The sequence below is a fragment of the Facklamia sp. P13064 genome (assembly GCF_050409425.1).
In the GTDB taxonomy this organism is placed as follows: Bacteria; Bacillota; Bacilli; order Lactobacillales; family Aerococcaceae; genus Facklamia.
The window spans coordinates 1-57671 of sequence record NZ_JBNUPM010000004.1 but is presented as its reverse complement, the minus strand read 5'-3'; the positions used below and the strand labels follow the sequence as shown (position 1 = coordinate 57671).

Sequence of the window (57671 nt, the reverse complement as noted above, 5' to 3'; positions counted from 1 at the left end):
GTCAGAAGAAAAAGAAAATCAAGTCATTGAAGATTTGAAGAGTGAAGTGAAAGAAGCGATGGCACGTATGGCACAAGAGCCTGCTCAAAAAGTTTCTGATTTCTTGAAGAACATGTTTGAAGTGACTCCGCCAAGTATTTTAGAACAAATTAAGAAGTATGAAGCAAAGGAGATGAGATAAGATGGCAGTATTAACACTAGCACAAGCAATTACAGCAGGACTTAAAGAAGTTTTAAGCCGTGACAACAAAACCTTAATATTTGGTGAAGATGTCGGTTTAAACGGAGGTGTTTTCAGAATTACCGATGGATTACAAGAAGAATTTGGGAAAAATCGTGTGTTTGACACACCGTTAGCAGAATCAGCTATCTTAGGCATGGCAACAGGTTTGGCTACAGAAGGTTTTCGTCCTATTCCAGAAATACAATTTTCTGGTTTTATCTTAGAAGCAATGGATCCTCTAGTGGCTCAAATTTCTCGTTTTCGCTTTCGTTATGGTGGAACTCGTCAAATGCCTGTAACCATTCGTGCTCCATATGGTGGGGGAGTTCACACACCTGAATTACACTCTGATTCATTGGAAGGAATGATGGCTCAAGTTCCTGGCTTACGTGTAGTTATTCCTTCTTCTGCTTATGACGCAAAAGGTTTACTCATTTCATCTGTTGAATCGAACGATCCAGTTGTTTTCTTAGAACATTTAAAATTATATCGCTCAGTTAAAGGCGAAGTACCTGAAGAATATTATACTGTACCGTTAGATAAGGCGAATGTAGTCCGTAAAGGAAAAGATATTACTTTAATTGGCTATGGACTAATGGTAGGGTTGGCAGTTAAGGCTGCTGACAAATTAGCACAAGAAGGAATTGAAGCAGAAGTAATCGATTTACGTACCGTAGCTCCTTATGACTTTGAAACAATTCAGTCTTCGATTGCAAAAACTCATCGTGCAGTTGTTTTACAAGAATCGCAACGACTTGCAGGAATTGCTGGTCAGATAGCTTCAGATATTAGTGAACGTTGCTTTATGGATTTAGATGCACCTGTTGCGCGTGTAACCTCACCTGATACTGTTTATACCTTTGGGGCAGCGGAGTCAGTTTGGATACCAGATGAGAATGATATCTATGAACAGGCTCTAGAAACATTTAAATTCTAAAAGGAGGCATTTTGATGTATCAATTTATATTACCTGATGCTGGTGAAGGTACTCATGAAGCAGAAGTGCTCACCTGGCATGTTAAAGTTGGAGATAAGGTTGAAGAAGACCAAATCATTTTGGAAATACAAAGTGATAAAGCTGCTGTTGAATTGCCTTCACCTGTATCCGGAACAATTTCTAAGCTATATGCTGAAGAAGGTGAAATTGCTTTAGTAGGCAAGCCTATTGCCGATATAGCTCTTGAAGGAGAGGAAGTGGGGAGCCAAGTAGAAAATGTTGCTCAACCAGATTCTCAAGATAATCTGGTTGAAGAAAACAGCTCCAATACATCAGATACAGTGGATCTAGTGGAAGAAAAAGATACTAATAGAACGGAAGCTGTATCGGATGATATTCGTAAGATGGCTATTCCTAGAGTACGTAAATATGCTCGTAGCAAGGGGGTTGACCTTTCGAAAGTAATCGGCACAGGAAATCACGGTAAGATTACGATAGAAGATATCGATCATTTCTTAGAAACAGGTCAAACTGTAGCCCCTAGCGAAGAAACTTCAAATAAACAAGTAAGTCAAGCAGTCGTTGAAAATCAAGTGTCTACTTCTAGCGCGACTCCAGTAGCTACTGAAGCAATGGCTGAAGATCGAGTGGAAAAACTGAGCATGATGCGTAGAGTAATTGCTAAAGCCATGGTTGAAAGTAAGCGAGTTTCACCTCACGTAACGGTATTTGATCAAGTAGAAGTTTCAGCTTTAGTGGAACATCGTAATCGAATGAAACAAATTGCTAAGAATAAAGATATTAAGTTAACCTATTCTGCATATTTTGTGAAAGTTCTAGTGGCTATGTTGAAACGTTTCCCAGAACTAAACGCTTCTATGAATCTTGAAAAGGGAGAAATATATTACCATAATTACTATCATATTGGCGTAGCTACCGACACTCCTAAAGGCTTATATGTTCCTATGATTCGTAACGCAGAAAGAAAGAGTCTATTTGAAATAGCTCAAGAAATCCAAACTCTAGCGGATAAAGCTCAAAATGGAGAGTTAGAAACAACAGATATGGATAATGGCTCTATGACTTTAACCAATGTGGGTGGCTTAGCAACAGGTGGAGTTTGGTCTACACCTATTATTAACCAACCTGAAGTAGCTATTTTGGGTGTAGGTCGAATTGAAGAACAATTCTTACCAGATGAAGAGAAGAATCCAGTATTAAAACCTGTGTTAAAATTATCTTTTGCTTTTGACCATCGAGTAGTGGATGGTGTAACCGCTCAAAAAGCAATTAATTTAATGAAAGAATACCTAAATAATCCAGATTTATTATTATCGGAAGGGTGATTGACAAATGGTAGTAGGAGATTTTGCAAAAGAAGCTGATACGATTGTAATTGGATCTGGACCGGGGGGATATGTTGCCGCCATTCGAGCGGCACAAACAGGTCAGAAAGTACTCATCATTGAGAAAGATCAAATAGGGGGAGTATGCTTAAATGTTGGTTGTATTCCTTCAAAAGCAATGATTACGGTCGGAAATGAATACGTTAAGACTAAAAACAAAACGCCTTATGGATTAGAATATGGAGACGCAAGTCTGGATTTTACGGCTCTACAAGATTGGAAGAATAATGAAGTAGTCAAAAAACTAACAGCTGGCGTTCAAGCCTTATTGAAAAAGAATAAAGTGGAAATAATCCATGGCGAAGCAATGTTTACTTCTGACCAGACTGTTCATGTTGTAAAAGAAGGAGAAATGGGCGAGACCTATCAGTTTAAGAATGTGATTATAGCTACTGGTAGTCGTCCAATTGAACTTTCAGGTCTACCATTTAGTGAAAACATTATTGATTCGACAGGACTACTTAATTTAACAGAACTTCCAGCATCCTTAATTATAATTGGTGGCGGCTATATCGGAATGGAATTGGCCGGAGCCTATGCTAATTTAGGTACTAAGGTAACAGTCATTGAAGCAAGTGATCGAATTCTTAATGGTTTTGAAAGTGATTTGACCAAGCCAGTTATTAAACAGATGAAAAACAAGGGTATTGACATAATTACTAAAGCAACCGTTGAATCAGCAGTAGACAAAGAAGGAAAAGTGACCGTTTCATATTCTGTTAAAGAGAAAAAAGAAGACCTTTCAGCTGATAAAGTAGCGGTTTTAGTAGGAAGAGTTCCTAATACGGATCTCTTAAGTTTAGAGTTGGCCGGAGTTAAGGTTGATGATAAAGGTTTAATTCCAGTTAATGAGAAAGGACAAACCAATAAAAATAACATATACGCGATTGGCGATATTGTCGCAGGACCGGCTTTAGCTCATAAAGCGAGTTATGAAGCAAAAGTTGCAGCTGAAGCAATTGCTGGTCATGCAGGAGTAGCAGTTGATTATTCAGTTATTCCAACAGTCTGCTATACTTATCCAGAAATTGCGACAGTCGGATTAACTGAAAAACAAGCTAAGGATCAAGGAATCAATGTCAAAAAAGCAAAATTCATGTTCCAAAGCAATGGTCGTGCTCTATCAATGAATGAAAAAGAAGGATTTGTTCGTTTAATCTCCGATAAAGAAACAAATCGTTTGATAGGGGCTCAAATGGTTGGTCCAGAAGTAAGTGAATTAATTGGAGAAATCACCTTGGCAATTGAAAATTTAATGACAGCTGAAGATTTGGTATTAACAATTCATAACCACCCAAGCCTAACAGAAACCATAATGGATGCTGCTGAAATACTTTTAGATCAAGGAATTCACCAATAGCAAATTAAAAGGAGATTTATATGATGGAAAATAAAATGACCGGTAAACAATTTGCAATGAATATTCTTAATGGTTTAGCTCTAGGTACGGTAATCGTATTAATTCCTGGCGCCCTCTTAACAGAACTGGTTAGAGCTATCGCGCCGGGATCACCTTTATTAGGTGTTCTGGCCATGTCAAACTCTATGCTAGGATTAGTCAGTGGTGTCATGATTGGATTGAATTTTAAATTTAATCCAATCCAAGCTGCCTCAATTGGTCTAGCTGCAATGTATGGAGGGGGTGCGGTTCAATTCGTTGGTGGCGCCCTTACCCTGAATGGAACAGGGGACGTCATTAATGTCGGCTTAACATCTGCATTAGCTGCTTTTGTGATATTATTAATTGGAAACAAGCTAAAATCATACACAATTATTGTAATTCCCACTTTAATGTTAGCTTTAGTAGGGAGTATAGGCCATTGGATTTTGCCTTATGTCAAAGGTATTACTGTGCTAATTGGACAAGGCGTGGCTAGCTTATTAACACTTCAACCGATTATAATGTGTATTTTAATTGCTATTGTTTTTTCGATCTTGATAGTCTCTCCAATTACAACGGTAGGAATTGCTTTAGCTGTAGGACTTTCAGGTATAGGCTCGGGAGCTGGAAACCTTGGTATTTGTGCTTGTGGTTTTGGATTAGCTATTATGGGATGGAATGTAAATGGTTCAGGAACAGCCTTGGCCCACTTTATTGGTTCACCTAAGATGTCAATGCCCATTGTGGTTAAAAATCCTAAGACAATGATTCCGATTATATGTAATGCTGCAGTCTGTGGGATGATGGCTGCTTTGTTCAATATTCAAGGAACACCGATGAGTGCAGGATTTGGTTTTAGTGGACTGGTTGGTCCGATAAATCATCTGAACTTAGTAAGTGGTGGTTTCTCATTGATAAACCTCCTAATTACTTTTGTTGCTTTTGTGGTAGTTCCTGTTAGTTTAGGCTTCGTCTTTAAATACGTTTTTACCCAAGCGGTGCCATTAGTAACCGAGGAAGATTATCGTTTAGAATTATAAAAACAAAGTAAGAAAGAAGGAAAGTTATGTCGTTCATTTCACAAATTAAGTCCTTCAAACAAAAAGAAAGATCTAGCAAAAACAAATTCGTCCTAGCTGTAGTAAAAGCTGCAGACGATGAGGTAATGAAAAGTGCAAAAAAAGCCATTCAAGAAGAAGGCTTGAAGATGATCTTTATTGATGATAAGGAGCAATTAGAAAAAATCATTGCAAATTATCAACTATCAGCAGAAGATTACGAAATCATTGACGAATCCAACGACTCACAGGCAGCTTTTGAAGCAGTTCGTTTAGTCCGTGAAGGTAAAGCTGGTGCGATTATGAAAGGGAAGCTTTCCACCGGAAAGTTATTGAAACAAGTCGTTGCTAAAGAGACAGGAATTGTCAAAAGTGGCTTATTAACCCACATGGCCGTTTTATCCATTCCCAAACTTGATCGTTTGTTAGGCATAAGTGATGGTGGCATGGTTTTGCAACCGAATAAAGAAGAGTATAAAACAATTATCCAACATGGAGTGGAAGTATTTCACAAATTAGGTGTAGAAAAGCCTAAAGTAGCTCTGTTATCTGCAGCTGAAACCTTAATTCCTAAATTGCCATCTTCTGTTAACTTTGCTGAAATCGCTGAGGAGTCAGATAATTCGCAGGCAATTATAGAAGGCCCCTTATCTTTAGATATTAGTTTATCACCGACAAGTGCAGCAGAAAAAAATTGGTCTGGAGCAATTAGAGGAGATGCTGATTTAATCATTGCTTCAGATATTGTCGCTGGTAATAGTCTATCCAAGTCACTCTTGCTATTTGGTGACGGCGAGATGGCTGGTATTATAATGGGAGCGCGCGTACCGATTATCTTAACTTCGAGAAGTGCTTCGGCTAGTGAAAAATATGCCTCTATTCTATTAGCTCAGTTAATGATGGATAAGGGGGAATAAAATGAACAAAATTATTGTCATTAATCCGGGAGCTACATCAACTAAGATAGCTTATTTTGAAAACGATCAAGAAATCTGGAAAGATGAAATTCTCTATACTAATGAGGAAATCAGTCATTTTCCACATGTTTTTGATCAGTTTGAAATGCGTTCCCAAGATGTTTTATCATTATTAGAAGAGCATCATTTAACCAAAGACCTTGACACTGCCGTAGGCCGTGGAGGGGGCATTGGTCCAGTGAAGTCAGGGGCTATTCTAGTTGATAACGAGCTATTAGATCGTCTAGAATTCCATCCAGTTATTGAACATGCTTCAAACCTAGGTGCCAAATTAGCACAAGCCGTAATCAATCACTTTGGGAAACCGGGTACCAACGCATATATATATGATCCAATTACAGTCGACTCAATGTCAGACGTAGCTAGACTGACTGGCATAAAAGGAGTGAGTCGTAAAAGTATTGGACATCATTTGAATATGCGGGCGGTTGCTAGACGAGTAGCGAGTGATATGGGGAAAAGTTATCAAGAGGCTAAAATTATAGTGGTTCATATGGGAGGAGGCTGTTCAGCTAGTGCTCATCAAGGTGGTGAAATTGTTGATTTTATTTCAGACGATGAGGTAATGTTCTCAGCAGAACGCTCTGGTGGAATTGCTATTAAAAATTTAATCCCTCTAATCAAAGAAAGGGGAGTCGATGCGTTTTATAAATTTGCTAGAAACGAAGCGGGCTTATACTCTTATTTTCAAACAAAGGATTTAAGATTGATCGAGCAACGAGCTGTTGATGGAGATGAAGAAGCTAAGTTAGTACTTGAAGCTATGGCTTTAGGGATTGCGAAAACAATCGCTTGTTTGGCAGCTACGATAGGCGGTCCAGTTGATGCCGTTTCAATGACAGGCGGAATGGCTCATTCGGAATTTTTAAGAAATGAAGTCAAGAAAAGAACAGCATTTATTGGTCCGTTTATTCCATTCCCAGGAGAATTTGAAATGATTGCCTTAGCAAAAGGTGGTAACCGCGTCTTAAATCAAGAAGAGACCGCACATCGTTTAGCAGAAATGGGTTAATTTGATTTTATGATGGATATAAATTCATTCATCGCTGGTGTCAATGTATAATTATTTCGCAAAGCAATACCAATCGGATAATAGTTATTGCGATCTTCCAAGGGAACCCAAGCGAGTTCTTCTAATTTGCTTAAAGGCTTAAACTCACTCGGTAAAATGCAGATTGAGTTTAAGCTTTTTAAGCTATGAGTAAGCACTTCCCAATCATTGTTGACTAGAACAATATTTGGATCGAACCCAACCTTGCGACAGCGTTTAGGTAACATTTCACCTAGCATAAAATTATCAGTTAGATTACAGAAATTTTCGTCTCTTAAATCTTTAAATTCAAGCGAAGCACGACTAGAGAGTGGGTTGCTTTTAGGTAGAACAACACTGACCTTATATCCTTGAGTGGTCGTGTTTAAAGGTTCAATATGAATGCCTTCTTCAATCTTAGGAAAAGAAACGAGGCCAATGTCAATTGTACCCTCAGCAAGCAATTGTTGAAGATGACGAGACCCATCTTGAACTAGGACCAATTCCAAGTTGGAATGGGTAGCAATAAATTTTGATATTTGAGGCATGAATTGAATGGCAAAGAGAGAAGTTAATCCGACTTTCATTATTTCAGCTGGATTATGATTATAGCCTTGAATTTCAAGAACTAGTTCATCGAAAGCTTCGGTCAAGTTTTTCCCCCTGTCATAAAGAATTTTACCGGTATGAGTAAGCGTCATTTCTTTTTCTGAATAAGTAAAAAGTTGTGTATCTAGTTCCAGTTCAATTTTTTTAATTGCTTGGGAAAGTGTAGGTTGAGTAATAAAAAGACTTTTAGCAGCGTGAGAAATGTTTTTTGTTTCTGCTACAGCAATAAAATATTTAATCTGACGTATATCCAAGATAGACACCTCCTTTTAGATTTTTTAAATTCATTATATCAAATGACGGCTATTTCTACTAATAAAGCTAATTTTTGTTTAATAGATTGTTTTGTTTTTTGCATTATGATTGATTTTATGAGAGCTTGAATATTGTTATAGTTTCCTCAAAAGCTAATAAAAATAGAGATCCTTCTTTGATTTGTCTGGCAGGATCTCTATTTAGTTTGTTTTATTTAATTGCTCCATCAACCATGCCTTTAAGGATTTGTTTTTGAGCAAAGAGGAAAACAATAATGATTGGAATCATAATCATTAAGGATGAAGATAAAATCATATCCCACTGTTTAGTGTAGGAACCGGCAAAGTTTGAAATAGCAATCGGTAATGTTTGAATGTCATTACCGACACCTAACAATTGCATCGGCAGTAAGAAATCATTCCAGATCCAAATGCCATTTAAAATAATAATCGTAACATAGATTGGTTTCATAATGGGCATGACTACATAAAAGAAAGTTTGTAGTTTGTTAGCACCATCTATTTCGGCAGCTTCTTCAATCTCAAGTGGGACACCCTTTAAAAAACCATGAAACATAAAGACAGACATGCCCATTCCAAAGCCAATGTAGGCCAAGATTATCCCAGGATAAGATCTCAAGAGTGAGAAATTCATTAGGGGTTCAGTTACATTCATGGATAGGATTCTAAACCAAGTAATCAGTGGATACATGACGACTTGGAAAGGGATAACCATTGAAGCCACAAACATATAAAAAATGAGTGAAGAAGTTTTTGATTTGTATCTCACTAATCCCCAAGCAGCTAATGAACTGACCAGACTAATTAGAGCCAAGGAAGTGACAGTAATAATTACTGATGATAAAAAAGAACTAGGATAATCAATAGAGGGGTTGTTCCAAATAGTAAGGAAGTTTTCCCATATTTGTCCCCAATTTTCAGGCAGTGAGAGTGGATTGACTAATATTTCGCGAGAGGATTTGGCTGAGTTAATAAATATTAACAGTAAGGGGCTGATAAATAAGACAAAAACTAAGAGGGCGAACAACTCCAAGAAAAACTTTTTCCATTTGATAATTGACATTACATTTCGACCTCCTGACGTTTTGTAATATAAGTCTGACTAAGACTAATAATGACTAGAATAACAAAAAGAATTACTGCTCGAGCTTGACCATAAGCTAAATTATTTTCAACAGAAGCAGTATTATAAATATTCATAGTGATAAACTCAGTAGACTTGATGGCTTCACTATTCCACATCATAGAAGGGCCACCACCCGTCAAGGAGTAATTGACATCGAATATTTTAAAGGAATTATTAATGGTTAAAAATAAAGAAACAGTAAATGATGGCATAATCATTGGTAAAGTAATGTGGCGTAGCTTTCCCCACCAATTGGCTCCATCTAAGGAAGCAGATTCATACAATGAACGAGGAACGTTTTGCAAGCCCGCGTAATAAATCATCATAATATAACCGGCATATTGCCAAGTTGAAGTTAAAACCAAGGCAGAAACAGCTAGACGCGGAGAACCTAAGAAGAGATTTTCAACCAGCCAATCGAAAGCCAACAATTCTCCAACTTGAGGAAAAACATTATTATAGATAAATTGCCAAATATAACCCAAGACAATTCCACCAATTAGATTAGGAACAAAGAAGCCCGCACGATAAATATCTCTACCTTTAACTTGACTAGAAACAATCATAGCTAAAGTAAAAGCGACTAAATTAATAATAATTATATTAAAAAAAGCAAAAATAAAGGTAACCATCAGAGAATAACGAAAACGAGAATCGGCAAAACTTTCTTTATAATTACCCAAACCAATAAAATCTGCAACAGGCTTAATAATCCCGCCCCAATTCGTAAATGAATAATAAATGCCCATCACGAAGGGAATGAAAATCACTAAAGTAAGTGCAATAAAAGCAGGGGCCACTAAAAAAATAAAATTGCGACGCTGCCGTTTACTACGAGATTTTTTATGAGAGGCAGATGCCATAAGAACCCTCCTTATAAATGAAGGAACTAGAAGAAACCCTCTAGTCCCTTTAAGAACACTGCTAAATTAACCTTTTATTCTGAAAGTTGTGAAATTTCTTCAGACATTAGTTGAATGAATTCATCTTTGTCAATGTTACCTTGAGCAAATTGACCATAGATAGGGCCTAGGTTATTCATACCGAAACCATCAGGCATAAAATAAGTCGAATCAAAGGAGTAAACTGGCTTTTCATCAACAATCCATTGTGCTAAGAATGCAGACATTGGCGCTTGTGGTGTTTCTTCAGTGGTTGAGAAAGGTGAGATCATATTGGCTTGGTTTACAATATAGTCTTGACCTTCAGGAGTATCCACCATGTCTTGGAAGAATTTATTGATAGATTCCATTGCGCCAGATTCTTTATTCACAACATAATATGATGGAGCACCAATAAAGAGACCATCAGCATTTGCATCAGTTCCTAGTGTTTGATAAGGAATGAAGCCCATTTTGAAATCAGCCTCTAATTCTGCTAAGTTGGGATCTTTCCAGTTTCCTTGATGAAGGAAAGCTGCTTGCCCTGTAGCAAAAGCAATATCCATGTCTTCTTGTGTACCTACTGTTAACATTTGCTTGTCAGTATGTTGGAAGAGAAGCTCTACCCAATCCGCATAGTTTGCCATACGGTCTTCATCGACTTCACCTTTAAGGGTCATTTCTGTAACAGTACGGTCACCATTTTCTAAACCGGATCCAAGATAAGCGTTGAAGTCATGATTACCCATAATCCATGTTTCGCCTTCTTTAGTAGCATTTGCTACAACTGAAGTCAGTCCTAATTCTTCTTTACGATTTTCTAAATCTTCAAAAGCAGCTTTGACTGCTTCAAAAGAATCTAAACTAGCTGGATCAATGCCTGCTTTTTCTAAAAGGTCTGCATTATAAGCTAAACCATAGCCTTCAACTGAAACAGGGAAACCATAGACTTCATCACCTTGTTTAAATTCAAATTCAGTTTGATCAATCCAATCACCTTCAAGAGGAGTGAGGAAATCAGCCCAGATATCGTAGCCTCCTTGCCCTTCAATAACAAAGACATCAGGACCGTCACCCGCTGTGAAATCTGATTTCAATTGGTCACCTAGAGTACAGGAACCAGAACAGACTTTAACTGTAACATCCACTCCATTAGCCTCACCCCATGTTTTAGCATAGTTAGTTAAAGCCTCTTGAGTTTCACTTTTGTTAGAATAGAGCGTAAAAGCATCAGGACTGTCAGACGCAGCTGAAGCGCTCGGCAGAGATATGAGAGAACTAGCCGCTAAAATCAAGCTAGCCTTAGAAATTTTTGATAGAATTGTCATGGTATTCCTCCTATAATTTTAACTTTTGTTATAATAATTATAGCTTTAAGAATAAAGGTTTGCAATCGTTTGCAAAATTAATAAAAAAAGTTACAAACAGGAGGACTAGGATGGCTAAAGAAAGTGCATTAGAGTTAAGGAAGCTGGTAATTTACAGTATATTTACCCGTAACTTTTCAAAAGAAGGTAGTTTTAAAGAGGCGGAAGCTGAAATTCCACGTTTAAAAAAGTTAGGGGTTGATATGGTTTGGTTTTTGCCTCATTATCCGATCGGAAAGATTAAACGAAAGGGCACAAAAGGATCACCCTATGCCATAAAAGACTATCGCGGCATTCACTCAGAGTTAGGTAGTCGCGAGGATTTTATTCATTTAGTGGATCAAATTCATCAAGCGGGTATGAAAGTGATGATTGATATCGTTTATAATCATACCTCTCCAGACAGTCTTTTAAGCAATCAAAAATCTCAATGGTTTTATCAAAAACCAGACGGCAGTTTTAGTAATCAGATTGGTGATTGGACAGATATTATCGATTTGGATTATAATGACAATTTTGACTTATGGGATTATCAAATTGAGACTTTAATGGACTATGCCAAAATCGTTGATGGTTTTCGCTGTGATGTAGCTTCTTTAATTCCTTTAGATTTTTGGTTGGCTGCTCGTGAAGCAGTTAAAGAAGTTAATCCTGACTTAGTGTGGTTAGCAGAGAGCGTTGAGCCTTCATTTATTCTCGAAACAAGAAAACAAGCTATGACCGGACTGTCAGACTCCGAAGTCTATCAAGCTTTTGATTTGACCTATGATTATGATATTTTTAATGATTGGGTTGCTTATTTAGAAGAAAATCAACCTTTATCTGCTTACCTTACTAGTTTAAATCGACAAAATTGGATTTATCCTGCCAACTTCACTAAATTACGTTTTTTAGAAAATCATGATCAAAAACGTATTGCAGCAAGAATTAAGGATAAGCACTCGTTAGAACAAATAACAGCCTTTAACCTCTTTTTACGTGGTGCGCATTTAATCTATAATGGACAAGAGATTCAAGCTAATCATTTACCTAATCTTTTTGAAAAAGATCCAATCGACTGGTCTAATGAGTCGACTTTTTCAGAGTATTTAGCGGACTTAATCCAAATTAAAAAGGAGTATATTCCTTGTGAAGGAAGTTTTGAAGTGGGTGGCGATGATGACTTAGAAGCTGTTTGGGTTAAGTATCAAAACCATGAAGAATGTTTGATGGGGATCTTTGCTTTGAATAAAGAAAAACATGGTTCGATTAAAATACCACTTGCTGATGGAGCATATCGTCATCTATTAGAGGATAGATGGATAAAAGTTAATGATGGAGAAATAGCCTTATCCGATAGACCTCAATACCTCACTTATAAAGAAGATTAAAGCCAAGCCTCATATCAAAACAAATTGGTATAAGGGTACATTTGTTATATGCTGAAACATCAATAAGATTTGATGTGAGGTGATAAAATGGAAGATTTAAAGGTGATGGTTGATTAAGACAAAGCGTTAAGTGATGAGAATCGTTTAGTTATTTTGCAGCTTTTGAAGAAGGGGGAACAGTGTGCTTGTGTATTACTTGAGCAACTTGACCATTCTCAATCGGGATTGTCTTACCACATGAAAAAAATAGTTGGATCAGGCATTGTTAAAGAGCGTCAGGAAGGGAAATGGGTTTACGATCGTATTTCTAATCAAGGGCGAAATCGCTTTATGTCAAATCTCAATGTTTTAACTAAGCCTACTGATAGAGAAATCAACAAGTTTTAAGCAGTTAGCTATTTAAAGGAGTTGTAAAATGAAAAAAGTAGCATTTGTCTGTGTTCATAACTCATGTCGAAGCCAAATAGCAGAAGCGCTTGCCAAACGTTATGGTCAAGGTGTAATTGAGGCATATTCAGCTGGAACGGAAGAAAAAGATCAAATTAATCAAGAGGCTGTGCGTTTAATGAAAGATATCTACCAGATAGATATGGAAGCTAACCAGCAGCCTAAATTAATCACTGAACTAGCTGAAATCGACTATTTGATCACTATGGGCTGTAATGTGAATTGTCCGTTTCTTCCTTTTAATGATCGCAAAGAGGATTGGGGCTTAGAAGATCCCAGTGGTAAATCAGATGAAGCATTTAAAGAAGTGATTGCTTCGATTGATCAAAAAGTCAAAGAATTAGTTGCCGAAATTAGTCAATTATAGGAGGTTTTTTATGAATCAAGTTGAAATGAAATCGTTTGAAAAAAAACTTAACCTTATGGGTGTTGGTTTGTATGATGATGGGTGTGTTAATTGGAAAATTCATTCCTCAAATACCAGTCTTTCTCGGGCAATTTGAATTCTATAATGTTTCCATTCCTACAACTATTCTCCTATGGATTATGATTTACCCTATGATGTTGAAAATAGATTTTAATAGTGTTAAGAATATTGGAAAAAATCCTAAGGGCTTATATATTACTTGGATGGTCAACTGGGTGATCAAACCACTTACCATGTATTTTATCGCTTATTTATTCTTTAATATTATCTATGGTCGTTTCTTATCAGCTGAATTAGCTTCTGAATATGTAGCGGGTGCCGTTCTCTTAGGAGCAGCTCCATGTACTGCTATGGTCTTTGTTTGGTCGAAATTGACTCGAGGAAACAGTGCTTATACTTTGGTTCAAGTGGCAACCAATGATTTGATCCTTTTAGTAGCTTATGTGCCAATTGTTAGTTTCTTATTAAAGATGGGGAATATTGCTATTCCTTGGGAGACGCTATTATTATCTATTGTACTTTTTATTGTTATTCCGCTTTTAATGAGTATGGTTACACGTCGCATTATTATCTCAAATAAAGGCAATGATTACTTAGAGAATACCTTTATTCCATCTTTTGATCGTTACACTTCTTTAGGCCTATTATTGACTTTGATTATTATTTTCTCTTTCCAAGGTAACCATATTATGAATCAGCCGCTTAATATTCTATTGATTTCTATTCCTTTGATTATTCAAACTTTACTAATCTTTGGAATTACTTTTGCTATAGCATATAAAGTCAACCTGCCATACTCAATAGCAGCACCTTGCGGCATGATTGGTGCTTCTAACTTTTTTGAATTAGCGGTAGCGGTAGCTATTTCACTTTTTGGACTTTCTTCTGGAGCTACTTTAACGACTGTTGTCGGTGTCTTAGTAGAGGTGCCTGTTATGTTAATGTTAGTTCGCTTTGCTAATAGTAAGCAACATTGTTTTAGAAAAGAAGAGCAATCCATTTAATAGATTGCTTTTTCAGCTAGCATTCGATTAAATAAATTGCTATGATATAATGAATATAAATAATTTCAAGGGGTGAGTAAGATGGATGCTGGAGAAGATGTTCGAGTCTGGAGTAACAAGAATTATAAAAAAAGACATTCACTATCAGCATCGCTTACTCGCCTTGCTTTTAGTGGGTGTTCTTTAATTGTTTAACTATAAAAATGACAGTGATTTGTAAAATCACATATAAATGAAAGAATTTTCATTTAGGAGGGAAACAAATGAAGAAATACCAAATCGATCAAATTAATCATTTACAAGAAAAAATCAATCGCATGGACCCAATTGATATTGCTGAACAATTTGATAACTTAACGGCCTATGAAATTGCTTTAAGGATTAAATTGTTGAGTAAAGATCTATTAGCGGATACTTTTGCCGAGCTGAGCAAAGAAAAGAAAATGGAAATCATTGAGATTCTATCTGATGAAGATACTGGTGAATTGATCAAAGAACTTGATGAAAATGAACTAGTTGACACTTTGCAAGAATTACCAGCCAATATGGTAAAAAAAATCATGCAATACTTTGTCACCGAAGATCGGCGACCAATTATTAATCAATTGTTGGGTTATCCAGAAGAAAGCGTCGGATCAGTGATGACCGTTAACTTTTTAGCTGCAAAAGAACGCTTGACCCTTAAAGAAATATATAATCTGGTACTCCAATCAGACCTAGATGCCAATAAATTAGAACAAATCTGGATTACAGATGGATCGCTACGCTTGTTAGGATTTATTCATTTGGGTGATTTAATTCGTTATCCTCAAGCTGAAGTATCTGACTTATTAAAGGGCTTAACACGCACAGTATCAGCTAAAGATGATCAAGAAGTGGTAGCTAAATTGGCTCAAAAATATGACTTGTCAGAAATACCGGTTGTCGATTCAGAAAATCGTTTAGTAGGTACTGTTCCTGTTGAATGGGCCATTGATATCTTAGCAGAAGAGTACCATGAAGACTTCGGAAACATTCACGGGATCAATGACGTGGAAGAAACGCATTATTTAAAACAATCTGATTTGTCGATAGCCCGCAGTCGAATTACCTGGTTAATCATTTGTTTAATTACTGCATCTGTCACGGGTTTTATAATTCAACGCTATGAAGTGACTTTAGCTACCAACGTAGCTTTAGCCATGTATATACCGATGTTAATGGATAGTGGGGGGAATGCAGGAAGTCAGTCCTCGACTACTATTATAAGAGCCCTATATTTAGGAGAATTACAAGGTGTTTCTTTTGTGAAAATTTTACTAAAAGAACTTAGGATAGGTTTTATTGTTGGACTTGCCTTGGTTGTGGTCAATATGTTAAGAATTTTAATTTTAGATTCTGTTTCATTCCAAGTGAATCTGGTCGTATCGATCACTTTATTAATGACCGTCATGTTATCCAAAGTAATCGGTGGTTTATTACCAATTTTGGCAGACAAATTAAAGATCGACCCTACTGTTATGGCAGGTCCTTTAATTACGACGATTGTTGATACTGCATCCTTACTAGTATATTTTGAAGTAGCTAGTCGTTTATTGAATATTTAATCCAGTGAAAACCATCTTGTTGCTAAAAGACACTGCACCCCATAAATGGGGCAGAATAAAAACACCTTTCACACGAATTCTGAACGGCTCCCTGTTAAGTAGATAGGTAAAAAAGTAAATTTTATGCACCTATGGATTTTATCCGTAGGTGTTTTTATGTTGGTCTCACTATTTGGGGTCAGTTCTAAAAACAACAAGATGGTTTTTATATTAAATACGAATTTGAGTCCATTTTCCTGCCTTAAATCGGTGGCGCATAAGAAGAAAGCGTGAAAATTGATCAGATAGTACACCGATCCAAATGCCAGCGAGTCCGAGCTTAAAAATATTGACCAAAATAAGAGTAACTGCGGTACGAATAATGGATGCTGAAATAATTCCTACGAATAAGGTATATTTAACATCACCACCTGATCTAAGACAACCTGCATAAATGATTTGTGAGATCTGTAATAGAACAATGACCATAGTGAATTGAATAACAATAATAGATTGGTCAATCAACTGAGGGTCCCTGAAGTAAATACCCATTAAATCGCGTCCGAAGAAGAATAAAAAGGCTGAGAGTATTATAGAAATAACAAGTCCTATTCGTTGGCAAATTTGACCAAATTCAATCGCTACTTTAGGTTTTTCTTCACCTAAGGCCTTACCTGCAAGAGCAACAGCCGCTACCTGCATTCCATCCGCAAAAGAAAATCCTAAACCCAAAATATTCATACCAGCATTATGGATTGCGAAAGTGTTTGTTCCTAAGCTAGCAGCAGTTAATGCAGTGGCTAAGAAACCAATCCGCATCGCTAAGTTTTCGATATACATAGATGATGAGAGCTTCCCAATCGTTTTAGCAACATTGAAATCAAAATGAACTTTGTTTTTCAAGAGATACCTAACTTGAATCAAACTATGAGGTTTAAATAATGAGCGTACACTCATAAACATTGCTACGACTGAACCGAGTACAGTCGCAATAGCCGCTCCTTTAATACCTAAAGCCGGGAAGCCAAACTTACCACCAATTAATAGGTAGTTAAAGAAGACGTTCAAGACAGAAGAAGTCAGGTTAGTGACAAAAGCTATTTTGGTATTACCACTTCCTCTTTGAGCGGCATTGATCGTCATAGCAATTAAGTTAAAGACCATGCCACCCATAATAATTTGATAATAAAGAACTGCAGAAGGGTGAGTATCTGGTTGACTACCTGCTAAGTGGATAATATTACTGGCAAAGAAAACAGTGATCAAACTAAAAAGTAAACATAATATAAGAGTTAGAATCATGGCGGTAAGAAAAACGCTATTAGCACCCATTTTATCTTTTTGACCTCGACGTCTAGCAACTAAAGACGAAACGGCTATATTAATCGAAATAAAAATTGCTAAGGCAATAAATTTTGGTTGAGTGGTTAAACCAACGGCTGCAATGGCATAGCTTCCTAAACTTCCTACCATCATGGTATCTATCATCCCCGCTAAGGCAATAAAAAAAGACTCCAAGACCGAAGGCCAAGCCATTTTTAAGGCTGTTAAATAATATTTTTTGTTCATTTTAAATCATCCTTTATTTAACTTTGTAAAAAAAGTATTCAACTACAATCCTATAACTTTGCTGTCTATATTACCAGAAAATTGCCCCCTTTGTTTCTACCAACGGAGTTTGAATATGTTTGAATTAATATCAGTAGAATAGCTACTTATGCTATAATGTTTGAGAATGGACGGAGAAGGAGTGCCACAATGATTCAAAATATTAAAATTAGTGACAAAGAACATGATCAATTTGTAAAAGAACATTCTAATGGCGATATGTGCCAACTATCCTCTTGGGGAAAAGTAAAACAAGCTTTTGGTTGGAAGTGGTCAAGAGTTAGTGTGGGAACTGATGCCCAAGTGACAGGCGCCGCTTCCTTATTATATAAAGAAATCCCATTGATCAAACGGTCTATCTGTTATGTTTCGAGGGGATTCGTGGTCGATTGGTTCGATGATGAATCGGTCAAAGCATTGTTAGAAGCGGTAAAAGAAGATGCTAAAAAACACCGCGCTTTTCTAATAAAAATAGATCCTGATATAGAAGAATCAACAGCTGGTCTATTAGAACAAATTGAATCCTTTGGCTTTAAGCATCAAGGGTTCACATTTGGCTTTAAAGAGGCGGCTCAACCGCGCTTTCATATGGTAACTGATATTAATAAGAATGAAAAAGAACTCTTAAAATCCTTTCAAGGTCGAACGCGAACTAATGTCAGAAAAGCCAATAAGTATGGCTTTGATTTAGAAGATGCTCCTGAGAGTAAGATGTCTATTTTCTATGACATCATGAAAGTTACTGGTGATCGAGATGGCTTTTTAATTCGTGATCTTTCATATTTTAAACGCATTTATCAAGAAATGAATCCTCCTCATGAAGCCAAGCTCTTTTTAGTAAAATTGAATCCAGACCAAGCAATCAAAGGGCTCGAACAAGATGTTAAAAACCGCCAAAAAGAACAGAAGAATTTGTCGAAGAAAGAAATCAGTGAAGGAATTCTGCAACAGTTAGAGCAAATCGAACAGTCGATTGCAAATACTTACGATTTAATAGAATCCTTAAAGCAGGCAGAAAACGAAAGTGAAGAAACCATCTATTTATCAGGAGCAATCTACGTTCAATGTGGACGCAAGGCCTATTATTTATATGGTGCATCTTCTAACCAATTCCGTGATTTATTACCTAATTACTTTATGCAATGGGAAATGATGCGTTATGCTCAAGAACAGGGGTGTTTATCGTATGATTTTGGAGGGGTGTCGGGTATGGAGGGGCATCCAGAGGATGACGCACCTGGTTTGTTTGAATTTAAAAAGCGATGGGGAGCTAATAAAAGAGCTCGAATCGGTGAGTTTGATTACGTACTTTCGCCAATACTTACTAAATTATATCGCTTTGCCTTTTCTTTAAGAGCGCGATTGATTCAGCTTAGAAATCGGTAACGGCTTTATTTTAACGAAAGTTAAAATGGATATTAGCAAGCTACTTCTAGGGGTTCAAATTTTAAGTGAGTTACATATGAAATTAAGATTATATTTAAAATACTATTCGAACACTTGAAGTAGAAATATTGAATTAAATTCTTCCTTATTATTTTATGGCTAGTAATATATAATAGCCCAACTTATATTTTTATTTCTAAGATTCACTTAATTTCATTTAATTAGAATGTAAGAGCGGATCAATTGGAAGATTTTTCACCTATGCTATAATATCAAAGAAAGATGGAGAAGGAGTTCCACAATGATTCGAAATATTATAATTAGTGATACTGAACATGATCAATTTGTAAAAGACCACCCCAATGGCGATATGTGTCAATTGTCTTCTTGGGCCAAAATAAAACAATCTTTAGGTTGGAAGTGGTCGAGAGTTAGTGTGGGCCATGAAGACCGAGTGACAGGAGTTGCATCCTTATTATATAAAGAAATTCCTATTATCAAACGTTCTATTTGTTATGTGTCTAGGGGATTCGTGGTCGATTGGTTCGATAACGAATCAGTTAAAGCCCTTCTAGAAGTGGTTAAAGAAGATGCAAAACAACATAATGCTTTTTTAATCAAAATTGATCCAGTTCTAGAAGAGTCCACCCCTCATTTATTAGAACAGATTGAAAGCTATGGATTTAATCATCAAGGGTTTACCTTTGGTTTTAAAGAGGCGATTCAGCCCCGTTTCCATATGATTACAGATTTGAATAAAAGTGAAAAAGAAATACTGGATTCATTTCAAGGATTGACTCGTACTAATATTCGAAGAGCTAATAAATATGGCTTTATTCTAGAAGAGGCGCCTATAAGTAAAATGGCTATTTTTTACAATCTTATGAAAGAAACAGGTGCAAGAGGGAAGTTCTGGATTCGAGATATAAGTTATTTCGAGCAAATTTATAATGAAATGAATCCAAAAGGAGAAGCACAATTTTACTTAGTGAGGTTAGATCCAAAAGCAGCCATAGAAGGATTAGATGCTAATGATAAGAATCGTCAAAAAGAATTGAAAAGTCTCAAAAAGAAAAAACCAACTCCAGAATTTGAACAACAAATCAAACATTTAGAAGAAGCGATTGAAAAATCTGCTCATCAGAAAAAAACTCTTGAGCAAATTGCTCAAGAAAATCCAGCCGGCTATTACTTATCAGGAGCCATTTTCGTTCAATCAGGTGGGAAAGGCTATTATTTATATGGTGCCTCATCTAATCAACTACGTGAATTACTACCGAATGACTTTATGGTTTGGGAAATGATGCGTCAAGCGAAAAAGCGGGGATGCCATTCATTTGACTTGGGAGCAATTTCTGGCTTAGAAGATAAGCATGAAGATGATGCACCCGGACTGTATAATTTTAAGAAACGTTGGGGTGCCGTTAAAAGTGCTCGAATTGGTGAGTTTGATTATGAATTATCGCATTTTATTTCAATCTTATATCGTCAATTATTTAAGTTGCGCCAAATTTACTTTAATTGGCAAAAGAATTGAAAATAATAGTCGTAAAGAACGATAACTGACAAATTGTAATAGATTATTACTAGAATATTCATAAATACATGATATACTAGAATCTCGAAAGGGAGGTAATTTTGTGAAATTTTTAAAACGCTCACTGGTAACAATAATGATAGTAAGCCTAATCTTTGGTTTAGTATATGCAGGTGGAATCGGCTATTATTCTAATCGTTTTCAAGCAAATACTAAAGTGGGACAAATTGATGTAAGTAACTTGACACTCCCTCAAGCAGAGGAAAAAATAGAAAAATATGTACTAGATCAACAAATTGAATTTTTTGAAAATGATCGGTCAGTAGCAAGTATTAAAATGAAGGATTTACAGCCTCAAATTGACCAATCTGCTAAATTGGAAGAGCTTTATAATAATCAAAATCCAAATGCTTGGTTAAATTATTACTTTAAAGGTCAAAGTTTTGAAGACACCTCTTTAACTGACATAGAGATCGATTACCAAGTATTACAGGATAAATTAGAGGTCCAAGGTTTAGATAATAATAAGCGTTCCGCTTCACAAGATGCCTTTATCGACTATTCAGAAGCAGAAGGCTACCATGTTGTTGAAGAAAAACAGGGAACTCAGATTGATGAGGAAGCTTTAAAAAATGGTATGATGGCTCAGATTCAAGCGGGTAATTCTAACGTAGAATTAAATCAATATTACAAAAAGCCTACAATGACCAGTCAAGATAGCAAAATTGAAGAGTTTTTGGAACAAATTCAAGATGTTGTAGATACAGAGATAACTTTAGAGATTGATGGCAACGAAGAAGTCATTCCTAAGAAAGAAATTGAAAAGTGGCTGCATTTTGATGAGAACAATCAAATCGTTTTCGATGAAAATATGATTATGGAATTCTTAAAAACATACAATGATAAGTATTCATCTTACTTAAATCCTCGTTCCTTTAATTCTACTTTACGAGGTCAAGTTACAGTACAACCTGGTACTTTAGGATGGTCAATTGATCGACAAGCTGAAGCGAGTCAAATTGTAGAAGATTTGCAAAAAGGCGAGGACGTACGTCGCGATCCAGTAGTAGTAGGAAGCGGTTATGGAAGTGGTGGCGATGATATTGGTTCAACTTATGTTGAAGTAGACTTAGCTAACCAAACAATGTTTATCTATATTAATGGTCAACTTTTCACACAAACACCGATTGTTTCAGGAAAAGATGGGGCTGAAACAGTTCCAGGCGCTTATGCAATTTGGAGCAAGGAAAGAGATCGGTATTTAGAAGGATATGACTGGGTAAACGAAAAAGACTATAAAGTACATGTGGATTATTGGATGCCGTTTGATACTGTTGGTCAAGGTATTCATGATACTGCTAGTAGACCGGCCTATGGTGGAGATATCTATCGTTCTAATGGATCAATGGGATGTATCAATACTCCACCAGCAGTTATGCAACAAGTTTATAACGCTTTAGAAGTTGGTACGCCTGTCATTGTTTTCTAATTTATGCAATTTTTTTAAATACAAGCATCAGCATATGTGAACAATCACATATGCTGATGCTTGTTTTTTATTTTGAAGAAACTGCGGCAGGTTAAAAACTTAAAAATAGGCGAGTATAAACACTGACATTCTTAAATACCTTGGAGGTAGCCATGAAGATTATTGAAATTTCTTATGATGAACTTGCACATTTTTTAGCTAATAAAAGTGGCTTTTCTTTTTTACAAACAGCTCAAATGGCTAAAGTTTTAGTTGCTCGCGGTTTTCAGGAAAAACGTTTAGCTTTAGAAAATGCAGGAGTTATAAAAGCTGTGGGATTGGCTTATAGCCAAAAGGTCTTCGCCGGTAAAAGAATGGAATTAATGGCAGGGACTTTTGCAGCAGAAGAACAGTATGAATCACTTTTCTACCAGCATCTAAAGTTATATGCCAAACGCATGAAAATCACGGAGGTGATTGTTCAACCTAATCACAAGGATCATCTCTATAATAGTGAAGCAACAGCCATTAAGGATTTAGAAGCAATACCAAGCTATTTTGATGAATTAGGTTATACTAGAGAAAAGTCAAATGTCTACAATATGCAAGGAATGCCGACTTTCCAATATTTAAAAGATTTAAGTGCTTTTACATCAGAAGATGAAAAATTGCTTTTAAAATCTTTTAATAAAAATAGTCAAAGAAAGATTAAAAAGGCTAAGCAGTTTGGTCTTTCGATACGAACAATGGACTATGAAGAAATGGAAGATTTCTGCAGAATAACTAGGGAAACCGCTCAAAGACAGGACTTTGGAGATAAATCACTAGATTATTATCAAGCAATGTATAAAAACTTTAAGGATCAAGTTGAGTTTTTAGTAGCTGAGATCAATCTTCCTAAAGCCATTGAAAAACTAAAAAGACAAATCAATGAATTAAACCCCAAAAAAGTTCAAGATCAAGACCGAATCAAGTCATTAGAGAAAGATATAGAAATGGTTCAAGCCATTCAAGATGAAGAGAAAAAAGAAATTATTCCTTTAGCAAATATGTTAATAGTTTATTTAGATCAAGAAGCAACTTATTTTCTGGGGGGATCGCTAGAATCTTATCAAAATTTTTCAGCTCCATTTCTATTACAATATGAAGCCATGATGCGAACAATTAAAAAAGGGATTCCTTATTATAATTTTTATGGAATTGAGGGGGAATTTGATGGAAGTGATGGCGTTATGCGTTTTAAACAAAATTTCAATGGTTTTATTCTTGAAAAAACGGGCGTTTTCTTCTATCGTCCGTTCCCGCTTTATTATAAATTGACTCACTCTTTAAAAAGAATAGTATTTGGCTTAATTCCAAAAAAATAATGCAAAATAGGATAAAACCATCTGCAATAAACAGGAGGTTTTTGTGCAGAAAATAAAGCGTTTTCCTTTTAGAATATTGAATATCTGATATAATTGAAGAGAAATAATTAGAATCTGGAGAAAGGTAAAAGAATGGATATTAGACAACTAAAGTATTTCGTTGAAATTGTTCAGTCAGATTGCAATATGACTAGAGCAGCTAAGCACCTTTTTGTTAGCCAATCTGCACTTAGTCAAATAATTTCTTCATTTGAAGAAGCTCATAATTTAGACCTTTTTTATCGCGAAAGAGGTCGCTTGGTAGGACTGACGCCGATTGGTCATAAGTATTATAAGTATGCTTTAGAAATGATTGGTCTTCATGATCGAATGATGACGACCATTCACAATGAGTCGCGCAAGCTTAATAATGTGGTACGCATCGGTCTACCTTCTATTGTATTGAGAACTAGACTAACTAATGTCGTCTTAGATTTACGAAAAACTTATCCGGATGTAAACCTAGAAATTATTGAGGGCGGTTGTCAGTTCTTATATGAAAGGTTAGATGAAGGCGATGTGGATCTGGCTATTCTGATGGATCCCATTCGACGGACAGGGGAATTTCAAGACCAGGTTCTGATTCACGATAAATTTGTTGTCTTTATGGATCCTAACAATCCTTTAGCCAAGAAGAAAAAAGTGACCTGGGATGAAGTGAACCAAATGCCTATTGCCATTTTTAATGAATCATTTTCTACTAATCGTTTGGTAATGGATCAATTTGCTCAAAGACAGATGAAACCTGAAATTTTCGTTCACTCTTCTTCTTGGGAATACCTTATTGATCTTGTAAAAGGGAATGAAATAATTACGATTCTTCCTCTATCTACTTATCATTTAATGAATTCGGATCAAATAATTTATCGCGAATTCAAAAAAGATTTACCTTTTAATATCTATTTATCAAGAAAAAAATATGAAGCTTACCCGACCAGCCATAACTTACTTTATGACTGGATTAAAAACTATATAGACCAGCAAGTAATTAGTGGGTAAGAGTCAAATATCTTTCAAGCATATTTCTAAATTTTAGAAATATGCTTTTTTTGTGCTGTCCACTCTTTTTTTAAATAATTTTTTAAATTTAACAAAACTGCTTTGAAAAAAATTAGGCAAAACTTTATTTAAATAGTTGGCGATTACACAAAGTATTTAATAGATAAAATTTAATACGAATTCATATTAAATCAAAAGCTATCGCACTTATGACCTCTTTGTGAAAAATTTTTATAAAAAAACTGCTGAATTTGTGAAAAATAGTGGGAGAAATCACAATTAAAATCCTACCTGATTAGTAAATGTAATGGAATCGATTTCTTTTTCTAAGTTGCAAGCCTCTAAATGATTGCCTATACTCAATTTGTAAGCGCTTATCAAATTTTGTGTTGCATAATTTATGGAGTAAGTATTTAAATTTGATCGATCAAAGTCAATTTTGAGTTTGTGAATTATTTTTATCTAACAAGTTTTACTTTGTGATTTTGATTGAAGGAGAGAATAATGACTCAGTTAAAGACTTTAAGTTATACGGTTGATAAAGGCATAGCCAAGCTTGTCCTCAATCAACCCAAGAGCCTGAATGCTATTAATTCAGCAATGTTGGATGACCTAAATACCTTTATGGATGCAATGGAGCAGGACGAGAGTATTCGAGTAATTATCTTGACGGGTGAAGGTAAAGCCTTTATGGCCGGTGGAGATATTAAAGAAATGATGAAGATGGATGACCAAGTGGCTAAGAAATTCATTGAATATGGAAATTATACAATGAATCGCTTAGCAGGCCTTAAGCAAATAATGATTGGGGCTATTAATGGTTATGCCTTAGGTGGTGGTTTGGAACTCGCTTTAACTTGTGACTTAAGAATAGGAAGTTCTGAAAATACAATCGGTTTTCCTGAAGTCGGCTTAGGAATTATGCCAGGCTATGGAGGCACTCAAAGAGCTGTCCGTTTAATCGGCTTAGGTGCAACAAAACGATTAGTTTTCACTGGAGAATTGATAGATGGTAAAGAAGCTTATCGATTAGGTTTGATTGACTATTTAGTTCCTTCAGCAGACTTATTAGAAGAAGCTGATAAATTAGCTGACAAACTAATGCAGCAAGCCCCACTTGCTTTAAAAAAAGCCAAACTGGCTATTAATCGAGGTTCCCAATCAAGCTTACAAGAAGGACTCTTATTAGAAAATGAAATTGTGATTGGATTATTTAATAGTCAAGATCGTATCGAGGGTATGAATGCCTTTGTTGAAAAGCGAAAAGCTAATTTTAAAGCCAAATAAGTTAGGAGGAATAGTATGAGTCAATATCAAGCGATCTATGATGAAAAACGTCGTTCAGTTGAAGAGTTAGTCGCAATGATTGAACCGGGTGAAGGGATCGTTCTAGCAGCGGCTGGAAGTGAGCCATTATTGATTACCCAAGCTTTAAACAATGCTAAGCAACTTAAAGGGAATCGATTGTATCGGATGTTATCAATGTCACCGGTAGTTAATCTAGCTAAAGATCAATTAAAACAGTTTACTTTTTTCTTATCAGGCTTGGATCGTAAGGCTATGAGAAATACAGATGTCGATTTAATTCCTTCTCATTTCTCAGAAATACCCGCCATTATTAAACAAAGAGAACCAGAACCTGTAATGATTAGTCAAGCTTCACCAATGGATGAAGATGGATACTTTTCATTTGGCTTAACAGCTGCTTATACACCGTGCACGGTTGAGTTTGCAAAAAAAGTGTTTCTTGAAGTAAATGAAAATATGCCGCATACACATGGAGAGGGGATGAGAATTCATATCTCAGAAGTAACTGCTTTTGTAGAATCTTCTGAAGATGTTGTAGAATTACCGGATATCGAATTATCAGATAAGGACCGCAAAATTGGTGAGTATGTTGGGGACATTATTGAGGACGGTTCAACTATTCAAATCGGCTTTGGAACAATTCCAAATGCTGTTATGAATGCTTTAAGCCATAAGAAAAACTTAGGGATTCATACCGAAATGTTGCCATCATCAATAGTAGATCTTTATAACAATAAAGTTATTACTAATGAAGAGAAACCGGTCGGTAAACACCGTTTCTCAACAACTCTAGCTTTAGGAAATCGTCGCTTGTATGATTTTATTGATAATAATGAGGATGTCGAAATTCTTCCGGTTAACTTCATAAACAATATTGTTGAACTTGCAAAAATTGAAAACCTGGTCTCAGTCAATACAACTTTAGAAATTGACTTCTTGGGTCAATGTAACTCTGAACAATTAGAAGATTTCTACTATTCTGGTACCGGTGGTCAATCAGACTTTGCTGTGGGGGCAAGAATTGCTGCCAATGGTGTGGGAATTGTTTGTCTATATTCAACAGCTAAAGATGATACCATTTCTCGAATTGTTCCACATTTACATAGTGGTTCACCTGTTTCAACCTCAAAAAATGATATTGAAATTGTTGTTACAGAATATGGGGTAGCCCACCTTAAAGGTAAGAGTATTCAAGAAAGAGTACAAGCTTTAATTGAAGTGGCGCATCCGAAGTTCCGTGATGGTTTAAGAGAAGAAGCCATCAAGCTTGGTTATTTAGAAAATAAAAAATTAAAATAAAAGAAAAGGATTGATTTTAAAATGACTACAAAGATTGAAAAATTACAGTATTTATATCCAGAAGATATCTATGGTTACTCGCATGATCTTTCAGAAAATGAAGTAAACTTTCTAATGAAGCTGCGTGAAGTACTTGAAAAAGAACTTTATCCAGTTATTGATGAGCACTGGAAGAAAGAGCTTTTCCCGATGGAAGCTTTTAAGAAAATTACTGATTTAGGTTTGATGACTCATCCAACTCTTTTCGAGGGACGGGAAAATAAACGTAAAACTTCAGAAATTTTTAATCTTTTCCGTCTTTATGAATTAAACCGTATGGATTCTTCAATTGGTGCATTCACTATCGTCCACGGAGGACTTGCTTACTCAACTGTTTTAATCGGAGGATCTGAAGAACAAGTTAATTACTATGCACCTAAATTGGCCTCTTATGAATGGCATTCATGTTTCGGTTTAACTGAACCTCTTCACGGATCAGATATTGCCGGTGGTCTATCAACAACTGCTGAGAAACAAGGTAATAAATGGGTCTTAAACGGTGAGAAGAAATGGATTGGCGGGGCAGCAACTGCCGATGTTTTACCAATTTTTGCACGCGACGTTGAAGATGGCAAGATTAAATGTTTCATGGTAGCAGGCGGAACTAAAGGCTTAACAGTCGATAAGATTGATGGAAAGATTGCCTTAAGAATGGTCCAAAATGGACATATTAAATTAAATAATGTTGAAGTGGACGCTGAAGCGCGTTTAGAAAATATTAATGGCTTTAAAGATGTCGCTAAGATCTTATACACTACTCGTGCAGATGTGGCTCACTTAGCAACAGGTTTACATGCTGGAGCTTTAGCTAATACCTTGAAATACGTTAAAGAGCGTGAGCAATTCGGTAAGAAAATTTCTGAATTCCAACTAGTTCAAGAAAAACTAGCCAGAATGCAAGCAAACTGTGTGACTTCATTAGGACTATCTCACCGTTTAGCTGTTCTACAAGAAAAAGGTAAGTATGCAGAAGTTCAATCTTCACTTGCTAAAATGAATAACGCTTACCGTCTGCGTGAAACAGTAGCCCTAGGACGTGAGCTATTAGGTGGTAACGGTATTATTGTTGAACACGATGTGGCACGCTTCTTCGTGGATGCTGAAGCAGCATATTCTTATGAAGGAACCCACGAAGTCAACTCATTAATTATCGGTCGTCACTTAACAGGTAAAGGGGCCTTTGTTTAGAAATACCAAGCTGAAGCAAGAGATAAGGAGCGAATTATGAAGAAAAATTTAGATGAAGTAGTTATTGTTGGGGCAGCCAGAACACCTGTAGGAGCCTTCTTGGGCGATTTAAAAACGGTTCGTGTTCAAGACTTGGGAACAACTGCTTTAAAAGAAGCAGCTAAAAGAGCAGGTGTCAGCCTAGAAGAAATTGAAGAAGTTATCTGTGGCCATGTGGTTGGTTCACCTACTTCAAGTAATATTGGTCGTGTAGTCGGCATTAATGCAGGTTTACCGATTGAATCTACTGGTTATACAGTCAACCGTTTGTGTGGTTCTGGTATCCAATCAGCTGTTTCAGCTGTACAGCTTTTACAAGCTTCTGAAAAGAAATATGTGGCGGCAGGGGGAGCAGAGTCCCTATCTAGAGCACCTTATTTCTTACCAGAAGAAGTGCGTTTCCAAGGATTTAAAACTGGTGATCAGCGATTAATTGATGCGAATACTATGATTCATACAGGGTCAGTCGGTGATGGGTACCCAGACTTGATTCATATGGGACAAACAGCAGAAACTTTAGCAAAGATGTATAAGATTTCGCGTGAAGAGCAAGATGAATTTGCTTTAAACAGTCAAGCCAAGGCCAAAAAAGCCATGGAATCAGGACGCCTCGCTCAAGAAATTGTGCCAGTTGAAATAACTGATCGTAAGGGAAATGTGACTGTGATTGATAAAGATAGTCACCCACGTCCGGATACTAGTATGGAAAAATTAGCTAAGCTAAGACCAGCTTTTGTTAAGGGTGGAAGCGTCACAGCCGGAAACTCTTCTGGACTAAATGATGGGGCAGCTTTCGAAATTTTTACGACTAAAGAAAATGCCGCGGCTAATAACTTAGAAATCATGGCTAAAGTAATGGATTATTCTGTTACTGGCTGTGAGCCAGATTTAATGGGGTTAGGACCAGTTAATTCGATTAAAGAAATTTTGGAGCGTAATGATTTTACTTTAGAAGATATCGATATTCTTGAGATTAACGAAGCTTTTGCAGCCCAAACTCTAGCCTGCTTGAAAGAATTGGGTAATGGCCCTGAAACAGAGCTATATGAACGCTTAAATCCAAACGGAGGGGCTGTTGCATTAGGACACCCATTAGGATGTACAGGGGCGCGAATGATTACAAGTATTTGTTATGAGTTCAAGAACCGTCCAGAAACACGCTATGCGATTGCATCAGCTTGTATCGGCGGCGGAATGGGAATATCTATCTTATTAGAAAACGGCTATTACAAGGACTAAGTCTAAAGAGATTAGGAGAAGATTAAATGAAAATTCAAAAAACAATGGTCATTGGATCAGGTATTATGGGCAATGGTATTGCCCAAGTCCTTGCCCAGGCTGGTTATGAAGTTTACTTAAATGATATTAAAGAAGAATTTATTGATCGCGGATTAGAAAAGATTCATAAAAACTTGCAAAGAAATGTTGAAAAAGAAAGAATGACGGCTGAAGAAGTCGAAAGAATTAAAGGAAGAATCCATAAGTCTCTTTCTTATGATGATGCTAAAGATGTTCAACTAGTGATTGAAGCAGCCACTGAAAATCGTCAAATTAAATTGGAGATTTTTAAAGAGTTAGATAAAGTCACACCTGAGGAAGCTATTTTAGCCACTAATACTTCTTCTCTGTCACTAACAGATATTGCTTCAGTAACTAATAAGCCGGATAAAGTAGTTGGTATGCACTTCTTTAATCCAGTACCAGTTATGAAATTGGTTGAAATTGTGACAGCTTTACAAAGCAGCGAAGAGACGATTCAAACCGTTCAAGAAGTGATCGATGCCTTTAATAAGACCATGATTATCGCAGATGACTCACCAGGATTTGCAGTTAACCGAATCTTAGTTCCAATGCTTAATGAGGCCATCTTTGTATTGGGTGAAGGAATTGCCAGCAAAGAGTCCATTGATACAGGGATGAAATTAGGAGCAGGTCATCCTATGGGCCCACTTCAATTATGTGATTTAATTGGTTTGGATACTTTATTATCAGTGATGACCGTTCTTTATAACGGATTCAATGATCCTAAATACCGTCCGGCACCATTGCTTAAACGAATGGTTGAAGCGGGATATTATGGTCAAAAATCTGGCAAAGGCTTCTATGACTATTAGGAATTGCTATAACTAAAAAGTTTACTTCTGTTAAACTAGAGCTAACAATTTGACCCCCTCATTTTGTCGGCTCTAGTTACTTTTATCTAACTAGTCACAAGGGGAGAGCCATAATTATGGAGGTGGAAATATGGATAGAATTTGCCAATTATTGGGGATTGAATACCCCATTATTCAAGGAGCAATGGCCAATGTGTCGCGCTATCAATTAGTAGGAGCGGTCTCTGAAGCAGGAGGCTTAGGTGTGATAGCATCTGGTGGTATGTCAGCTGATGAGTTAAGAAGACAGATTCAAGAAGTTAAAAAAATGACTCGTAAGCCCTTTGCGGTTAACTTAATGTTGCAAATGAAGAATATCGAGGAATTGGTTGAAGTAATTATTGAAGAAGGAGTACCGGTGGTTACCACTGGTGCAGGAACTCCTAAGAATTTTATATCAGCTTTGCATCAAGCTAATGTGAAAGTACTGCCAGTTATACCTAATGTTAAAATCGCTAAAAAAATGGAAGCGCTAGGTGTTGATGCAATTATAGCAGAAGGACAAGAAGCAGGAGGTCATATCGGACAAGTTTCAACCCTGCCTCTAGTTCGCCAAGTGATTCGTTCAGTTGATGTACCTATTGTGGCAGCCGGTGGTATTTTTGATGGTGCGGGTATGTTAGCTGTGGAAGCCTTAGGGGCTAGTGGAGTTCAGATAGGTTCTCTTTTTCTAAGTTCCAAAGAAAGCCCTATCAAAGAAGGATTCAGGAACTTAGTCCTACAAGCCGACGAAACAACCACGGTGGTTACTGGACGTCGTCTAGGACATCCTGTTCGTGTGTTACCGAATAAAATGACTGAAAAATATATTCGTTTAGAATATGAAGGGGCTTCAGATGAAGACCTAATGAAATTAGCAGAAGGTGCTATGCGGCGTGCAGTTTATGAAGATGATGTCGAGGAAGGATCCCTTATGTGTGGTCAATCAATTGGCTTAATTACTGAGAGCCAGAATGTTGATGCGATTATTCAAAAATTAATGGAAGAATACCGCCAAGCACGCTTAAAGCTAATCAATCAATAAACATTTATAATAAGCTACTAAAAATCTCTAGACTTCTAGTAGCTTTTTAAGAGTTTTAAAAATAACAATAGTTGAGTAGATATCTTTAATGAAAACAGATTGAAAACGATTAATATCAGCATTCTTTGACAGGACTGCTAGAGTGTTTAAGTTAAGAATTTAAGTTAATAAGAATACTAGTATCACAACAAAAGTATGGAAGGGGTTATGACTTTAGAAATTAAACAAATTAGAGAAGACGCTATGACTTAATTAGTGGATTTAGTCCATGAGGCATGGTTCGAAGGGGTTTATAAAGCGAAGAAATTTGAAAAGACAGCATCTGCTATTTCCCTTAACAAAGCACTATAGAACAGCTCATTAGGATGCGTTGCCGTTCTTGGTGGATAAATTGTTGGTATGACTCTTTGTTTAACGAAAGAAGCAGATTCGACTTTTAGAATGTTCCAGTTAGACTTTATTGACAAATTGATCACCTTATCCAACCAAGCGCAACCGGATGAAGTCGAACGAGTGACTCGCGTCTTCTAAAGTGAACGTCAAGCCTATAGACAATTAATTACCGAAGTCTTTGATTATTTTAAAGAACAGGACTTGGAAAATGTTTATTTAATCACCGATACGGATTGCAATTACCGTTTTTATGATTACCTCCATTTCGAGCTTATCAATGAGACACGTATTAAATTACCAACCAAAGAGGGCTTTAGATATCGGGATGAATTTATGTATGCCTATTCACTTTAAACAAAAATTTTAAGACAGCTTAATCCTTTAAGATTAGGCTTTTTTTATGCAAAAATTTAGAAAAATAAAAAAACACAAAAATTTTTGTTGACAGGAAAAAGGAAAGACGGTAATATTCATTTTGAAAATGATAATAATTACTATTTATCTTTAGGCAGATAAATTTAAAAAAGGAGATCGTATGAAGTATCAAGCAAAAACAAAAAAATGGTGGTTAGTTCTTTGTCTTATTATTGGCTCTTTAGTGAATATTTCTTCAATTCAATCTGTTAAAGCAGAAGAAGAAAGAAAAATAGTCACTTCTTTTTATCCAATGTATGCCTTAACCAAGGAAATCGTTGGCGATAAACACCCTGTTTTGATGATTAATTCAGCGAATGGTATTCATGGTTTTGAGCCTTCGGCTAATGATGTGGTGGCCATTTATGATGCTGATATCTTTGTTTATCACTCAGATATCTTAGAATCTTGGGCTCAAAAAATTAAGCACAATGTCGAAAAGCAAGAGAAATCTAATGTGATTATTATTGAAGCTTCGAATGGATTAGCTATGAAGAAAGTGCCGGGTCTAGAAAAACTAGAATTGATGGAGGGTAAAGATGAATCAACCCTTTATGATCCACATACCTGGTTAGATCCCATTGAAATAGGCGAAGAAGCAAAGTTGATTGCTCAAGCCTTAGGGGAAGTGGATAGAGATAATAAAGATTACTATTTGCAAAGAGCAGAAAGTATTGGAACGCAAGCTCAGGTTATAACGGATAAATACACCTCACTTTTTAAAAAGCTCAAGCAAAAGACTTTTGTCACTCAGCATACAGCCTTTTCTTATTTAGCCACACGCTTTGGCTTAACACAGTTGGGAATAGCAGGTGTGTCTGGACAAGAGCCCAGTGTGAAACAATTGCAAGAAGTGAAAAAGTTTGTGGAAAAATATCAAGTCAAAACCATTTTTACCGAGCCGAATATTTCAGATAAAGCTTCACAATTAATAGCCCAAGAGACTGGAGCTAAGGTAGAAGTCTTGGATCCCTTAGAAGCGGATCCCCATAATGATTTAAGTTTACTAGCTAATTTAGAAAATAATTTACAAAAACTGTTAAAAGTTTTGCAAGAAGAAGGAGAGAAATAAATGAAACCATCTAAAATACTCTTGTCATCCGCCGCTTTATTGACACTTTTAAGTTGGCATGAACCAATTAAATCAATCTACGCTCAAGATGATAAAGATTCATTCATTAATTATATTGAGGGTAGCGATGGAGAAAAGCCAAGTAATGTCTCAAGCACTGAAAACCGCACTATGGAAGAAATTTCAATGGAAGAAGGCATTGCGGGCGAGCAAATTATTGTCCAAATCAATAGGGAAGGTTATGTGACTTCTCACGGTGATCATTATCACTATTTCAATGGAGCAGTTCCTAGTGATGCTATTTTTTCAGAGGGAGTCTTAGCCCCTGAAGATTATCAATTTAATGAAGAGGATCTTGTTAGTCAAACGGATGAAGGACAAATTATTTTAGTAGATGACCAATATTATCTTTATATAGAAAATCCAGATCAAGCTAAAAATCTTCGTTCTTTAGAAGAAGTGTTACTACAGTCATACAGTATGGATCCTGTCGATGCAAAGGCTATTTATGATTTGATGGAAGAATATGATCTTGGCGAAGAGGCTATTATTACTTATGAATTAGAACGCAGTCCTGAAGAAGTAGCAGATCAAAAAGGGATTGAAGGAGAGCATGTTGTTGTCTATTTAACCGAAGAAGAGTTTGTAACCAATCACGCTTTTGATTTACATGTTTTCTATGGTGACCTTGATCCAGAGGCTGTTTTCTCTGAAAGACTCCTAACACCTGAAGATTATCAATTGGACCAAGAAGATGTGGTCGCAGAAATTAAGAATGGATACATTGTAAAGCTAGAAGATCAGTACCAAGTTTACATAGCTCCTGAAGATCGGGCCCAAGCTGATAATATCCGAACTTTCCAAGATATTGAAGCTCAAGTAACCAGCAGTCAAAAGGTCTTTAAACAAGCAGGTGGAGTGCGTAAAGATGTAGCTAACACCATAGCAGCTGGTGAAGTGGGTGGATCAGGTAACCGCAATTCTAGTGGAGCTTACGTAACGGATGATGGATATATCTTTAACCCTTATGACGTTATAAAAGATTTAGGCAATGGCTTTATTGTTCCCCATGGTGACCACTTCCACTTTATTCCAAAGTCAGATTTAACGCCTCAAGAAATAATGATTGCAAACGCTGTTCTATCAGGTGGAAAAATTTCACAAGGCAATAGTAAAACAGCTGATAAAGGAATGGTTGATCAGATCATTCATGACAAAGCTGTTAATCATAAAGGTCCTTACACAACGGATGATGGCTATGTCTTTTCAGTGGGATCCATTACTAAGGTAACGGATACAGGTTTAATTGCTGCTCATGGTAGTCACTTCCATTTTGTTCCTTTTGCTCACTTAAACAAAGGAGAATTAGCCCAAACACAAGCTTATATTCAAAAGAAATTCGGAATTAAACGTAATTTATTGGCTGAATTTGGTTTAGCTAAAGAAGATAACAAAGTTGATCAGCCAAGTAATAAAAAACCTTCTCAAAACCTTGATAAGATAGCTGATAAGCCAACTGAAAATGATCAAGGTAATAAAAACCAAACAAATTCAGAATATCAGCGCCTATTAGCCAAACTCTATGCTTTGCCAATCAACCAACGTCATACTGAATCTGATGGTTTGGTCTTTGACCCGGAACTCGTAACAGATGAGATTGAGGGAGACTTCGTCTTACCTCATGGTGACCACTTCCATGTTATTCCACGTTCAAGTCTATCAGATTTAGAAATTAAATTAGCAGAAATGAAATTAGGCAAACGTCCATCAGTCGCTGTGAAGCCAAAAAACCCACAAGTTGATAAAGCAGATAATGAAAAACCAGCTGAATTAGACCAAGCAAGTCAATCTGAAAAGCCTAGCCAACCAGATCAACCAAAAGCAGATGGAAAAGTTGATTTCTTAGCTCAAAATTATAAGAAGTCAGCTAAGGGTAAGGACGGTAAAACATATACAACGGATGATGGCTATGTTTTCACACCAGAAAGTATTTTGAACTACTCTAAAAAGGGGCTTACAGCTGAGCATGAAGGACACACTCACTTTATTCCTTTTGGTGATTTAGACGACAGTGAATTGAAAGCAGCTGCTGACTTTATCAATCAGCGAAACATTAATGCAGCAGAAGAAAGTAAATATACAGCAGAAGAAATTGCAGCCAAGTTGGCCTATATTTCTTTGGAAAATGGTGTAGCCATTGAAGATCTGGAAGTCAACGGTAACGAAGTGATTATTCCGCACGGTAATCATTCACATACAGCGAATATGGATAAAATTCCAACAGAATTAAAGCAGTCTAACTTCACATCGGAAGAAGACTATCAAACTCAATTGATTACGCTTAAAATGAGTGAAGTATCGCGTAATAAGGATTACATTGATGTTTGGCGTAAAGATGCTACCATTTATGCTTTAACGAAGTTCTATAAAGTAGTAGAGATACCATTAGATGACATAGAATTACCAATTAAATATGATCAAGTCTCATTAAAAGATGTAAAAACAATAGAAGATCCACTTTTTGAAAAGAAAGTCTATGTCGCTCAGCGCTATAAAGTTAAGCCATCTGATATGTTTATCTTTAATGGTCGTATCAAAGTTGGTGATCTTAATTTAGTGATCGATGAGATTGACGTAACAGAAGCCTATGAAACAGATTCAAATGATTTGCCAGAAACTAAAGAAAATGTTGAAGGAGAAAAGGATGAAGTGGTTGAAGAAACTCCTTCTAATAAAGGAGTTAGCCATCAAGCGGTCATTGAATATATTAAAAACTACTATGGTAAGGCTGCTAAGTCTGTTAAGTACGGAAAAGGTTTTGGATATATAGTGACGCCAGCTTCTGGAGAAGAGAATGTATTAATTATAGAGTCTGAAGCAAGAGCAGCGATGGAAAATAAAGAGGCATTGCCAGAACTTGCTAGTCAGAAGGATGGCGTAGATTCAGAAAATGAAGTTTCTTCACTAGATGAAACTACCAAAGAAATTTCGATGGAACAATTGAAAAATTTTGTAGGTAATTACTATGGGGTAAACCCATCAAGTATTCAAATATTTTCAGGCATGGTAATCGTTCCAAATCCTAATCCAGATTATGCCAACCTTAATCTTACGATTAAACAAGTAAAGCTTGCTTATATTATGAATGGTGAATTACCTGCTATGCCACAAGTTGCTCCTTTTGCAAAAGAAGAGATTGGAGAACGAAATGATTCTAATTTAGATGATGCAGAAATAGGCAAATAATCAAAATTATAACAAAGTTATGTTAAGAGTCCTTGTTAATGATCAAAGGACTCTTAATTTTTATTTAGGGAAATTAAATATCAAAATTTATGTCATACAAATAAATTTGATAGACAAGAAAGTAGGCATATTTTATAATCAAAATAAATTTTTTGATTATAAGGAGCAAAAGCTATGGCTAAGAAATATCAGTGCTCTTATTGCGGGAAAGAGTTTTCCAAGTCTAAAATTGACTGGGAAGGTTCAGAACCTGAGTTTGAAGAATATTACTGCAAAAAATGCAGCGAATCTCTTATACAAGCGAGTATCAATGCGATGGATCCCAATAGCAACGGCTATGAGGAAGATGGATTTTAGGAAGAGGAAAGGTTAGGTTTTTAAATTTAATTATTAAAGCATTTCATTTAAATAGAAAATAAGACTTCTATCGATAGGAGTCTTATTTTAATTGTCTACTACAAGACTTAGAAGTAGCCAAGGAATGTCTATTCATTCATGATATAATATAGGAACAATCTTCAAAACTTAGCTTAAAGTAGTAAGAAAAGAGGCATTTAATGAAGCGCTTTATTGAAATTGATGAACTTAGCCAGTATCCAAAAGCTTTTTTTATAAATGTAACACTGGGAAATGATCAAGCCAGTGGAGATGACCACTATTTAGGACTTGAGGAGCCACTATATAATGAGGCGAGTCACATTCCGCATGCCAAGTCATATTATTACGAATTGGTGTACGATGATAAGGGGTATATGAGGTCCCAGAAAAGTTTATAAGCTCATTTCAAAGACCTTAAAGACAAAGAGCTCATGGTGTCTTGAGGATTGGGCGTAACCGCTTGTAGCAATTTATTAGCCTTAGATGAAATAGGCATTGAAGGAAAGTTATACACTGGTTCTTATTCGCAATGGTTGAAGAAAAAGCAGAAAGCTGTTAAAGGAAATGATGAGTAGAAAGAGTGAGTGAATGAAAAAAGAAATATTTCCGACTGAAGTATTGGAAGTTGAAATTACTGAGTTAGACCATAAAGGAAATGGCTATGCCCGTTATGTCCATGCGCCAGACCGTGGGTCGAATGGAAAGGGCTTGAAATTATTTATACCCAATGCCGTTCCAGGGGATAGAGTTCGGGTGACGGTACCTAATGCCAAGGGCAGAAAGCAAGCAGTCGTACCGTTTGATGCATTATTAGCAGCCAGTCCTGATCGTAATCTTGATATTCCGCTCAAAGACGCCAATGCCGGGGGAACGCCATTAATTTCCATGACCTATCCAGCTCAGTTAGCTTATAAAACCCAAGAAGTAAAGGACCATTTAGCAAGCCAAGGATTCGATCCGGCTTGTGTTCGACCCATTATTGGGATGGATGATCCCACCCGTTATCGTAATAAAATGGAGTTAAGCTTCGGAGCTGAAGGGGCTATCGGTATGCATGAACAAGGTAACTTCACCAAAATCATCGATATGAAAGATTCGGTGCTTGCTCCTAAACTATTTGTCCGAGTAAAAGAAGTAGTCGCCGACTGGCAAAAAGATTATCAATTATCCTATTATGACAAACAGACTCAAAAAGGTCTTTTGAGAAATCTCTTATTGCGTCAATCCTTTGTCACCGGGGAGTTGATGGTAGTGATTTATGCCACTGAAGCACCTAGTCAAATGCAAGAGGCAGTGGATGATTTGAGTCAGCGGCTAAGCAAACGCTTCGATCAATTAGTTAGTTTACAATGGGTTCTACACAAGGAAGCGACGGAACGGATTCAAGCCGACGAAACGTTTATTCTTCATGGGCGCGATTATATTAATGACGAATTAAATGGCTTTCGCTATCGGATCTGGCCGGAGACCTTTTTCCAAGCCAATCCTGTCCAAGCGGAGAAATTGGTACAACTAGCCTTGGAATTCGCCCAGGTCAATGATCAAATGCGCGTCTTAGATCTTTTCTGCGGGGTGGGAACTTTTAGTTTGCCCCTAGCTGAAAAGGCTAAAGACTTAGCCGGTATTGAGATTGTGGACCAGTCGATTCAATCAGCTATTCGCAATGCGATTGATAACGGCTTAGACAATACCTTCTTTATGACCAGTGATGCGAGAAATGGCTTGAAGCGCTTGGAAACCGAGTGGGGACGACCTGATTTATTACTATTAGACCCTCCTCGTTCTGGGGCCGGTGGAAAAGTCATGCGTGCCATTGGAAGATTTGGTACGGATAAAATTGTTTATGTTTCTTGTTTCCCTAAAAGTTTAGCAGAGGATTTGGTTTGGTTACGTGACTTTGGTTATGAATTAATCTCTGTCCAGCCGGTGGATCAATTTCCGCATACAACGCATGTGGAGACGGTAGCGTTATTGTCCAAACTAGATATCGACCAATGTATTAAAGTGAAATTAGATATGGACGAGTTAGATGTAACAGCATCTGAAAGTAAGGCTACTTATGAAGAAATTAAAGAATATGTTATGAAGAAACACGGCATGAAAGTATCTAATCGTTATATATCGCAAGTAAAGAAGAAATGTGGACTTGAAGTTGGTAAAAATTATAATGTTTCAAAGAAGGAAAATCCTATAGCACCTAATTGTCCACCTGAAAAAGAAGAGGCAATTAAGGAGGCTTTAAAACATTTTAAGATGATTTAAATTGGAGTATCTCGTAAAGCCCCATTGAGCTAGCAGTCAAGGGGGCTTTTTCTTGTGTGCCCAGCATGGGCACAATCTAATGGGTGAAAGTCCCTAGTCTGCCCTAGTAGTGGGAAAGACATAGCCGAACACCAAGGGTGTCCATCATGAGGTGGAATCTGAAGGAAGGTGTAGGCAAAACTCCGGTCTGACGAACAGAAATCACATCAGGCTGTACTTATGGATAAGGCTGCTAGACAAGTTAAAGTCCAATAACTACTCGGGAATAAATACAGTAAATGTGGCAGATATATGGAGTGAAAGAGTGTGCTCTTACCTGGGGAGGTCTTATAGGTAGGTGGAAACAGAGTAAGAAATCTATAGTAACAACGAACTGTAAGAAGTCAGCAGAAGTCATAGTAGCCGACGGCTTAAGACGAATGGGGAAGGAGTGAACTTTAGGAGATATGAAGAAAATGAATGTAACTGATGATAGATACAAGAATAGAAAACCTTAGAAAGAAACAGAGGGCTACTTGGGGAGGGGATCTGCGGAACAGAAAGAGGAGCCAAGAGCATTCGCCTATCAGAGGATTACTGAAACAAAGCATATCGACACAAACTTTAGTGATGCTGGGCTACTTGAGAAGATACTGTATAGACAAAATCTGAATAAAGCCAATCAGCGAGTAGTATCCAATAAGGGAGCTAGCGGAATCGATGAGATGAGTGTATATGAACTTATGCCGTATCTCAAAGATAACAAAGACAGCCTGCTCGAGAAGTTAAGAACGGGCAAATACAAGCCACGACCCGTATTAAGGGTAGAAATTCCCAAAGAAACAAAAGGGGAATACCGAAAGTTAGGAATACCGACGGTAATAGATAGACTGATACAACAAGGGATCCCCCAAGTATTAAGCCCAATCTATGAAAAACAATTTTCCGAAAATAGTTATAGACGCAACAGCGGAATGGACAGGAATATTCAAACGGCCTATACCTCGCGATTTACAAAGTTTTATTATTGATGAAAATTTGATCGTTTTAAAGCGGGTATACGCTAGATTTAACGGCGGTAAAGCAACAGATACCTATCAAATACAAAGCGAGCCCCCTCTATTAATGTATGCTAGACATTTAAACCCTAATAACGGCTTAATCAGTCTTATACCTAGCGAGTTATTAGAGAATGGCAAAGGCTTTGATGATGCTTTACTAAGGAACGCCTTAGCTACCCGCATATTAGCTATGCGCAACAACCGCAACAAAGTTAAAGGCAATAAGATAAAACTAGATACACTTTGCAAAGAAGTTGGCAAAACAAACCCTACCTATAACCAAAGACGGACTCTTAAAGATAATGCCGAAAACATATTGACCGAATGGAAAAAAATGAAATTTATTAAAGGCTACGATATTTACAAATTAGACGGTAGCAGAGCCATTGAAGGGTTTATAATTCAATATACACCTTTTAACAAAGCCTTAAATTAGCCCGCTTGATTTTAGCGGGTAATTTTTGGCCTGTTTATTATACATACAGTAATTTAGTGGTTTTGTATACATTGTAATAAAATAAGCGTATGCAATTTAACACCCCCGTCATTTAGCACAAGTACCTACGGCATTTAGCACAAGTTAAACGAGTTAAAAAACACGCCTTATCCTTAGAGCACCAACGATTTACAGTGTTTAAAAAAACCGACCATAAGTATACGTAAGTACATGTAAGTATACTTAGACGGCCTAGCCCGCCCTTGCTAGGGCAGGCGAGCAGGCCTTAATATAAAGGCAAGAAAAAAAACCCCAGCGACAGCGGGGGCAAAAAGGTAGTCGCATCAATTAATCTAGATAACCTATACACCGCCCCAGCGTTCACGAATTTAAAATAAGTGTAGCAAATTGATGCGAAAACAAAGGTAATCTAAAGGCGCAAGAGTAAAGAGTGTAAACAAAGTGTAAAAGGGGAGATATGAAAAGGTAAGTATAAAACCAGTGCCAGCGCAAAAGGAGTGATAGCTAACACACATAAACAAAAATGAAGAATTGGAGTCCCTAAAAAGGGAAAAGACCACAAAACGCACACCCTAAAAAGATAAAATAGGCAGAAATGGCACCCCTAAAAAATGGATAGTGACAAAAATGACCTACAAAAAAGTACCCAGAGTAAACAGAGGTATTAAAAAAACTATTTACAAAAGAGGCAAAACAATGCAAATTAAAATAGCAACAACCCCAAGCGTAAGAATAGCTAATAGTTATGAAAATAAATTAGTCGATTGGAACGACTTTATAAAAGATTTTAAAGATAAATATGCTACCACAGACACCGTAGAAAGCTATCACGCGAAATATGACAAAAATAGCAAAAAATACGCAGAGCAAAGAGAATACAAACTAAGTCATAAGAATAAAAGAGGCGCTTTTGTAGGGGGTGGCTATCAGTCAATGAACCAAGAGCAGGGTTAAACAGAGATAATAAAAATATACTACTAAGAACGTTATTAGCCTTTGACTTTGACAACGGAACACCAGAACATTTTAACGATATAACAGACCGTTTAAATGCTTCTGATTATGCTTTTATTTTATATACTACTCACTCGCATTTAGCAGACACCCCAGCATTTAGACTATTAATGCCTTTAGACAAAGAGGTAAGCCCTAAAGAATATGAGGCGATAGCAAGATATATAGCAGGTATTAACCCGCAGGATATGGAAGCCTTAGACAGTTCAACGTTTGAGACAGCCAGAGCCATGTTTTACCCTACAACCCCTAAAAATGGCGAGTATATATGCGAATGGGCAGACGGTAAGCCAATAGATACACAAGCAGTATTAAGCCAATACTCTACTACCGATTATGCGCAGGAATGTAACCTACACCCTAAAGAACAAGCAAAGGTAGACGTAACAGGAACTAGACCCAGTGGAGATATAACCGACCCTCACAAGAAATACGGCTATATTGGCGCATTTAACCGCACCTATAATATCCATGATGCTATAAGCAAGTTTATACCCGAAGCATATACTTACAACACAAGGACAGAGCGCTATTCGTGGACGGGCGGAAGCAGTACAGACGGCGCAAGAGTATATCATGATTTTGGCGAAGCTAGTTATTTATACTCTGAACATGACACAGACCCCGCACATGGAAATAATAACGCTTTTGATTTAGTAAGGATACATAAGTTTGGAGAGTTAGATGCAGGCATAACAGATACAGCTATCAAAGATTTACCAAGTCAAAAAGCTATGATAGAACTTTGCAGGAATGATGCGAAAGTACAGGCAGAGTATAAAAAACATAACAATGATAAGGGGCAACTTGATTTTATGGATAGAACATCACCAGCCCAACAAGCGCCACGAAACCAGAACGAGGCCATTATAAAGGAGATCGATGCAGGCGAAATAGACCTTGAAAAGTACGATATTAACAATGTACCTACAAAAATATTAGATGCACTACTAACAGAGGCGGATAGAGACTTACAAATAACCGAGTTATACGCCAGAACGTCACCAGCGCATCATTTACCTAGTTTTATTGATGGAATTATCAAGGATAACAAGAAAGGCATATCAACAGGCTTTAAACACTTAGACAAATATTTAGATGGTGGCTTTTATGAGGGGCTTTATGTTATCGGTGCTATCAGTTCGTTAGGAAAAACTACCCTATCTTTACAGATTGCAGATGCAGTAGCTAAACAAGGCAAAGACGTACTTATTTTTAGTTTAGAGATGAGCAGGCACGAAATCATGGCCAAGACAATATCACGCTTAACTTATGAGCAAGTGATAGCTAAAGGCGCATCAATTAAAAATGCTAAGAGCGCTAGGGGTATAACGGTAGGTAGATTTTGGAAGAACTACACAAGCGAAGAAAAGGAAATCATTGCAGAGGGTATTAAAGAATACGAGAACTTTGCTAAGCATATCTTTATACACGAGGGGCAAGGGGATATAGGAGCAAAACAAATAAGGCAAGCAGTAGCACAGCATATTAAGTGGGAAAAAGAACCGCCATTAGTGATTATTGACTTCTTACAGATATTAGCGCCTTATGACGAACGAGCAACAGATAAAATAAACACTGATAAAACAGTGTTCAGACTGAAGACAACCCCTTTATTTGAGATTAACTCACAAAGGGTTTGTCTTCAGTCTGAAGCCCTATTTTAGGGCTTTTTATTATGCCCTAGTGTTTTAATATAACCAAGCAATTAAAACGGCTATAAAGCGAGATATAGGACTAATAAATAACAAGCGAGGCATGAGGGTAGATTGACTCAAAGTAAAGGCAATAATATTTATAGATAATAGTAAGTACCTTGAAGCACTTGTGCGGTTAAATAATTAACGTTAAAGAAGCTTTAACTAAGAACATGTAAAAACTATACATAAAATATTAAAACGTCACAGAACGCAAATATAAGCCAATAAATGATGTCCATATATTTTAAAAAAACCGACGTCGCACATTTTAGTTATAAAACGATAATGATTAATTAATGATGCGGTACTACCCAAGCTAATAAAGTGGACAATACCCCCCATGAAATCAAATGCCCCTACCACGGGGAACCAGACAACGGGGAGGGGGGGAAGACTCCGAAAAAATATACGCGCGCGCGTGAGAGGGGGGCAAATATTTAAAACCTGATAACTCCATAAAAACAAAGGCGCATCACAGGGCAGGCGGGCAGAGTATAAGCGCATCTTTTAAAAGTTCGAAACGTTGCGAAATTTAGTGTTTTGTCCGACATATTCCAACAATAAGAGTTTCAACATATCTCAACAAGCATAGGAGATGCGATCGATAAAAGAGCCGCCATCGAGGTACGGTTATATAAAAGACGGGGCATACCTCACCCTCCCGTCTGTCGGCCGAACTTCACGCCGTACTGTACATATTTTCTCACGCCAAACTATCGTTGATATAAAGCCGTTTAAAAATTTTAAGCATAAAAAAATAAAGCCTTAAATATAGGGGTATGCAAATATACATTCCAAGATTTTACAAAGGTTACGAAACAGTATTAAAGCGTAATTAGCACCCGTACCCTACATATATACCAGCGTTAGGTAATTATAAGGCTGTTAACATGCAACATTTTACTATACACATAATAATTAGATAAAACTCGCCTATTTATATAGATTTAAATAAGCATCAGTGTTATTATTATACACATAGTAATTGAATAATAACTTGTGTACTAAACTTACAAAGAAAGGAGCAACTTATGGATAAAGCCAATAAAACGATTAGGAAAAAGATAAAAGACGCTGGCTTAAACCATTGGCAGGTAGCACAGCAAATTGGGATAACAGCAGGTACGCTTGTTTTGTGGCTAAGAACACCATTAAAACCAGAACGCAAAGCAAGGGTATTAGAAGCAATCGAAGCGCTAAAAGCGCAATAAAAAAAGCCCGCAAGTAGAGGCACTACTCACAGGCTAAGAGGTACGTTAAATACCACTATTTAGATACCCCAATTATAACACATATAAGGGGAGAAACAAACCAATGGAAAAAGAATAAAAACTAACACACGAACAAGCTTCGCAATGGGCACAAAACGTATGCGACCATATGAGAGTTATCGAACTATATCAACAGCAAATAGATGCTTTATCAATGATTAAAGAGAAGGACTACCAGTATGTAGTATACATTATGAAAAGATTTCAAGATACGCAGTTTCACTACAACCAGCGCATCTTAAAAGACTTAGACGAGGTGGCGTGTATTTTGTTTGATTTATCAGACCAGATAAAAGAAGAACAACCAGAATTATCTTAATGCTTTAAAAAAGGACAGACACAGAGTGACACAGATATAAATAAAGAAAAACCACTAAGCGAATAGCCCAGAGATTAAATGACTGTTTGATAAATATTATTAAAGATGACCTAACCTTGAGATACTAGAAAGTTTTAAAGAACCATACAGCAGTATAACTAATTATAAGGTAAAAGTATATTACTCAAAACGGATAGATAAAAAGGAGAATTAAAAATGAAATTTGAAATGTTTAAATTAATTAAAAATAATAAAGGGACTTTTTAGAAAGAGTAAACAAATATCGAAGCCGACGAATAAAGCAGTTAAAAGAAAAAAAACTACTCAATCGAAGAGCTGCACTTTTTAATAGCCTGTTATGAAGCTGAACAAATTATATTAATGGAAGAAGCTCAAAACGCTAAAGACTTAGACGATTTTAGAGATTATTTCATGGCTGCTTATGATATACACGCAGATACCGAAGAAATAAGAAAACAGCTTAAATTATATTAGAGGGCATAAAATGACAGATAAAATTGATTATGACAAGCTAATAAAATTTGGGGGGGATACCACACCAGCCCCTCCAGACCCTTTCGAGAGCCTTTTGAAAGAGCCTAAAATGACAACAGACGCCAAGAAGCAGGCGCTATTTATAAGGGAAGCATACAAACGCCAGTTAAAGAGGTATAACCGCAGTAATTTGCTAACCTCTAAACTTATAAAGAGCATTAACAAAGATAAACCAATAGAACAGGCTTTAGTTGATGCGATTGACCTTATAGGTGTTATTTTAAACGATACAGCCACGCATCAAACGTTAAAAAATAAAATAAAAGAAGCATATAACATTGATTAGGCGGGGTATTATGCCCCGTTTTTATAAAAAAATAAAAAAGTTATCGGAAGTTAGAGCAAATTAAGCTATACTAAACAGGGGGTAATAATATGCATGATATACAAACTATACACACAAACAACAACCCTATCACAACGGCAAATAATGTCGATTTTGGCGAGTTTTACAATATGTTTATTAATTATATAGACGCATCAGAAAACACCATCAAAACGTACACACGAGCAATCAAGCAATTCATTAAATTTATGTATGATAACGGCGTAACACAGCCGAAACGAGAAGATATTTTAAGGTATAGGCAAACCTTGCTAGAAGACGGCAAAAAGGCATCAACCATACAAAACTACATCATAGCCATACGCCAACTTTTTAATTTTACCGAAGCAAAAGGCTTATACCCTAACATAGCTAAAGGTGTTAAAGGGGCTAAAATATCTAAGAGCCACAAAAAGGACTATCTAACCAGCAAGCAAGCAGGGAGCGTATTAAGTCGCATCAATACAGACGATTTAAAAGGACTTAGAGATTATGCTATCGTAGCTTTAATGCTAACAGGCGGACTAAGAACAATAGAGGTTAGCAGGGCTAATATTGAAGATATGCGCGCGGTGGGAGATAGTACCGCCTTATATATACAAGCTAAAGGCAAGGACGATAGAACAGAGTATATAAAGGTTATTCCAGAGGTAGAGGAAGCTATACGGGCTTATTTAAGCGCCAGAGGGCAAGCAGACGCTAAAGCGCCCTTGTTCGCATCAACCAGCAACAACAACGCAGGCAAACGCATGACAACTCGAAGCATAAGCGGAATAGTTAAAACGGCCTTAGTTGACGCAGGCTTTAATAGCGATAGATTGACAGCACACAGCCTAAGACACACCGCTGGTACGTTAAACTTACTAAACGGGGGTACATTGGAAGAAACACAGCAATTATTAAGGCATCAAAACATAGGGACAACAATGATATACCTACACCATTTAGAGCGAGAAAAGAATAACAGCGAGGCGAGAATTGGAAAATCTATTTTTGGTTAAATACGCTATCCGAATAACGGACAACGAAAATTTATAAAACTTATAGGAGAAGAACAAAATGGCGATTAATCGATATAACGACGGTATTAGATTAAGAAAAATCAAAGAGAGAAAAAGACAAGCGGAAAAAAGAAAAGGGCGACGAAGTTTACAACGGTTAACAGGGTTTATGCGTGGACTGAGACCCATACGCGTGCCGTTTGAAATGGTTGACCCTATGCCGTATGACCAACAGAAAGCGAAAGGGTGGCTAGGAAAGTTTTTTTAGCGCTTGATGCAGTCACAACCGCAAAACAAGGGGATATTTTAGCGTCAACGCCTAACCTTACTTTGATAGAACATGAGCTACAAAATGAATTAGACAAAGAATACCGACTAAAAGAAGCGCTAGACACATTAGGCGCAAGGTATGACTATATTATTATAGATACACCCCCTAGCCTATCCACACTATCAATTAACGCATTAACGAGCGCAAACAAGGTTATCATACCGACACAAGCAGATATTTACAGCATACAAGGGCTAGCCCAGCTTAGTCAGACAATCGAAACAGTACGCAAATATACGAATGATGCGCTAGAAGTAGCAGGCATTTTGATAACTAGATACGATAAGCGAACTATACTAACCCAGCAATTAACAGAGATGCTAGAAAATACAGCACGCATGATTAATACGAAAGTTTTTGATGCGAAGATAAGAGAAGCAATAGCCGTTAAAGAAGCGCAGGCCATGAGAGATGACTTATTGTCCTATGCACCGAAAGCAAACGTTACAGCGGACTATTTAGCCTTTATTGACGAATTAGGCATAAAATAGACGCATCAATAAGTGAAAAAAGTTTGCTAATGCACCCAATTAGTGCATTGTGATAAAGACGTAGTCCCAATTCAGGACTTCGAGAGAACGAATAAAAATACATTATCAAATAATCTCAAAAGGATAGAACGAATTGTTCATACCTTATTTTTAGAATTTTTTTGTGAGTTTAAGAGGGGGTAACGATTCGTTACGCCATTAGTAAAAGTACCGTTAAATAAGAAGATTGGATGCTTATAATAAATATTTAGACTTACTTTGTGATAGATAATGATGCCAATTTTTCTGGAATATCCAGACGGTAGTCGAGGTATAAAACAATCAGTGATATAGAAGATAAGGGGGTCGTGAAATGCGACACCCTCGGTGGAAGTCAAGGTCATATCGATTTAGACAGAACCTTACATAAATAAAAGTAAGGTATGCAAAAAAGCATAGCAATATTTTGGCTAGGCGTCAGATAAAATCTCACACTAATGACGCACCAATTAAAAGGGGGCTTATATATGCAAGTGACACCAGCAAGCGAGCTATACAGTATTTTTAACACGAAAGAACTTAACAGCACACAAAAGCTAGTTATGCTATATATCAAAATAAAGGCAGAGGGCAACGAAAAGGTAAGAATCACTAACAATGAGTTTATAAAAGCCTTTAATTTTGATTATAGTACCCTCAACCGAGCACTAAACGCCTTAGAGGCTAACGGCTTTATAAAAAGAGAAATAAGTGAGAATGAGAACGGGCAGACAACTAGAGAAATCGAAATATTTATATAAGGAGCGGATAGAATGAAAGATTTTACAGCAAACAACCCAGCAGAGGCACTTATAAGAGGCAATCGGAACAAGCAAGCCCCAGCAAGCAAGATAGGTAGGCCTAAGAGCACCGAAGAAACAAAAAGCAAGCGCACTAACTTATTGCTTTACCCATCTATCTTTGAGGACTTACGCAAGATAGCCTATATTCAACAAACGAGTATAAACGATATTATGAACGATTTAGGCAGAGAATTTACGCTGAAACACCAAGAGGACATTATAAAATATGACAAATTTTTTATCGAATAATTTTTTAAAAACCCCTATAAAAATAGGGGTTCAGAACAATTTAATATTTATATGCATCTGAATTTGGTAATACAAAAGCTAAGTTTTTTGGACCGTAGCAAATTCCAGATAGAGTTACCTTTTTAGGAGTTGCTCGTAAATTTATTATACCTGATACAGCTCTACCACTTTTACCACTTTCACTAAGATAATATGTAACTTTACGATTATTTCTAAAAGTTACATCAATTGCTCCAAATAATGTATAGTTTCCAGAAAAATAAGGTTTTGCATACCAATATACAGTGTTGCCGCTCATTATTTCAATAGTAGTTGTTCCAGCATTGCCAGATACCGTTCCGTAGGGGACAAAATCTTCATTTTGTTGAGTAAAATCTATGTTATTATCATCTTCCATAGCGTATGTTTTAGGAACAAATGAAACTGAAGAAAACAAAATACTAGCAACAATAACAGTTAAAATTTTTTTTAATTGCATTCAATCATCCCTTTACTATTTGATATCTATATCATAACAAAAATTTTTTAAGAAAGGAACATAAAAATGGAAAAAGATACCTTTATAAAAGGCTTTAGAGATACTCTAAAATCTATGCAAATTAATCAACACTCTATTTCTTTTGAAGAAAGAAATGACATTAAAATGATAACGATTAAAGATAATTTTAATATATTATCATTAATGTTATTAAATATGTTTGGAAAACATGGGACAAAATTTAAAATGCTGTATTGCAGTTCCTCAAATGAAAATATAGACGAAATAATTTTTTATATAGATATTATAGAATATAAAAAATTAAAAGAATTCTATTTATAAAAAGTAACTTCTGAAAATTAGTATTAGCGGAAGTTGAGAAACAACCTATACCACCATTTAGAAATGAGGCTAACCTATGATAACTGAAGATGATAATATAAAATTTAAGGAAGTAGGAGAAATAGCTTTTGATGCAAATATACCCGCAGATACTAGAGTAAATACTTTAATCACTATCTCTAAGCAACACATGATAGAAAGTTCTTTAGTAAGAGAAGCAGAACAGCTAGTTTATCCTTATTTTTCTTTTACTAATATTTTAAAATTTATAGAAAAAATTAGATTATACAATACTTTGCTAAAGTTTAAAGACGAGTTAACAGGCTTAGACATAGATGAGATAGAAAAGTGTTTAACAACGGTAAATTATACACCTAGCAATTTTTTAGAACATAAAAACACATATGAAATTTTAATGAATGCATATAGCGAGGTGTTGCACAAAGACTATGAAATTATACGTCAGACTTCAAAACACGCAGGAAGCCTAGACAATTTGCAAGACTCTATAAAACTATTAAGGGAAAACTTAGACGCTAATTCATGGCGTATGGCTTATAATTTCGTCAATATCCTATTAAACGAAGAACGGCAAAAAGCAAGTGAAAAACCGTTTGACGATTTTTATTTATTAAAAAATACAGGGCAAGAAGATTTAGAAGCAATCGGTCAATCTTATGAGTTTATTATAAAGTCGCTAGTTACTTTGTATGCATGGCAAGACTTACTAGAGATGATAGGTAAGGCCATAGATAGCAAAGCTATACTCAACAAATCCAAAGAAACACCTTTAGACAGCAGACCTTATACTTACTTAGCTATGCAGTCAGAGGTTTTAGCTAGATATATAACAACGAGGAACCCTAAAAAAGATTGGAGCGAAGCGAAAGAAAACGAAAAAGAAATATATATCGCTATCTCTAAATTTACTAACCTAGATAAAATTAAACGCACAGACCGAAAGAAATTTAACAGCATCTATCGAACAAGTAAAAAGAAATTACTAGACATAGACAACTTAGAGGGCTTTAATCAAACCTTTGATAAGATAAAAGAAAGCATTAAAGATAACTTTAATAAACAGACGCAAGACATGACGATTGAGGACTACCAAGAGGCAAAAAAAAGCCCTAGCAATAAAAGGAGGGCTTTAAAAATGACAAATAATAAGCACACTAACCCTTATGCTATCTCTAGCACAGGACAACTAGAGCATAACAATTCGTTTGAGCAATTAGAATTAGAGCTAGATTTATACTTATGCCGTATCTCAAAGATAACAAAGACAGCCTGCTCGAGAAGTTAAGAACGGGCAAATACAAGCCACGACCCGTATTAAGGGTAGAAATTCCCAAAGAAACAAAAGGGGAATACCGAAAGTTAGGAATACCGACGGTAATAGATAGACTGATACAACAAGGGATCCCCCAAGTATTAAGCCCAATCTATGAAAAACAATTTTCCGAAAATAGTTATGGTTTTCGACCAAGAAGGAGTACCCACGACGCCCTGAAAGCGTGTAAGAAGAATGTGGATGAAGGCTATAAGTAGGTGGTAGATATGGACTTGGAAAAGTTCTTTGATACGGTGTGCCAAAGCAAGCTAATAGAAATACTATCAAGAACTATAAAAGATGGTAGAGTAATATCAGTGATCCATAAGTACTTGAACGCAGGCGTAATAAACGAGGGAAAATATGAAGAAACGAAGGTAGGAATGCCACAAGGTGGAAATCTAAGTCCACTACTAAGTAATAGTATGCTTAATGAACTGGACAAGGAACTGGAACACAGAGGACATAGATTTGTAAGATAAGCAGAGGATTGGATGATATTTTGCAAGAGTAAACGAAGTGCAGAAAGAACCTTAAGAAATAATTTGCCATTTATAGAGGGAAAGCTGAAGTTAAAAGTGAATCGAAATAAAAGCAAGGTAGCACATATAACGAAAGTTAAGTATCTAGGCTATAGCTTCTATATTACAAAAGGAAAATGTAGGGTTAGAGTTCATCAGAAGTCAATAGATAAGATGAAAAGTGAACTGAAAAGGCTAACATCTAGAAGTAATGGAGGGTCAAATGCAGTAAGGAAATCCAAACTGAACAAGTTTATCGCAGGATGGATAAATTATTTCTTAATGGCGGATATGAAATCCATACTGGAATGTATGGATGAATGGCTTAGGAGAAGAGTAAGGCAAATATACTGGAAACAGTGGAAGAAAGTCAGAACAAGATACAAGAGGATAAAGAAATTTGGGATACCGCTTTGAAAAGTGCATGAAATGGCGAATTGCAGAAAAGCCACGTGGCGAGCTGCACTAATGCTAAACTCAGTGCTAACCAAAGAAGAAATAGCTAAGCCAGGCTACCTGTCAATGCTCGGCTATTATACTAAAGTGTGTGTAAACTAGGGAACCACCGTATACGGAACCGTAGGTACGGGGGTGTGAGAGGTCGGCTAGTCAACTAATGGCTAGCCTCCTACTCGATTTCTTCCTGACACATATAATCTTGATATTAAAAGAATTCTATTTTTGAAATGGGAGTCGTTTTTATAGCCAAAGGCATTTCGCTTAATATCTTTGATGAGTTTGTTAGTTGCTTCCAGTTTGGCGTTGGAGTAAGGTAGTTCAATAGCATTAGCGACATAGTTTTATAGCGGATAAAGGTGTTTAAAGCCGTTTTAATAGGTCGAGCATATTCAAAGGACTGAATTTGTAGTATAATTGGTTTGAAAGCAGATTAAACATCTGGATTATAAGAACCGCTTTGTTACATCCATAAAAATGAGTCTTTCTTTTTAAATTTGTGTCGATACTTCATAGATTAGCAGACTCACTAGAACGTTTTCTTTAGTAAAGGTAGTTAATCTTATAATAATGCACTATGAAATAAGTAACTATGTAATTGCAGGATTTTAACTACAGTTTAAAAAGACTTAGTAAAAGAAAGGGAGAGATGATGATGATTCAGTTAAAAGTACAGTTGGTAGGGATTAAGAATCCTGCTATTTGGAGAAATATGATTGTGCCAGATAGGACGACCTTTTTTGAGTTACATTGCTTTATTCAATGTGCTTTTGGTTTGGAAGATAGACATTTATTTAGTTTCCAAAAATATGGTACTCAATTAGAGATTGATTTAGAGATTAACCGTGATTATGATTTTAGTGATGCAATAGCTAACCTTATAAAAAAAGACGCTGAAAAAACACTTGTTCTCCCATATTTATATGAATATAGTTCAATCAATTATACCTATGATTTTGGAGATAATTGGGAATTTAAGATTACTTTGATGAAAGAAGATGTAGCTAATGGGGGCATTTTTCCTCAGGTGGTTGCTTCTAAAGGTGAGAATATTCCCGAAGATTGTGGTGGTGTTGGAGGACTAGAGAATCTTCGTGAGTTATCAAAAACACCCGATAGCAAAGAATTTAAAAGGTTATGCGAATGGAATCCAAGTATTGGACAAGACTTTAACAAAGAGAATGTAAATCAAGAATTGCAAGATCTATATAATAAAAGAGAGGGTGCAATCTTATTGCCAGATCATGTCTATGATTTTTTAGACTTAGTTTAGTAAGTTATAGATAAAGTTTTATGAAGTGAAAGGGATGATTATCGTTTTCTTTTCGATAGGGTCAAAGAAATATATAGTTACCCTTTTTGAAATCGTTATGAGTGAATGTAATGACTATGAAAATCTTAATAACAAAAACATTAGAAAGGAAAACAGCCTAACTATTATTTAGAGAGTGCTTTAAAATGATATAATACCTTAAATAATGTTGATATAATAGTCTTTATAAGGCTGTGTTTTTAATGACCAATTACCTAAAAATTACATGTGGAGTGTGTGGTTTAGTTGGAAAAAGCAAAATAGAGAATATTATAAGAATAGTTTCCTTGACGTTCAAAACGTTTAAGAATCTTTTTATAGGGGGTTAATTTTTATATAAGTTAGGTTAAATTTTTGACAAATTTGGGTGGATTTTAGAAAGAGATCACCTAAAAAAATTGATGATAAAATGTTTTTGATTGATGTAAAATTTCATGTAACTAATGTACTATTCTGATATAAAATAGCCAGTTAGAAGTTTCTAGAATCAATACAAAATTTAAACTTCCACTCTTATAGTTTATTAAGCGCTTAAGACTTTATTGTTGAATATTAAAAAGTAAAGATGACCTCATGAAGTTATAAAATTCATTAGTTTTTGTTATGAATATTCCGGCTTTAAAAGCTTATACATTGTAAGTATATGAAGAGATGTTTTAGCTATAAATATGGGTATGGCTTGGGTGTGGCTATAGAATATTTTAGAAAATACAGAAGAAATATTAAATAAAAAACAACCGCGGATTAATTGTCCTCGGTTGTTTCTTTCATTATATTTATAAATATAGATTAAGTTTTAAAAATTAAATGTGATGGAGAATTGTAAAATGAACTTAGCCATTTAAAATAGAAAAAGAGCCAGTGAGTCTGCTAATCTATGTAGTAACAACACAAACATAGAATAGCAGACTCCACATGGCTCAAACCGAGCAATCGCCCGATTACTTGGGCGTTCACCTCAGACCATTCATACTGAAGTGAAACGCGGGAAGGTTACTCAAAAACGTAAACAATCCTCGAACGCAAAGGCATACATCTACTTTTCTGAGGTTTATAGTGCTGCTGCGGGACAAGCGGCGTATGACCACTTGCACGAGGGAACGGGACGACAACCTAAGTGGCTCAATAGTAAGGACTTCATCGATTGGGCGGATGAAAGGCTACTCAGTGAGAGGTGGAGCCCTGATGCGGTTGTTGGTTACGCTAAACGTCATGAATTGTTCTGTGAGGAGCTGATTCCTTGCACAAAAACGCTTTATAACTGGATCAATGCGGGGCTCATGCGAACGAAGAATAGTGATTTACCTGAAAAGGTGTCACGCAAACCGCGCAAGGCTTTTGAACCTGGACCCAGACGCCGCAAAATCCTGGGCAAATCGGTTGAAGAACGTCCCCAGAAAGTGGAAGATCGTGAGGAATGGGGACACTGGGAAATCGATACTGTGGTAGGTCCACATGGTGAAGAGGGACCTGCCTTATTGACGTTAGTTGAGCGTCACTCACGCTTTGAGTGGCTTATTTTGATTAAGAATCAGACCAGTCAGGCCGTTCATCAAGCGATCACTCAACTCAAGAACTCGCTGGGAGATAAAGCTGAGCGACTCTTTAAGACTCTCACAAGTGATAACGGTTCAGAGTTCAGTTCACTCACAAAAGCTGTCTCCTCTGTAGCTGAGGTCTACTTCGCTCACCCTTACTCATCTTGGGAGCGTGGCACCAGTGAAAACCAACACCGTCTCGTTCGACGCTATATACCAAAAGGGGAGTCTTTAGCTAGGTATACACAGGTAGATATTGATCGCATTCAACAATGGATGAATGACAGGCCCCGGAAGCTATTAGGTTACGCCACGGCTCACGAAGTGTTTGTTAAGGCGTGGAAGAATGAACAGAAAACAGCTTGACGTGATGGCTTGACAAGGAGCCTCCTTCGCCATGGTTTCCTAGCCTAAACGCCAGATAAACCGCTCAGCCCATCAGGCTACCATGGCTCAGCTCCTTATCAAGCCCTCACAGAAAGATTAAACAGCTACATGGATCATTGAACTCACACTTCTCATGAGCGAGGCCTACTTTGTTCTAGGTGGCTAAGTTCTATTTGCAATTTATATAAAAGTTTAAACTATGAATTTTCCAAACATTTTTACAGAAATAGTAATAAAGAGTTAGAATTTAAATTTCTAATGAAACATTGGATTTCAAATCAAAGTGGAGGAGATGATCTTGTATTTAGTGAAGTGTTTACACAAAAAATATGAATAAGGAAAATCCATTTCATGCTCTTTATGAATTAGACTATATCAGTCAAAAAAGCTACCCTCATGATATAAGTGCTAGTCATGGATTTGGACAATTTATAAGCTTGGAGGGTGAAAAATATTTTAGAGATTATTATATAGGTTTTGTAAAAAAAAAATAGTGCAGTAAAAAAAAGATATGTGAATAAAGAAGATGAATTTGTCTATGAAATTGAAGCACATATTTATAAATTAAACCGAAATGTAATAAAAGAAAAGATAGATTATAGTGGGGATCTAAAACCTGAAACAATTGAGCGTATTAAGCAAAATGTTCTTAATGCAAATCCTAATATCAACAATGTAAAAGATATAAAAATTTCTGAAGATAAACTAATTATTGAAACATGGAATAGATATTATACAGGGGTAGCTTTTATTGAATATCCTTTAGAGGATTTATATACGAGGGTAACTAATACATCATCTCAAACAGAAAATACTGATACCAAGGATCAAGAGAGTCAGACAAAAAGTGAAGTAAAAGTGAAATATCAATACCAAGATGGAAAGGTATATAAGGAATATATAGCTTTATTTGAAAAAAAACAGGTGATAGATTCTTCTGATCTTGAAATGCTTGATGATAATATGAGTTTTAACGATGATTTCGTGAGCTATACAGTAAAAGGTGATGGTAATGATAGTATTATCAGAATAGTAAAAAAATCTGAAAGTAATGCTCAGACTCAGACAGAAAATACAAAGACGGAGAATAAGGAAACTCAAACAGAAATTACTAAGAATGATATTTCCAAAATAGAAAAGGAATCTAAAGTTCTTCAAGAAAAACTTGATAAATTAAACAAGGAAACTAAGGATAAGGATAAATTAAACGATAAGCAAAAAGAGAAAATTAAAGAGCTTTAAGAAAGAATAGATAGCCTGAAAGAAAAACTTGATAAAGGCAAGGAAGATAAAAACTTATCACAAGATATGAAAAAAGAGATGGATAAACTAATTGAGAAGATTAAGGAGCTTGATAAAAAGATGAATGAGCTTGGAAAAACTCCTATTTCGCATAAATTAGTTGAAACTCCAGTTAGTCCTACTTCACAAATCAAATTAAAAACAGGAGATTTACCACAAACATCTGTAAGAGATATCAAAAAAGATTCATTGCCACAGGATAGTAGAAAAAGTAATACAAAGGATATAAATACCGGAAAAAGCAATGATAAAGAAAAAGAAATTCGTTATCCAAATAAGCTGACACCAAAACAGCCTTCCAATAATAGTAGTAATAGTTCACAGATGGATGATTCAAATAAAAATGTAAATACCAATAAAGGAGTTGCTTCAGCTCCATCAAAGGCAAGAGGAACTGTTACTGAGAATAAGGATAATGCGAACAATGACTACCCAATTCACCATAATGAAAGTGAAGAAAATAATTTAAGCCATATGTATTCAGCAGATGCAAGACAGTTTGTTACCTTTACAACTAAAAATGGTAAAACTTTTCACTTAATTATTAACCATGATGAGGATAGCGAAAATGTGATGCTTTTAACAGAAGTATCTGAAGATGATCTCCTTAATATGGTTGAGAAGAAAGAAGAACCAAAACAAGAAATTACAAAGGAAGAACCGGCAAAAGAAGAACCTAAGCCTGTGAAAAAAGAAGAAAGTAGCAATACAGGAACATACTTAATCCTTGCTCTTGTAATAGTAGGAGCATTAGGAGCAGGATATTATTTCAAGGTTATTAAAAAAAAGGAAGATAAGGAGCTTGAAGATTTTGAGGAGGAAGATGATGATTTCTTTTCAGAGGCAGAGGAAAGTGAAAATGAACTAGATGAGTCGTTGGAAACAGAAGATAAAGAAGATGATGAGTTAGAGTAAGTTTGTACTAAAACTATATAATATTTGGGACGAAAAACAGGGTGAGAGAGTAAAATTTTTCGCCCTTATTACTTTTTAAAAACTATTTATTGTGTCAACCGTAAATGAAAATGTCCTGAAATTTTAAAAATTTGCGGGATAAAACTACCGCGCTTGGCTTGGTGAACTCGAGGAAAAAGTGAGAATTTCTATTCTCATCTTTTTCCTCGAG

The 57671-nt window shown here is 36.3% G+C and carries 49 protein-coding genes and 5 pseudogenes (1 of these 54 running past the window's edge); 47 read left to right on the top strand and 7 right to left on the bottom strand.

Annotated elements, in window-relative coordinates; genetic code table 11:
• The 7 genes in view from pdhA to buk are tightly spaced (at most 26 nt apart) and all read left to right on the top strand, a layout consistent with a single transcriptional unit that may run on beyond the window.
• On the top strand, positions 1–181 hold the 3' end of the coding sequence (gene pdhA, locus ACQV2S_RS02980) for a pyruvate dehydrogenase (acetyl-transferring) E1 component subunit alpha (protein ID WP_428873493.1). Its footprint begins 926 nt before the window's first position; only the last 181 of its 1107 coding nucleotides appear in the window; the start codon falls outside the window, past its left edge; the stop codon is at positions 179–181.
• Position 182: 1 nt separating this feature from the next.
• Positions 183–1160: an alpha-ketoacid dehydrogenase subunit beta gene (locus ACQV2S_RS02975; protein WP_428873495.1), complete on the top strand. Its 978-nt coding sequence runs from the start codon at positions 183–185 to the stop codon at positions 1158–1160.
• A 14-nt stretch (positions 1161–1174) separates the two neighbouring features.
• Positions 1175–2506, top strand: a complete 1332-nt coding sequence (locus ACQV2S_RS02970; RefSeq protein WP_428876112.1) for a dihydrolipoamide acetyltransferase family protein — start codon at positions 1175–1177, stop codon at positions 2504–2506.
• Between the two features lie 7 nt (positions 2507–2513).
• Positions 2514–3926 carry a dihydrolipoyl dehydrogenase gene (gene lpdA / locus ACQV2S_RS02965; protein WP_428873498.1) on the top strand — a complete coding sequence of 471 codons (1413 nt, stop codon included), beginning with the start codon at positions 2514–2516 and terminating at the stop codon, positions 3924–3926.
• 23 nt (positions 3927–3949) lie between these two features.
• Positions 3950–4987: a PTS transporter subunit IIC gene (locus ACQV2S_RS02960; protein WP_428873552.1), complete on the top strand. Its 1038-nt coding sequence runs from the start codon at positions 3950–3952 to the stop codon at positions 4985–4987.
• A 26-nt stretch (positions 4988–5013) separates the two neighbouring features.
• Positions 5014–5922, top strand: coding sequence for a phosphate acyltransferase (locus ACQV2S_RS02955; RefSeq protein ID WP_428873499.1), 909 nt, complete (start codon positions 5014–5016; stop codon positions 5920–5922).
• A 1-nt stretch (position 5923) separates the two neighbouring features.
• On the top strand, positions 5924–6994 hold the full coding sequence (gene buk / locus ACQV2S_RS02950; RefSeq protein WP_428873500.1) for a butyrate kinase: 1071 nt from the start codon (positions 5924–5926) through the stop codon (positions 6992–6994).
• On the opposite strand, the gene ACQV2S_RS02945 is transcribed toward buk, so the two are convergent.
• The 4 genes from ACQV2S_RS02945 to ACQV2S_RS02930 all read right to left on the bottom strand — a co-directional run bounded on the left by ACQV2S_RS02945 (position 6991) and on the right by ACQV2S_RS02930 (position 11231).
• The gene (locus ACQV2S_RS02945; protein ID WP_428873502.1) at positions 6991–7875 is read right to left on the bottom strand and encodes a LysR family transcriptional regulator; all 885 of its coding nucleotides are present in this window, start codon (positions 7873–7875) and stop codon (positions 6991–6993) included. The two genes, buk and ACQV2S_RS02945, sit on opposite strands and share 4 nt — an antisense overlap.
• 211 nt (positions 7876–8086) lie before the next feature.
• Positions 8087–8959, bottom strand: a complete 873-nt coding sequence (locus ACQV2S_RS02940) for a carbohydrate ABC transporter permease (RefSeq protein ID WP_428873504.1) — start codon at positions 8957–8959, stop codon at positions 8087–8089.
• Positions 8959–9885 (bottom strand): carbohydrate ABC transporter permease, encoded by a 927-nt coding sequence (locus ACQV2S_RS02935; RefSeq protein WP_428873506.1) that lies wholly within the window; start codon positions 9883–9885, stop codon positions 8959–8961. Before ACQV2S_RS02935 ends, ACQV2S_RS02940 begins: the two co-directional genes overlap by 1 nt.
• Positions 9886–9959: 74 nt before the next feature.
• Positions 9960–11231 carry an ABC transporter substrate-binding protein gene (locus tag ACQV2S_RS02930; protein ID WP_428873507.1) on the bottom strand — a complete coding sequence of 424 codons (1272 nt, stop codon included), beginning with the start codon at positions 11229–11231 and terminating at the stop codon, positions 9960–9962.
• A gap of 110 nt (positions 11232–11341) precedes the next feature.
• Between ACQV2S_RS02930 and ACQV2S_RS02925 the strand changes: the two genes are divergently transcribed.
• The 5 genes and pseudogenes from ACQV2S_RS02925 (at position 11342) to mgtE (ending at position 16104) form a co-directional block, all read left to right on the top strand.
• A complete protein-coding gene (locus tag ACQV2S_RS02925; RefSeq protein WP_428884994.1) occupies positions 11342–12640 on the top strand; it encodes an alpha-amylase family glycosyl hydrolase in 1299 nt (432 codons plus the stop codon).
• Positions 12641–12772: 132 nt separating this feature from the next.
• A pseudogene (locus ACQV2S_RS02920) lies at positions 12773–13027 on the top strand (ArsR/SmtB family transcription factor); the annotation flags it as partial.
• 28 nt (positions 13028–13055) lie between these two features.
• Positions 13056–13454 (top strand): arsenate reductase ArsC, encoded by a 399-nt coding sequence (locus ACQV2S_RS02915; RefSeq protein ID WP_428873510.1) that lies wholly within the window; start codon positions 13056–13058, stop codon positions 13452–13454.
• 35 nt (positions 13455–13489) lie between these two features.
• Positions 13490–14518, top strand: a complete 1029-nt coding sequence (gene arsB, locus ACQV2S_RS02910) for an ACR3 family arsenite efflux transporter (protein WP_428884993.1) — start codon at positions 13490–13492, stop codon at positions 14516–14518.
• Between the two features lie 263 nt (positions 14519–14781).
• Positions 14782–16104 carry a magnesium transporter gene (mgtE, locus tag ACQV2S_RS02905; protein ID WP_428873512.1) on the top strand — a complete coding sequence of 441 codons (1323 nt, stop codon included), beginning with the start codon at positions 14782–14784 and terminating at the stop codon, positions 16102–16104.
• A 210-nt stretch (positions 16105–16314) separates the two neighbouring features.
• Here mgtE and ACQV2S_RS02900 read toward each other — a convergent pair whose 3' ends face one another.
• Entirely contained in the window at positions 16315–17652 is a 1338-nt protein-coding gene (locus tag ACQV2S_RS02900; protein WP_428884992.1) for an MATE family efflux transporter, read from the bottom strand.
• 189 nt (positions 17653–17841) lie between these two features.
• Between ACQV2S_RS02900 and ACQV2S_RS02895 the strand changes: the two genes are divergently transcribed.
• The 28 genes from ACQV2S_RS02895 to ACQV2S_RS02760 all read left to right on the top strand — a co-directional run bounded on the left by ACQV2S_RS02895 (position 17842) and on the right by ACQV2S_RS02760 (position 48876).
• A complete protein-coding gene (locus tag ACQV2S_RS02895) occupies positions 17842–19077 on the top strand; it encodes a lipid II:glycine glycyltransferase FemX (RefSeq protein ID WP_428873514.1) in 1236 nt (411 codons plus the stop codon).
• A gap of 301 nt (positions 19078–19378) precedes the next feature.
• Entirely contained in the window at positions 19379–20614 is a 1236-nt protein-coding gene (locus ACQV2S_RS02890; RefSeq protein WP_428873515.1) for a lipid II:glycine glycyltransferase FemX, read from the top strand.
• Between the two features lie 103 nt (positions 20615–20717).
• Positions 20718–22103: a L,D-transpeptidase family protein gene (locus tag ACQV2S_RS02885; RefSeq protein ID WP_428884991.1), complete on the top strand. Its 1386-nt coding sequence runs from the start codon at positions 20718–20720 to the stop codon at positions 22101–22103.
• Positions 22104–22255: 152 nt separating this feature from the next.
• Positions 22256–23449, top strand: coding sequence for a peptidoglycan bridge formation glycyltransferase FemA/FemB family protein (locus ACQV2S_RS02880; RefSeq protein ID WP_428882288.1), 1194 nt, complete (start codon positions 22256–22258; stop codon positions 23447–23449).
• A gap of 132 nt (positions 23450–23581) precedes the next feature.
• Positions 23582–24487, top strand: coding sequence for a LysR family transcriptional regulator (locus ACQV2S_RS02875; protein ID WP_428873517.1), 906 nt, complete (start codon positions 23582–23584; stop codon positions 24485–24487).
• Between the two features lie 504 nt (positions 24488–24991).
• A complete protein-coding gene (locus ACQV2S_RS02870) occupies positions 24992–25774 on the top strand; it encodes an enoyl-CoA hydratase/isomerase family protein (RefSeq protein ID WP_428873518.1) in 783 nt (260 codons plus the stop codon).
• A 15-nt stretch (positions 25775–25789) separates the two neighbouring features.
• Positions 25790–27094 (top strand): acetyl-CoA hydrolase/transferase family protein, encoded by a 1305-nt coding sequence (locus ACQV2S_RS02865; protein ID WP_428873519.1) that lies wholly within the window; start codon positions 25790–25792, stop codon positions 27092–27094.
• A gap of 21 nt (positions 27095–27115) precedes the next feature.
• The gene (locus tag ACQV2S_RS02860) at positions 27116–28321 is read left to right on the top strand and encodes an acyl-CoA dehydrogenase family protein (RefSeq protein WP_428873520.1); all 1206 of its coding nucleotides are present in this window, start codon (positions 27116–27118) and stop codon (positions 28319–28321) included.
• A 33-nt stretch (positions 28322–28354) separates the two neighbouring features.
• Positions 28355–29599, top strand: a complete 1245-nt coding sequence (locus ACQV2S_RS02855) for a thiolase family protein (protein ID WP_428873553.1) — start codon at positions 28355–28357, stop codon at positions 29597–29599.
• 26 nt (positions 29600–29625) lie between these two features.
• Positions 29626–30474 (top strand): 3-hydroxybutyryl-CoA dehydrogenase, encoded by an 849-nt coding sequence (locus tag ACQV2S_RS02850; RefSeq protein WP_428873521.1) that lies wholly within the window; start codon positions 29626–29628, stop codon positions 30472–30474.
• A 130-nt stretch (positions 30475–30604) separates the two neighbouring features.
• Positions 30605–31537 carry an NAD(P)H-dependent flavin oxidoreductase gene (locus ACQV2S_RS02845; protein WP_428884990.1) on the top strand — a complete coding sequence of 311 codons (933 nt, stop codon included), beginning with the start codon at positions 30605–30607 and terminating at the stop codon, positions 31535–31537.
• A 399-nt stretch (positions 31538–31936) separates the two neighbouring features.
• Positions 31937–32068 carry a hypothetical protein gene (locus ACQV2S_RS02840; RefSeq protein ID WP_428873523.1) on the top strand — a complete coding sequence of 44 codons (132 nt, stop codon included), beginning with the start codon at positions 31937–31939 and terminating at the stop codon, positions 32066–32068.
• A 397-nt stretch (positions 32069–32465) separates the two neighbouring features.
• Entirely contained in the window at positions 32466–33416 is a 951-nt protein-coding gene (locus tag ACQV2S_RS02835) for a metal ABC transporter solute-binding protein, Zn/Mn family (protein WP_428884989.1), read from the top strand.
• On the top strand, positions 33417–36662 hold the full coding sequence (locus ACQV2S_RS02830) for a pneumococcal-type histidine triad protein (protein ID WP_428884988.1): 3246 nt from the start codon (positions 33417–33419) through the stop codon (positions 36660–36662).
• A gap of 174 nt (positions 36663–36836) precedes the next feature.
• The gene (locus ACQV2S_RS02825) at positions 36837–37019 is read left to right on the top strand and encodes a hypothetical protein (protein WP_428873527.1); all 183 of its coding nucleotides are present in this window, start codon (positions 36837–36839) and stop codon (positions 37017–37019) included.
• Positions 37020–37219: 200 nt separating this feature from the next.
• The gene (locus tag ACQV2S_RS02820; RefSeq protein WP_428876105.1) at positions 37220–37438 is read left to right on the top strand and encodes a hypothetical protein; all 219 of its coding nucleotides are present in this window, start codon (positions 37220–37222) and stop codon (positions 37436–37438) included.
• 190 nt (positions 37439–37628) lie between these two features.
• Positions 37629–39302 carry a 23S rRNA (uracil(1939)-C(5))-methyltransferase RlmD gene (gene rlmD, locus ACQV2S_RS02815; RefSeq protein WP_428884987.1) on the top strand — a complete coding sequence of 558 codons (1674 nt, stop codon included), beginning with the start codon at positions 37629–37631 and terminating at the stop codon, positions 39300–39302.
• A gap of 909 nt (positions 39303–40211) precedes the next feature.
• Positions 40212–40778, top strand: coding sequence for a hypothetical protein (locus ACQV2S_RS02810; RefSeq protein ID WP_428884986.1), 567 nt, complete (start codon positions 40212–40214; stop codon positions 40776–40778).
• Between the two features lie 717 nt (positions 40779–41495).
• The gene (locus tag ACQV2S_RS02805) at positions 41496–41753 is read left to right on the top strand and encodes a hypothetical protein (protein WP_428873530.1); all 258 of its coding nucleotides are present in this window, start codon (positions 41496–41498) and stop codon (positions 41751–41753) included.
• 170 nt (positions 41754–41923) lie between these two features.
• Positions 41924–43480: a DnaB-like helicase C-terminal domain-containing protein gene (locus ACQV2S_RS02800; RefSeq protein WP_428884985.1), complete on the top strand. Its 1557-nt coding sequence runs from the start codon at positions 41924–41926 to the stop codon at positions 43478–43480.
• Positions 43481–44544: 1064 nt separating this feature from the next.
• Complete coding sequence (locus ACQV2S_RS02795) at positions 44545–44724, top strand: hypothetical protein (protein WP_428884984.1); 180 nt, start codon at positions 44545–44547, stop codon at positions 44722–44724.
• A gap of 169 nt (positions 44725–44893) precedes the next feature.
• On the top strand, positions 44894–45103 hold the full coding sequence (locus tag ACQV2S_RS02790; protein WP_428884983.1) for a hypothetical protein: 210 nt from the start codon (positions 44894–44896) through the stop codon (positions 45101–45103).
• Positions 45104–45608: 505 nt separating this feature from the next.
• Positions 45609–45944: a hypothetical protein gene (locus tag ACQV2S_RS02785; protein ID WP_428884982.1), complete on the top strand. Its 336-nt coding sequence runs from the start codon at positions 45609–45611 to the stop codon at positions 45942–45944.
• Between the two features lie 89 nt (positions 45945–46033).
• Positions 46034–46984: a tyrosine-type recombinase/integrase gene (locus ACQV2S_RS02780; RefSeq protein ID WP_428884981.1), complete on the top strand. Its 951-nt coding sequence runs from the start codon at positions 46034–46036 to the stop codon at positions 46982–46984.
• Positions 46985–47042: 58 nt separating this feature from the next.
• A complete protein-coding gene (locus ACQV2S_RS02775; protein WP_428875041.1) occupies positions 47043–47252 on the top strand; it encodes a hypothetical protein in 210 nt (69 codons plus the stop codon).
• Positions 47231–47806: a ParA family protein gene (locus ACQV2S_RS02770; RefSeq protein WP_428884980.1), complete on the top strand. Its 576-nt coding sequence runs from the start codon at positions 47231–47233 to the stop codon at positions 47804–47806. Before ACQV2S_RS02775 ends, ACQV2S_RS02770 begins: the two co-directional genes overlap by 22 nt.
• A gap of 506 nt (positions 47807–48312) precedes the next feature.
• Positions 48313–48585, top strand: coding sequence for a hypothetical protein (locus tag ACQV2S_RS02765; protein ID WP_428884979.1), 273 nt, complete (start codon positions 48313–48315; stop codon positions 48583–48585).
• A 12-nt stretch (positions 48586–48597) separates the two neighbouring features.
• On the top strand, positions 48598–48876 hold the full coding sequence (locus ACQV2S_RS02760) for a hypothetical protein (protein WP_428884978.1): 279 nt from the start codon (positions 48598–48600) through the stop codon (positions 48874–48876).
• Positions 48877–48916: 40 nt separating this feature from the next.
• On the opposite strand, the gene ACQV2S_RS02755 is transcribed toward ACQV2S_RS02760, so the two are convergent.
• A complete protein-coding gene (locus ACQV2S_RS02755) occupies positions 48917–49354 on the bottom strand; it encodes a hypothetical protein (RefSeq protein ID WP_428884977.1) in 438 nt (145 codons plus the stop codon).
• A 66-nt stretch (positions 49355–49420) separates the two neighbouring features.
• Between ACQV2S_RS02755 and ACQV2S_RS02750 the strand changes: the two genes are divergently transcribed.
• The 4 genes and pseudogenes from ACQV2S_RS02750 (at position 49421) to ACQV2S_RS02735 (ending at position 51967) form a co-directional block, all read left to right on the top strand.
• A complete protein-coding gene (locus ACQV2S_RS02750; RefSeq protein WP_428875045.1) occupies positions 49421–49696 on the top strand; it encodes a hypothetical protein in 276 nt (91 codons plus the stop codon).
• Positions 49697–49772: 76 nt separating this feature from the next.
• Complete coding sequence (locus ACQV2S_RS02745; RefSeq protein WP_428884976.1) at positions 49773–51002, top strand: hypothetical protein; 1230 nt, start codon at positions 49773–49775, stop codon at positions 51000–51002.
• Positions 50957–51511: pseudogene (locus tag ACQV2S_RS02740) on the top strand (reverse transcriptase domain-containing protein). Before ACQV2S_RS02745 ends, ACQV2S_RS02740 begins: the two are co-directional and overlap by 46 nt.
• A gap of 12 nt (positions 51512–51523) precedes the next feature.
• Positions 51524–51967 carry a group II intron maturase-specific domain-containing protein gene (locus tag ACQV2S_RS02735; RefSeq protein WP_428884975.1) on the top strand — a complete coding sequence of 148 codons (444 nt, stop codon included), beginning with the start codon at positions 51524–51526 and terminating at the stop codon, positions 51965–51967.
• A 203-nt stretch (positions 51968–52170) separates the two neighbouring features.
• Here ACQV2S_RS02735 and ACQV2S_RS02730 read toward each other — a convergent pair.
• Positions 52171–52382: pseudogene (locus ACQV2S_RS02730) on the bottom strand (transposase); the annotation flags it as partial.
• Between the two features lie 279 nt (positions 52383–52661).
• Here ACQV2S_RS02730 and ACQV2S_RS02725 point away from each other — a divergent pair.
• From ACQV2S_RS02725 to ACQV2S_RS02715, 3 genes and pseudogenes are all read left to right on the top strand, one after another.
• A complete protein-coding gene (locus tag ACQV2S_RS02725) occupies positions 52662–53279 on the top strand; it encodes a plasmid pRiA4b ORF-3 family protein (RefSeq protein WP_428884974.1) in 618 nt (205 codons plus the stop codon).
• 965 nt (positions 53280–54244) lie between these two features.
• Positions 54245–55222 (top strand): annotated as a pseudogene (locus tag ACQV2S_RS02720) (IS30 family transposase); the annotation flags it as partial.
• Between the two features lie 279 nt (positions 55223–55501).
• Positions 55502–57460, top strand: a pseudogene (locus ACQV2S_RS02715) (CD1107 family mobile element protein).
• The last annotated feature ends 211 nt before the right edge of the window (positions 57461–57671 follow it).

What these genes read in the sequence shown, in the direction of transcription:
- ACQV2S_RS02750 (WP_428875045.1), top strand. Translation starts at nt 49,421, where the DNA reads ATGGAAAAAGATACCTTTATAAAAGGCTTTAGAGATACTCTAAAATCT.
- lpdA (WP_428873498.1), top strand. Translation starts at nt 2,514, where the DNA reads ATGGTAGTAGGAGATTTTGCAAAAGAAGCTGATACGATTGTAATTGGA.
- ACQV2S_RS02765 (WP_428884979.1), top strand. Translation starts at nt 48,313, where the DNA reads ATGCAAGTGACACCAGCAAGCGAGCTATACAGTATTTTTAACACGAAA.
- ACQV2S_RS02975 (WP_428873495.1), top strand. Translation starts at nt 183, where the DNA reads ATGGCAGTATTAACACTAGCACAAGCAATTACAGCAGGACTTAAAGAA.
- ACQV2S_RS02760 (WP_428884978.1), top strand. Translation starts at nt 48,598, where the DNA reads ATGAAAGATTTTACAGCAAACAACCCAGCAGAGGCACTTATAAGAGGC.
- ACQV2S_RS02835 (WP_428884989.1), top strand. Translation starts at nt 32,466, where the DNA reads ATGAAGTATCAAGCAAAAACAAAAAAATGGTGGTTAGTTCTTTGTCTT.
- ACQV2S_RS02960 (WP_428873552.1), top strand. Translation starts at nt 3,950, where the DNA reads ATGGAAAATAAAATGACCGGTAAACAATTTGCAATGAATATTCTTAAT.
- ACQV2S_RS02820 (WP_428876105.1), top strand. Translation starts at nt 37,220, where the DNA reads ATGAAGCGCTTTATTGAAATTGATGAACTTAGCCAGTATCCAAAAGCT.
- ACQV2S_RS02735 (WP_428884975.1), top strand. Translation starts at nt 51,524, where the DNA reads ATGATATTTTGCAAGAGTAAACGAAGTGCAGAAAGAACCTTAAGAAAT.
- ACQV2S_RS02745 (WP_428884976.1), top strand. Translation starts at nt 49,773, where the DNA reads ATGATAACTGAAGATGATAATATAAAATTTAAGGAAGTAGGAGAAATA.
- ACQV2S_RS02870 (WP_428873518.1), top strand. Translation starts at nt 24,992, where the DNA reads ATGACTCAGTTAAAGACTTTAAGTTATACGGTTGATAAAGGCATAGCC.
- ACQV2S_RS02895 (WP_428873514.1), top strand. Translation starts at nt 17,842, where the DNA reads ATGATTCAAAATATTAAAATTAGTGACAAAGAACATGATCAATTTGTA.
- ACQV2S_RS02845 (WP_428884990.1), top strand. Translation starts at nt 30,605, where the DNA reads ATGGATAGAATTTGCCAATTATTGGGGATTGAATACCCCATTATTCAA.
- rlmD (WP_428884987.1), top strand. Translation starts at nt 37,629, where the DNA reads ATGAAAAAAGAAATATTTCCGACTGAAGTATTGGAAGTTGAAATTACT.
- ACQV2S_RS02775 (WP_428875041.1), top strand. Translation starts at nt 47,043, where the DNA reads ATGGCGATTAATCGATATAACGACGGTATTAGATTAAGAAAAATCAAA.
- ACQV2S_RS02840 (WP_428873523.1), top strand. Translation starts at nt 31,937, where the DNA reads ATGACTCTTTGTTTAACGAAAGAAGCAGATTCGACTTTTAGAATGTTC.
- ACQV2S_RS02755 (WP_428884977.1), bottom strand. Translation starts at nt 49,354, where the DNA reads ATGCAATTAAAAAAAATTTTAACTGTTATTGTTGCTAGTATTTTGTTT.
- ACQV2S_RS02865 (WP_428873519.1), top strand. Translation starts at nt 25,790, where the DNA reads ATGAGTCAATATCAAGCGATCTATGATGAAAAACGTCGTTCAGTTGAA.
- ACQV2S_RS02810 (WP_428884986.1), top strand. Translation starts at nt 40,212, where the DNA reads ATGAAAAACAATTTTCCGAAAATAGTTATAGACGCAACAGCGGAATGG.
- ACQV2S_RS02805 (WP_428873530.1), top strand. Translation starts at nt 41,496, where the DNA reads ATGCAAATTAAAATAGCAACAACCCCAAGCGTAAGAATAGCTAATAGT.
- ACQV2S_RS02955 (WP_428873499.1), top strand. Translation starts at nt 5,014, where the DNA reads ATGTCGTTCATTTCACAAATTAAGTCCTTCAAACAAAAAGAAAGATCT.
- ACQV2S_RS02785 (WP_428884982.1), top strand. Translation starts at nt 45,609, where the DNA reads ATGACAGATAAAATTGATTATGACAAGCTAATAAAATTTGGGGGGGAT.
- mgtE (WP_428873512.1), top strand. Translation starts at nt 14,782, where the DNA reads ATGAAGAAATACCAAATCGATCAAATTAATCATTTACAAGAAAAAATC.
- ACQV2S_RS02890 (WP_428873515.1), top strand. Translation starts at nt 19,379, where the DNA reads ATGATTCGAAATATTATAATTAGTGATACTGAACATGATCAATTTGTA.
- ACQV2S_RS02830 (WP_428884988.1), top strand. Translation starts at nt 33,417, where the DNA reads ATGAAACCATCTAAAATACTCTTGTCATCCGCCGCTTTATTGACACTT.
- buk (WP_428873500.1), top strand. Translation starts at nt 5,924, where the DNA reads ATGAACAAAATTATTGTCATTAATCCGGGAGCTACATCAACTAAGATA.
- ACQV2S_RS02935 (WP_428873506.1), bottom strand. Translation starts at nt 9,885, where the DNA reads ATGGCATCTGCCTCTCATAAAAAATCTCGTAGTAAACGGCAGCGTCGC.
- ACQV2S_RS02930 (WP_428873507.1), bottom strand. Translation starts at nt 11,231, where the DNA reads ATGACAATTCTATCAAAAATTTCTAAGGCTAGCTTGATTTTAGCGGCT.
- ACQV2S_RS02875 (WP_428873517.1), top strand. Translation starts at nt 23,582, where the DNA reads ATGGATATTAGACAACTAAAGTATTTCGTTGAAATTGTTCAGTCAGAT.
- ACQV2S_RS02825 (WP_428873527.1), top strand. Translation starts at nt 36,837, where the DNA reads ATGGCTAAGAAATATCAGTGCTCTTATTGCGGGAAAGAGTTTTCCAAG.
- ACQV2S_RS02900 (WP_428884992.1), bottom strand. Translation starts at nt 17,652, where the DNA reads ATGAACAAAAAATATTATTTAACAGCCTTAAAAATGGCTTGGCCTTCG.
- ACQV2S_RS02780 (WP_428884981.1), top strand. Translation starts at nt 46,034, where the DNA reads ATGCATGATATACAAACTATACACACAAACAACAACCCTATCACAACG.
- ACQV2S_RS02880 (WP_428882288.1), top strand. Translation starts at nt 22,256, where the DNA reads ATGAAGATTATTGAAATTTCTTATGATGAACTTGCACATTTTTTAGCT.
- ACQV2S_RS02725 (WP_428884974.1), top strand. Translation starts at nt 52,662, where the DNA reads ATGATTCAGTTAAAAGTACAGTTGGTAGGGATTAAGAATCCTGCTATT.
- ACQV2S_RS02850 (WP_428873521.1), top strand. Translation starts at nt 29,626, where the DNA reads ATGAAAATTCAAAAAACAATGGTCATTGGATCAGGTATTATGGGCAAT.
- ACQV2S_RS02860 (WP_428873520.1), top strand. Translation starts at nt 27,116, where the DNA reads ATGACTACAAAGATTGAAAAATTACAGTATTTATATCCAGAAGATATC.
- ACQV2S_RS02925 (WP_428884994.1), top strand. Translation starts at nt 11,342, where the DNA reads ATGGCTAAAGAAAGTGCATTAGAGTTAAGGAAGCTGGTAATTTACAGT.
- ACQV2S_RS02795 (WP_428884984.1), top strand. Translation starts at nt 44,545, where the DNA reads ATGGATAAAGCCAATAAAACGATTAGGAAAAAGATAAAAGACGCTGGC.
- ACQV2S_RS02790 (WP_428884983.1), top strand. Translation starts at nt 44,894, where the DNA reads ATGAGAGTTATCGAACTATATCAACAGCAAATAGATGCTTTATCAATG.
- ACQV2S_RS02940 (WP_428873504.1), bottom strand. Translation starts at nt 8,959, where the DNA reads ATGTCAATTATCAAATGGAAAAAGTTTTTCTTGGAGTTGTTCGCCCTC.
- ACQV2S_RS02970 (WP_428876112.1), top strand. Translation starts at nt 1,175, where the DNA reads ATGTATCAATTTATATTACCTGATGCTGGTGAAGGTACTCATGAAGCA.
- ACQV2S_RS02915 (WP_428873510.1), top strand. Translation starts at nt 13,056, where the DNA reads ATGAAAAAAGTAGCATTTGTCTGTGTTCATAACTCATGTCGAAGCCAA.
- ACQV2S_RS02800 (WP_428884985.1), top strand. Translation starts at nt 41,924, where the DNA reads ATGCCTTTAGACAAAGAGGTAAGCCCTAAAGAATATGAGGCGATAGCA.